The following is a 56565-nucleotide window of genomic DNA, read 5'->3' on the forward strand; positions in this document are numbered from 1 at the left end:
CCCGCCCGGCGCCCGGCTGCTCGACGCGGTCGAGGTGATGGACCGGCTCGCCTCGCCGGGCGGCGACCCGTGGAAGCGCGCGCAGACGCACCGCAGCCTGGCCGGTTTCCTGCTGGAGGAGTGCTATGAGGCGTACGACGCGATCAGCGCCGACGACACCGACGCGCTCCGCGAGGAGCTGGGTGACGTGCTGCTCCAGGTGCTGCTGCACGCCCGGCTCGCCGAGGACCTGCCCGAGGGGAAGAGCTGGACGGTCGACGACGTGGCCGGCGGCCTGGTCGACAAGATGGTCCGGCGCAACCCGCACGTCTTCGCCGGGGTCGAGGCCGGCTCGATCGAGGAGATCGAGGCGAACTGGGAGCGGATCAAGCGGGCGGAGAAGACCCGGGAGTCGGTGCTGGACGGCATCGCGCTGAGCCAGCCGGCCCTCGCCCTGGCCGCCAAGATCCTCGACCGCGCCGCCCGCATCGGTCTGGCCGTGCCCCCGCCGCTCGCCGAGTCCCAGGTAGACCCCGAGGCCCGCCTCGGCGCCGCCCTCCTAACCACGGTGGCCGCCGCAAGGCAGTCGGGAATCGACCCCGAAGCCGCCCTCCGCCGAGCCGCCCTCGCCTACGCCCAAGCCGTCCGCGCCGCCGAACCCCCCTCCCCGCCCACCCCACCCCCCACCCCCACCCCGCCGGGTTGATCAAGGAGTTTGGGTCCGGAACCGGGACCGGGCCGACGCAAACCCCTTGATCACCGGAAAGGCGGTGGGGCAGCCGACGCAGACCCCTTGATCACCGGAAAGGCGGTGGGGCGGGGACGGGCGGGGCAGGTGGGTAGGGTTTCGGCATGGAAGCGTTCGGGCCGCTCGCGGAGCGGATCGTGGAGGCGTTGCTGGAGAGCCGGCCCGGGCTGGCCACGTCCGCCGGGGACCATCGGTACGACGACCGGCTGCCCGACCTTTCCGCCGACCCCCTCGCCGCCGACCAGGCGATGCTCAAGGACGCGGCCGACGCCCTCTCCGAGATCGACCCGGACGCCCTCGACGTCCCGGAACAGGTCGACCACGCCCTGCTCAGCAACCTGGTCGACCGGGAGCTGTTCGAGGCCACCCAGATCCGCACGCCCGAATGGGACCCGCTGCGGCACAATCCCGGCCCGCTGCTGCACGCCCTGCTGGCCCGCCCGTACGCACCGGCCGAGGAACGGCTGACCCACCTGGCCGGGCGGCTGGCCGCCGTACCCGACGCGCTGGCCACCGCCCGCGCGACGCTGCGCGACATGCCCCGGATCCACGCCGAGACGGCGATCGGGCAGTTCACCGGCACGGCGGCGCTGATCCGCGACGAGGTGCCGGTGCTGCTGGCCGAGGCGCCGGGCCTGCACGGCCGGGTGGAGCCGGCCGCCACCGCGGCGATCGCCGCGCTGGAGGAGTTCGTGGCCTGGCTGCGGATGGGCCTGGTCGCCGATACCGGTCCGGGGCGCGATCCGCGGCTGGGCCGGCGCCGGTGGGAGGCGCGGCTCTGGCACACCCTGGACACCGAGCTGAGCGCCGCCGAAATCCAGCGCCGGGCCTGGGCCAATCTCGACCGGGTCGGCGCCGAGATCCGCGCGGCGGCCGTCGAGCTGGTCGGCGGCCCGGCCGACGACGAGACGGTACGCCGGGCGCTGGACCTGCTCGCCGCCGAGCACCCCGACGACGCCACCATCGTCGACCTCGCCTCGGTCACCCTCGACGAGGCGACCGACTTTGTCCGCGCGCACGACCTGGTCACCCTGGTCGACGACCCGTGTGTGATCCAGGAGATGCCGGAGTTCGCCCGGGGCGTGGCGGTGGCCTACTGCGACTCGCCCGGCCCGCTGGAGACGGCGGACGTGCCGACCTTCTACTGCATCGCGCCCACCCCGGCGGACTGGCCGGCGCACCGGGTCGACTCCTTCTACCGGGAGTACAACGATCACATGATCCGGAACCTGACCGTGCACGAGGCGATGCCGGGGCATTTCCTCCAGCTCGCCCACGCCCGTCGCTACGCCGGCCCCACCCGGGTCCGCGCGCTCACCGAGTCCGGGGTGTTCGTCGAGGGCTGGGCGGTCTACACCGAGGAGCTGATGGCCGGGCTCGGCTTCGGCGGCCTGCCGGTCCGGCTCCAACAGCTCAAGATGCAGCTCCGGATGACCATCAACGCGCTGCTCGACCAGCTGGTGCACGCCGAGGACCTGACCGAGGCCGACGCCATGGCGCTGATGACCGGGCGCGGCTTCCAGGAGGAGGGCGAGGCGGCCGGCAAGTGGCGCCGGGCGCTGCTCACCTCCACCCAGCTCTCCACCTACTTCGTCGGCTACAGCGAGATGGCCGACATCGCCCGGGCCCGCCCGGGCGGGGTGCCGGTACGCGACTGGCACGACGCGATGCTGGCGCACGACTGCCCGCCGCCGCGCCACCTGCGTACCCTGCTGGGCCTCGCCTGAGGGCTGCTGGAGCCGTCGCCCAGGGCCGGCGGTCCAGGTACCGGGGGGCGTTCGGGCGTCCCGGCGGGTCCGGTCGTCACGAGGTGCCGGTACGGCGGTCCACCACCCCGGCGCCGGGCGGCACGTCGAAGGCGGCGGCCCGGACCGTGTCGGTGTAGCCGGTCAATGTCAGCTCGGCGGGCTTGTTGTCGATTGTGCCGGCGAAGCTGGCCAGCACGCCCTCGTTGGTGACGCAGGCGGTGAAGCGTTCCCCGGCCCGGGCGACGTCGACGCAGGTGGCGTGCCGCCCGGCCAGGGTGGTGTCGCTCTGCTCGATCTCCGCCTCGGGGTCGAACGCGGCGTCGGTGAGCAGCCGGATGACCGCCGGCGGGGTGACCAGCCCGTGCTTGCGGGCCTCCGCGTAGACGATCACGGACGGCTTGCCGGCGGTGAGCACCGGCGGCGACAGCGTGCAGGAGGTGCGCCCGCCGGTGCTGGCGCACCGGGTCACCGCCTGCTGGGTCACCGTGATCTTGCCGTCCGGCCAGGTGTACGAGGACTGCAGCGGCTTCGTGGTCTGCGCGATCGAGGCGCTCCGTCCGCCGTCCAGCTGGTAGTCCGCGGCCCAGGTCTGTTCCAGCGACCGGTCCATCCGGGCGGCCAGGTCGTTGACCAGATCGGCCCTTCCGAGCGCGACACCGGCATCGTCAACGGCCTGACAGCCGGTGACGGAGAGCGACGCGATGACCGAGGCGGCGAGCACGCGGAGAGTCGTCGTGGCGGCGGGCATGGGCCCCAGCCTTGTCGATCCGGGCAACCTCTCGCAAACCCGTTGCCGGTTGAGGCCCGAGAATCCGGGAATGTCCGTGTCCGCGGGCCGGGCCGGTGCGCCCCGAGCGACGTGCGCTCCGGCACCGACCGATACGCTGCGTTCAACACCTGCCTCAGCCGCACCGTCGCGGCCCATACCGGACCGGAACACACAAACGAGGAGCGACTCAGTGGCAACCATCGAGGGAATCGTCGCCCGGGAGATCCTGGACTCGCGGGGCAACCCGACGGTCGAGGTCGAGGTCGGGCTCGACGACGGCACGATCGCCCGCGCCGCGGTGCCGTCCGGCGCCTCCACCGGCGCCTTCGAGGCGATCGAGCTGCGCGACGGTGACGCCGACCGCTACCAGGGCAAGGGTGTCGAGAAGGCGGTCGCCAACATCGAGGACAAGATCGTCGACCAGCTCATCGGGTACGAGGCCAGCGAGCAGCGGCTGATCGACCAGAAGATGCTCGACATCGACGGCACCGACAACAAGGCCGAGCTGGGCGCCAACGCCATCCTCGGCGTCTCGCTGGCGGTGGCGAAGGCCGCCGCGGGCAGCGCCGAGCTGAGCCTCTTCCGCTACCTGGGCGGCCCGAACGCGCACCTGCTGCCGGTCCCGATGATGAACATCCTCAACGGTGGCGCGCACGCCGACTCGAACGTCGACATCCAGGAGTTCATGATCGCTCCGATCGGGGCGCCCACCTTCCGCGACGCGCTGCGCTCCGGCGCCGAGGTCTACCACGCGCTCAAGTCGGTGCTGAAGAAGAAGGACCTCTCCACCGGCCTGGGCGACGAGGGCGGCTTCGCCCCGAACCTGCCCACCAACGCCGCCGCGCTGGACCTGATCGCCGAGGCGGTGGAGAAGGCCGGCTACCGGCTCGGCACCGACATCGTCTTCGCCCTCGACGTGGCCGCCACCGAGTTCTTCGACAACGGCACCTACACCTTCGAGGGTGCGGCGAAGAGCGCCGAGGAGATGAGCAACTACTACACCAAGCTCGTCGGCGACTACCCGATCGTGTCCATCGAGGACCCGCTGTCGGAGGACGACTGGAGTGGCTGGGCCACCCTCACCGCGGCGCTCGGCGACCGGATCCAGATCGTCGGGGACGACCTGTTCGTGACCAACCCGCAGCGCATCGCCCGGGGCATCACCGAGAAGGCGGCCAACGCGGTGCTCGTGAAGGTCAACCAGATCGGCTCGCTGACCGAGACGCTGGACGCGGTCGACCTCGCCCACCGGGCCGGCTTCAGCTGCATGATGAGCCACCGTTCGGGCGAGACCGAGGACACCACCATCGCCGACCTGGCCGTCGCCACCGGCTGCGGCCAGATCAAGACGGGCGCCCCGGCCCGCTCCGACCGGGTCGCCAAGTACAACCAGCTCCTGCGGATCGAGGAGGAGCTGGCCGACGCGGCGCGCTACGCCGGCGCCGGCGCGTTCCCGCGCTACCGTTCGGCCTGAGCCGAGAGCTCCGGGGAGGGGTGTGACGATGCAGCAGCGCCGCACACCGGGTGGTCAGCGTCCCGCCCGCCGGCCGGGTCAGGCCGGCCGGCCGGGCGGGGCCCGGGTCCGGTCGACGGTCCGCGACGGGGGCGTCCGCGCCGAGCCGCGCGCCGCCGGTCGCTCGCCCGGCGCCACCCGAGGCACCGACGGCGTACGCTCCGCGAGCCGGCCGGGGGCCGCCCGGCGGACCGGGGCCGGTGGCACGGTCAAGCGGCTCACCGCACCCCAACCCCGGCGCTTCACCGGGCGCGCCACCGTGCTCTTCGCGGTGCTGATCGCGCTCGCCCTGGCGTACACCTATCCGGTCCGGGTCTACCTGGACCAGCAGGCGGACATCGAGCGGATGGAGGCGTCCCAGGCCGACCAGCGCCGCCGGATCGAGGAGCTCACCGCCGAGGCCGCCAAGTGGCAGGACCCGGCGTACGTCGAGACCCAGGCCCGGGAACGCTTCTTCATGGGCCGGCCCGGCGAGACCCTGCTGATCGTCCTCTCCGACCCGGAGGGCGCCGCGAAGGACGCCGGGAAGGGTGCCCGGCCGGGGCCGCCGAAGGCGCCCGAACCCTGGTACGACACCCTGTGGTCGAGCGTGCGGGCGGCCAACGCCGAGCGCCCCGACAAATGACCACCACGAACGAGAGAGGCACCGTGAGCGTCGTACCACCGCAGGAGCCGGCGGCGGACTCCGTACCCCCGCCGGAACGGCAACCGGCCACCGAGGCCGACCTGGCCGCGGTGGCCGCGCAGCTCGGTCGCCCGCCCCGCGGCACCCGGGCGGTGGCCCACCGCTGCCCGTGCGGCCTGCCCGACGTGGTGGAGACGACGCCCCGGCTGGCCGACGGCACCCCTTTCCCGACGCTGTTCTACCTGACCTGCCCGCGGGCCACCGCGGCGTGCAGCCGGCTGGAGTCGGCGGGCCTGATGAAGGAGATGGCCGAGCGGCTCGCCGAGGACCCGGAGCTGGCCGCCCGCTACCGGGCCGCGCACGAGGACTACCTGACCCGCCGGGAGGCGATCGGCGAGGTGCCGGAGATCGCCGGCATCTCGGCCGGCGGCATGCCGGGGCGGGTGAAGTGCCTGCACGTGCACCTGGGGCACGCGCTCGGCGCCGGGCCGGGGGTCAACCCGTTCGGCGACGAGACGCTGGCGCTGGTGGAGAAGTGGTGGGCGGCCGGCCCGTGTGTGGACGTGCCGGCGGCGGGGTGAGATGAGCGCCGCCGACGAGATCGCCGTCCGCCGGGCCCGCACCTCCGACGTGCGGGGCATCCGGCGGCTGGTCGACACCTACACCAACGACCGGCGGCTGCTCAGCAAGGCCACCGTCACCCTCTACGAGGACGTGCAGGAGTTCCGGGTGGCGGTCACCGCGGACGGCACAATCGTCGGCTGCGGCGCCCTGCACGTGATGTGGGAGGACCTGGCCGAGATCAGGACGGTGGCGGTGGACCCGGCCTGCCGGGGCCGCAAGATCGGGCACCGGATCGTCGGTGAGCTGATCGACGCGGCCCGCGAGCTGGGCGTGGCGAAGATCTTCGTGCTGACCTTCGAGACCGCCTTCTTCGGCTCGTTCGGCTTCCGCGAGATCGATGGCGCCCCGGTCCCGCAGCCGGTCTTCGAGCAGCTGCTCCGCTCCTACGACGAGGGCGTCGCGGAGTTCCTCGAGTTGGAACGGGTCAAGCCGAACACCCTGGGCAACACCCGGATGCTGCTGCGACTCTGACGGCGGCTCAGCGCCGGCGGGGATGGGCGGCGAAGAACTCCCAGATCAGATCGGTGGCGGTCAGTCCGGCGTCGGGCGCGGCCAGCTGGCCAGCGGTCGCGCCCGGCCAGGAGTGGCTCATCTCGGGCAGGCTCCACACCGTGACGTCGCTGCCGTCGGCGCACCGCGCGTCGACCCGGGTGATCCCGGCCCGGCCCGGCTCGGCCTTCCCCGGTACGGGGCGGCAGCCGAGCCGGCGCTGCCAGGTCCGCAGCCCTTCGTGGAAGGTGTCCGCGTACCGGTCCTGCCCGCCGACGAAGGTGATCACCGAGACCGGCTGCTTCGGCACGTAGCTGTCCGGTTCGGTGAGCGGGCCGCTGTAGCCGCCGCTGACCACACCGATCGCCGCGAACCGACCGTCGCCCTCCACGGCGGCCCGGAAGCTCAGATCGCCGCCGTTGGAGATGCCGGTCAGATAGACCCGGTCCGGGTCGGCCCGCCAGGCGTCGACCAGGTGGTCGGTGAGCGCGCCGAGGAAGCCGACGTCGTCGGCGGACCCGCAGCAGATCAGCGCGTTGAAGCCGCCGTCCCGCCCGTCCGGGTAGGCGACCAGGAAGTTCTCCCGGTCCGCCCGGGCGTCCAGGCCGGCCAGTTCGCGCATCGCGGCCCCGCTGCCCGGGAAGAAGTGCAGCGCGATCACCAGCGGGGTGGGGCGCGCCGGGTCGTAGCCGGGCGGGGCGTGCAGGAGGTAGCTGCGGGACACCCCGCCGTGGGACAGGGTCAGCGTGTGGTCCCCGGCGGCGGGACGCTCGGCCGGGGTCGAGGCCGAGGGCGGGGTGCGGCCGGGCTCCCGCTCCCCGCCGCACCCCGCCCCGGCGTACGCCAGAACCAGCCCCGCCAGCACCGCGATCGTCCGTCGCACGTCCCGCCCTCCCCGTGGCCACCCGGGTTCCCACCGTCGGTTCCGGAACATCGACCGGTCAACCCTTTCGGTCCTCGCCGAAGCCGGGCACGCTTTTCCCATGCTGCGGCTGCACCTCGGACCGGCCGACCTGTGCCGGATCCGGTTCGTCGACCGGCTGCACCCGGTGGGCACCGCGATGATGGCCTGCCAGGCGCTGCACGACCCACGCAGCGCCGCCATGGCGCCGGACCTGGCGGCGGCGGCCGGTACGGCCGCGTCGGCGCCCGGCGTCCGCTCGGCCGCCGCCTCGCTGCGCCACCTGTTGCCGGCCCGGGGCCGGTTGCCCGACTTCCTCACCCCGTTCGACGGGCTGGACTCGGTGGGGGCGGGTCTCGCCGCGATCCGGGCCACCCCGGTCCGCCGGGTGCGGGCCGAGGTCGCCGCCGCGTACGGCGGGGTGGCCGCGACGCCGCTGCGGCGCGGGTTCGCGGCGGCCGACCCGGAGGTGCTGGACCTGTTCGGCCGGGCCATGCACACCTGGTTCGGTGCGGTGCTGGCCCCGCACTGGCCGGCGCTGGCCGCCCTGCACCAGCGGCAGGTGGCCGAGGCCGCGTTCGGGCTGGCCCGGCGCGGGCTGGCGGGCCTGCTCGCCGGCCTGCACCCGGCGATCCGGTGGCGGCCCCCGGTGCTGGAGGTCCGGACCTGGTGGAGCGGCGAGGTGACCGGCACCGGCCACGGGCTGATGCTGCTCCCGTCCCCGGTGGCCGGTCCGCTGCCCCGGGTGCTGGTCGAACCGGACCGGCCGGTGCTGCTCGTCTACCCGGCGGCGATGCCGGCCCGGGCCACCGCGCCGGCGGCCGACCCGCTCGCCGGGGTACTGGGCGCGACCCGGGCGGCGGTGCTGCGCCGGCTGGCCGAGCCGGGCCGGCACACCACCACGGCGCTCGCCCGCGCCGTCGGGATCAGCCTCTCGTCGGCCTCCGAGCACGCCTCCGCGCTGCGGGCCGCCGGCCTGGTCGACACCGAACGCCGCGGCGGGGCGGTCCGGCACCGGCTCACCCCGCTCGGCGCGCACCTGCTCGACGGCGCGCCGTAGCACCGGAGGCCCGGGGTCGGCTGCCGTAGGGTGGCAGCCGTGACGACGCGCGTGGCCGCCATCGACTGCGGGACCAACTCGATCCGACTGCTGGTCGCCGACCTGCCCGACCCGTCCGCCGGGCCGCAGGCGCCGTTGGTGGACCTGAGCCGCCGGATGGAGATCGTCCGGCTGGGCCAGGGCGTCGACCGGACCGGCCGGCTGGCGCCCGAGGCGATCGAGCGGACCCGGATCGCCCTCGCCGGCTACGCGGCGGAGATCGAGAAGTTCGGTGCCGAGCGGGTGCGGATGTGTGCCACCTCGGCCAGCCGGGACGCGTCGAACGCCGCCGACTTCCGGACCATGGTGGAGCAGACCCTCGGGGTGCCGCCGGAGGTGGTCACCGGCGACGAGGAGGCCCGGCTCTCCTTCACCGGCGCGGTACGCGGGCTGCCCGCCGACGCCGAGCCGCCGTACCTGGTGGTCGACATCGGTGGCGGCTCGACCGAGTTCGTGGTCGGCACCCGCGAGGGCGGCGTCCAGGCGGCGATCTCGGTGGACATCGGCTGCGTCCGGATGACCGAGCGGCACCTGCACGGCGACCCGCCCGGGCCGGACCAGGTCGCCGCCGCGCAGGCCGACATCGCGGCCGCGGTGGACCGGGCGCTGGCGGCCGTGCCGGGCCGGGAGGCGGCCACCCTGGTCGGGCTCGCCGGCTCGGTCACCACGGTGGTCGCCATCGCCCAGGGCCTCCGGGAGTACGAACCGGCGCGGATCCACCATGCCCGGGTGTCGTACGACCGGGTCGCCGCGGTCACGGCCGACCTGCTGTCGAAGACCCGCGAGCAGCGGCTGGCGATCCCGGTGATGCATCCGGGCCGGGCGGACGTGATCGGGGCGGGCGCGCTGGTGCTCCGGGTGATCATGGAACGGGCCGGGATGCCCTCGGTGGTCGCCTCCGAGCACGACATCCTCGACGGCATCGCCTGGAGTCTCCTGCCGGCGACGAGCTAGCCGGCGGCCCCGCCCAGGGGCGGTACGTACGGTGCTCGTGCCGGGTCTCCGGTGGCGTCTGGGGCAGGCCGGGCAGGATCGCCGGCGCGGCCGGGCCGCCGGAGACCCGGCTGTCAGCGACTCAGTCGCTGGTAGCGGCGAACCGCCAGCGGAGCGAACGTCGCGATCAGGAGCACCGGCCACACCACCGCCAACAGCAGCGCGTGCTCCGCCGGCCACGAGTCGCCACCCAGGCCGGGATTGCCGAACAGTTGGCGGATCGCGGCGACGGTGGCGGACAGCGGGTTCCACTCCGAGACCGCCCCGATCCACCGCGGCATCAGCTCGGGCGACACGAAGACGTTGGAGATCGCGGTGAGCGGAAACGCCGCCGGGAAGATGATCACGCCGACCGTGTCCGGGTTGCGGACCAGCAGCGCCAGGTAGATCCCGATCCAGGTGATCGCGACACGCAGCATCAGCAGGAGCCCGACGGCGAGCACCGCCCTGCCGACACCCTCCCGCCACTGCCAGCCGACCAGCAGGCCACACACCAGCAGGGTGGACATCTCCAGCAGGGCGCGCAGCAGGTCGGCGGCGCTGCGGCCGGTCATCAGGGCGGAACGCGCCATCGGCATCGACCGGAACCGGTCGACGACACCGCGGTTGAGGTCCAGCGCCAGGCCGGTCGCGGTGGCGCCGAGGCCGTACAGCATCGTCATCACGAAGATCCCGGGCATCAGGAACTCGCGGTAGTTGCCGCCACCCGGCACCTGCATGCCGCTGCCGAACACGTACCCGAAGACCAGCACGAACATGATCGGTAGCGAGAAGTAGAGGATCAGTTCCTCCGGCGCGCGGATCACGTGGGTCATGTTCCGCCGGGTCATCGTCCAGCCGTCGGCAACCGCCCGGCGCAACCGCGCCAGCGGGGTACGCGCGGGCGGCGGCGGGGCCGGTGCGGCCACCGTCCCGGGCGGTCGGGTCGCGGTCGTCATGCCGGGTCCGCCTCTCGTCCGGCCCCGACGGGCTGGCCGGCCTCGTCGGCACGGTCTCCGGTCAGGTGCAGGAACGCCTCGTCCAGCGTAGCGCTGCGCAGGCCGATGTCCTCGACCGCGATCCCCGCCTCGTCCAGCGCCCGGACGACGTCGACCAGGCCGGCGACCCGGTCGGCGACCGGCGCGTTGAGCCGCCGGATCTCCGGGTCGGCCTCGGCGTCCGCGCCACAGATCCGCGTGAGGATCCCGCCGGCCCGGGCCAGGTCGGCCGCGTCGCGGACGACCAGCTCGATCCGGTCACCGCCGGTCATCGACTTCAGCTCGTCCGGGGTGCCCTCGGCCACCAGCCGACCGGTGTCGATCACCGAGATCCGGTCGGCGAGCCGGTCGGCCTCCTCCAGGTACTGCGTGGTGAGCAGCACCGTGGTCCCGTCCGCGGCCAGCGCGCGGACGACGTCCCACACCTGGTTGCGGCTGCGCGGGTCCAGGCCGGTGGTGGGCTCGTCGAGGAAGAGCACGCGCGGCGTGCGGATCAGGCTGGCGGCGAGGTCCAGCCGGCGGCGCATCCCACCGGAGTACGAACCGGCGGACCGGCTGGCCGCCTCGTCGAGCCCGAACCGCTCCAGCAGGTCGCCGGCCCGCCGGCGGGCGGCCCGGGCGCCGAGCCCGCAGAGCCGTCCGAACAGCTCCAGGTTCTGCCGGCCGCTGAGGATCTCGTCGACCGCCGCGTACTGCCCGGTCAGCCCGATCCGGGCCCGCACCTCGTCCGGCTGACGCGCCACGTCGAACCCGGCCACGCTGGCTCGGCCGGCGTCGAGGCGCAGCAGCGTGGCGAGGACCCGTACGGCGGTGGTCTTCCCCGCGCCGTTCGGTCCCAGTAGGCCGTGGACCGTGCCACCCGGCACCGCCAGGTCAAGTTTGTCGAGCGCGCGGGTCGGGCCGTACCGCTTGCCCAGCCCTTCGGCGACGACCTCGAATGTTGTCATGCCGCCACGGTGCGGGCGGGCGCTGACCGCTCACGCACCGTCGGCTGACGGCGGCGCACCGCCCGGTCCGACCCGGGTCGCGGTCTGCTCCGCCGCGGTGATCTGCTCGAGGGCGAGGATGATCTCCGCGCGCGTCGCCTCCCCGACGTACCAGCCGGTGAGTCCGCCCGTCAACGCCGCCTCGCACAGCCGCCGGGCCGCCGCGAGGTCCCCACGCAACCGCGCCACCTGGGCGAGGCCGAGGCGGGCACCGGACACGAATTCCGGTGCGCCGCCGCGTTGGGCGAGGAGCAGGGCCCGGGCGAAGTCGTCCTGTGCCGCGGCGAGGTCACCGGCGCGCAGCCGTGTCTCGCCCCGGGTACGCAGCATGTCGGCCTGGTCGACGGTCGATCCGAGTTCCTCGGCCAACGCCATGGCCCGGTCCAGGAAGGCGCCCGCCGCTCCGGGGTCACCCTGCCACCCGGCGAGTTCGCCGAGCACGCCGAGCGTGATCATCGACCCCCAGCGGTCGCCGAGGCTCTGGGAGCCGTCGAGCGCGGTGGTCAGCGCGGTCCCTGCCCGGTCGTGCTCGCCACTCCACAGCCGCGCCGAGCCGAGTCCCATCGCGCCGAGCGCGTTGAGCCAGACATCCGAGCCGATCAGCTGCCGCAGGTCCCGCATCAGGTGGTCGATGTCCTCCCCGTCCCGGGACGGTGGCCCGGTCGAGATGCCCGACAGGTACAGCAGGAAGGGTTGCCGGGGTGGCCGGTCGAGGCTGAGGAGCAGGGACCGCTGTGATCCGGGGGGCGGCAGGCGGCCGAAACCACCGAGCGAGGCGTTGTAGACGCACAGGACGAACTCCTCGCGCAGACCGGGTGGCGCCTCCGGGCCGAGCACGTCGAGCACGTCGGCGGCCAGCCGGGCCGCTTCGCCGCGCATGCCCCGCAGCCACCAGTAGAACGACAGGGCCGCGACCAACCCGGCCGCGACCGGCGCGTCGCCGGCTCTGGTGACGCGACGGAGCGCCGCGTGCAGGTTGTCCCGCTCGGCGTCGAGCCGGCGCAGCCACGCCAACTGCTCCGCCCGGCGCAGGTGACCGTCGGCGGTCCAGGCCAGTTCGAGGAAGTACGCGGCGTGCGCACGACGGAGCTGGTCGGCCTCGCCGGCCTCGGTGAGCCGTTCGACGCAGAAGGCGCGCACCGTCTCGAGCATCCGGTACCGGCCGGCGCTCAACTCCACGAAGGACTTGTCGACCAGGCCGGTCAGCGCGTCGACGAACTCGGCGGTGGGCAGGCCGCAGATCCGCTCGGCCGCCTCCAGGGTGGCGCCACCGGCGAATACGGTGAATCGCCGGGCCAGCCGCCGTTCGGCGTCGTCGAGCAGGTCCCAGCTCCACTCGACCACCGCCCGTAGGGTCCGGTGCCGCGGCGCCCCGCTCCGGCTTCCCATCGACAGGAGCCGGAAGCGATCGTCGAGCCGGGCGGCCAGCTCGGCGATCGGCAGCCCGCGCAGCCGCGCGGCGGCCAGCTCGATCGCCAGCGGCAGGCCGTCGAGGGTGCGGCAGATCCGCAGCACCAGCTCGACGTTGGCCGACGTGACCGCGAAGTCGGGCGCGGCGTCGGCGGCCCGCTGCGCGAACAGCATGACCGCGGCGTACCCGTCGGCGTCCGTCACCGCCGTGTCCGGCGCCGGCAGGGCGAGCCCGGACACGGGGCAGAGCGCTTCGCCGGCCAGTCCGAGCGGTTCGCGACTGGTGGTCAGGACGCGCAGCGCCGGGCAGGCGCTCAGCAAGCGGGCGACCAACCGGGCAGCATCGGCGACGACGTGTTCGCAGTTGTCGAGCACGAGCAGCAGCCCCCGCTCGACCAGCGCCGCGACCAGGCGGTCGGCCGAGTCCCGGCCCGGCTCGGACGGGGCGCGCAGCCCCGCGTCGCGCAGGCCGAGCGCGCTCAGCACCGCCTGTGGTACGTCCGCTCCGTGGGCCAGCCCGGCCAGCTCGACGAAACAGACGTCGGCGTGGAGGCGGTCCGCGGCCTCGATGGCCAACCGCGTCTTGCCGGCTCCGCCAGGGCCGATGAGAGTGATCAGCCGTCGCTCGTCGAGCAGCTCGCGGAGGCGGGTCAGCTCCTCTTCCCGCCCGACGAACGTGGTGAGCTGGCCGGGCAGTCCGGGCTCGGGTTTCTCGCGTACGGCCGGGCGTTCGTCGCCGCGCAGCACGGCCAGGTGGGCCGCGGCCAGCGCGGCCGACGGGTCGGCACCGAGTTCCTCGGCCAGCGTCCGCCGGGCGTCCTCGAATTCGGCGAGTGCCTCGGCCGACCGGCCGGCCGCGGCCAGGGCGCGCATGAGCTGGATCCGCGACCGCTCCCGCAACGGATGCGCGGTGACCAGCTCGCGCAGCTCCGCGACGAGCACGGCGTGCTCGCCCAGCGCCAGCTCCGCCTCGATGCGATCGTCGAGGGCGGCCAGCCGCAGCTCGTCCAGCCGGGCCGCCTGAACGGGCGCACCGGCCACGTGGCTGACGTCGGCCAGCGCCGGTCCGCGCCACAGGTCCAGCGCCTCGTGCAGCGCCGCCGCCGCGCGGGCCCAGTCGCGGCCGGCGAGTGCCCGGTGCCCCGCCTCGGCGAGCCGCTCGAACCGGTACGCGTCGACGTCAGCGGGATCCACGGCGAGGCGGTAGCCGGCCGGGTGGAACTCGACCGGGTACGCCGCGGGCAGGGCCTGCCGCAGCCGGGACACCTGGGACTGGAGTGCGTTGGCCGCGCCCCGGGGCGGATGCTCGCCGTACAGGCCGTCGATGAGCCGATCCGTGGACACCACCCGGCCCGCGTCGAGCAGGAGCAGCGCCAGCAGGGCCCGTAGCCGCGGACCGCCCACGGGCAACTCGCGTCCGTCGGCCAGCAGCACCTGGGTCGGACCCAGGATGCGGAAGAGCATGGTGCCGATTGTCGCTGACGGCCCCGCGCGCCCGGTGGGCACCGTGCGCCGTCAGCGGTCTACCTCGAACGCTGGCGCGGCCAGTCCGCCGACCGCCCGGACCCGTCCCCGCCCGACAGCAGCCCGGCCCAGTCGGACCGACCGGCCCAGTCCGCACCGTCGACCCGGGCGGGTCCGCCGGCCCGCACCAGTTCCGGCTCGGCGGTGGCGGGCGGCGTGCCGAGCCCGAAACCGTCGCCACCCGGTGCGCGGTCCCGTCGGGTCACCGGTGGGAGGATCTCGTCCGCCTGCAGCGCCGGGGGCCGGTCGTCCGCGGGCTGCGGCCACCGCTGCCAGCGGCGGATGCTCACGACACCGACCAGGAGCAGCGACCCGACCAGCAGCGTCGTCCCGGACCGGAGCGGGGCCGCCAGGTCGATCCGGTGGCCGCTCACGGTCAGTTCGTGGTCGAACAGTGCCAGCACGCGGGCCGGGCTGACGAGCAGGCCCAGGTAGCTGGCCGAGTAGACCAGGCCGGTCAGCGCCGCGCCCAGCGGGGAGAACCGGAGCGTGGCGATGAGTCCGAGCACGAGCCCGCCGGCGGCGAGCACCAGCACGGGCCGGACGAAGTCGGCGCTGTCCAGCGCGCCGCCGTGCTGTGCGGCGGCGAACGCCCGCTCCGACCGGTCCTGGCCGAGCGCGAAGAGAATCCAGGCCAGCGGACCGACGATGACGGCGGCGAGCACTGTTCCGAGGTGTCGCATCCGGGCAAGGTACCGATTTCGTCCGAAGATGAGCAGGTCTGCTAAGCGAAACTTAAGCCGACCGATCTCCCGCCCGGGCCGGTGGAGCGCGTCCCCGAGTCACGGGACACGCCGAACTACTGTTTTCTTGACAGTACTCTGCAATCCGCACTAGTGTGCGGAGCGTGGATACGACGCAGCTCCTCAAGGGTGTGCTCGACCTCGCCGTGCTCGCCGTGCTCAAGGACGAGGACGGCTACGGCTACGACATCCTCCGCCGGTTGCGCGAGGCCGGCCTGGAAGAGGTCGGGGACGCCTCGGTCTACGGCACCCTGCGCCGGCTCTTCGCCGCCGGCCTGCTGACCACGTACGTGGTGCCGAGCGAAGCCGGACCGCACCGCAAGTACTACGCACTCAACGCCGCCGGCCGCGACCAGCTGGCCCGCTCCGGCAAGACCTGGCGCTCCTTCGCCACCACCATGAACGCGCTGCTCGACGATCGGGGGATGGCGGCATGACCGTCACTGGGCAGGAGATCGCAGACTACGTCGACCGGGTCCGGGGGGCCCTGGCCGACCTGCCACCCGCCGTCCGCGACGAGTTGACCGAGGACCTGCCGGAGCACCTGGCCGAGGTGGCCGCCGAGACCGACGGCACCCTGGTCGACCGGCTCGGCGCGCCGGAGGCGTACGCGGCCGAGCTGCGGGCCGCCGCGGGTGCGGAGGCCGGCGCCCGGTCGGCGTTCCTGAGCCGGCGGCTCGACGCCGCCCGGGCCCGGGCCGGCACCCAGCTCCGCGCCCTCGACACCCAGCTCGGCCCGCTGCTCGGGCAGCCCTCGGTGAGCGAGTTCCTGCGCCCGCTGCGGCCGGCGTGGTGGCTGCTGCGCGGCTGGCTGGCGGCGCTGGTGATCTCCGTGATCCTCGGCGGGGCGCCCGGGCTGCTGCCCCGGCTCGATGGCAGCGTGTTCGCCGGCCTGGTCCTGCTCGCAGGCACGGTCCTCGCCTCGGTCTGGCTGGGCCGCCGGTCCGCCGGTCTGCGGGGCTGGCGCCGCCAGGCGGTGCAGATCGGCACGGCCGCCCTGCTGCTGTTCTCCTTCGCCGCCCTGGTCACCGTGGATCAGCGCGCCAGCACCGACCGGTTCGGCAGCTACCAGGAGATCTCGACCGACCGCCGGTACGACATGATCCAGGATGTCTTCGTCTACGACGAGCAGGGCCGGCTGGTGACCAACGCCCGGCTCTTCGACCAGAACGGCGTGCCGATCCGGCTCGGCTGGCCCACCTGCCCCGACGGCACCGGCGTGGTGCCGCCGCCCCGCTACGTCTACCCGTACTGCCCGGAGCAGGCGCCCTTCGCGCCGCCCGTGCCGTCCCCCGCGACGCCCGCGCCGCCCGCGCCCGGCACGGTGACCCCGACCGGGAGCGCGCCGGCCCCGAGCGGGAGCGCCCCCGCGCCGAGCGCGAGCACGTCCGCGTCGCCGACCGCCACCGTCGGGCCCGCGCCGTCGGCGGAGCCGACCACCACCCGCTGAACCCGCACCCCGCAGGGGCGCCCGCCGACCGGCGGGCGCCCCTGCGGCCGTGCACCGTCCAGCCAGGACCAGACCGGCCAGGCCGGCGGCCGTCGCGCCCGCCGGGGCGTTCCGTCCCGCCGGCGAACAGGAGGTGAATGCCACTGTTCCCGCGTCTTCCCCGGGCCGTGCGGCGCGTGGCACGCTACCCGCACGTAACACCACTGTGCGACCAGCCAACGATGACTGACCGCTAGGAGGAAAGACCCATGGGCGAGATGGTGAGCTTCGCCGGCAACGGAGGGACGAGCGAGGGGTATCTCGCGATACCCTCCGTCGGTGCGGCCAGCCCGGCGGTCATCGTCATCCAGGACTGGTGGGGCCTGGTGCCCCACGTGCGGGCGGTGGTGGACCGGTTCGCGGAGGCCGGCTTCGTGGCCCTCGCCCCGGACTTCCGGCACGGCGGCCCGGCCAGCAGACCGGACGAGCCGCGGCAGATGCTGAACAGCACCCAGATGGACGAGGCGGCCAGCGACATCGCCGCCGCCGCCGAGTTCCTCGCCGGCCGCCCCGAGGTCGCCGGCAAGATCGGTTGCGCCGGGTTCTGCGCCGGGGCGAGCCTGGCCCTCTGGTCCGGCACGTTCTCCGAGCGGATCGTCGCGACCGCCGCCTTCTACCCCCGGCTGCCCTGGGAGGACATGCGCGCCGACTGGCCGGACTACGCCGGCAAGGCCGCGCTCATCCACTGCTCCGAGGCGGACGGCCTCTCCGCCGCCGACGGGGTGCAGAGCGCGAAGCGGGCGATCGAGGCGGCCGGCGGCTCCTGCCAGACCTACGACTACCCGGGCACCGCGCACGCGTTCTTCAACGAGGACCGGCCGGAGCACTTCGACCAGCGGGCCGCCGCCACCGCCTGGGCCCGCACCCTGGAACTGTTCCGGGCCCGGCTTGGCTGAGTCGCGTACCCCCGCCGAGGTGGTCGCCCGCGCCGCGCGGGCGACCGACCTGGCCGACCTCGACGGCGCGGTGAGCGACTGCTTCGCCTGCCCGCGCCTGGTCGCCTGGCGGGAGGAGGTCGCCCGGACCAGGCGGGCCGCCTTCCGGGACCAGGAGTACTGGGGGCGGCCGGTGCCCGGGTTCGGTCCGGCCGACGCGCGCATCGGCATCCTCGGTCTGGCCCCGGCCGCGCACGGCGGCAACCGCACCGGCCGGATCTTCACCGGTGACCGCTCCGGCGACGTGCTCTTCGCCGCGCTGCACCGCGCCGGACTGGCCAACCAGCCGACCAGCGTCGCCGCCGACGACGGCCTCGCCCTGCGCGACACCCGCATCTTCGCCGCCGTGCGCTGCGCGCCCCCGGACAACAAGCCCACCCCGGTCGAGCGGGACACCTGCGCGCCCTGGGTGCACCGGGAGGTCGCGCTGATCCGGCCCACGCTGCGCGTCGTGGTCGCGCTCGGCGCGTTCGCCTGGGCCGCGTGGTGGCCGGTGCTGCGCGACGTGTACGGCCGGCGGCCGCCCACGCCGCGCCCCGCGTTCGGCCATGGGGCACACTGGTCCGGCACGTCCGCGCCGGAACTGCTCGGCTGCTACCACGTCAGCCAGCAGAACACGTTCACGGGGCGGCTGACACCAGCGATGTTGGACGACGTGTTCGCCCGGGCGAAGCACCTGGCCGGGGTGGACTGAGGGATGCGTGGGGCGGTGGGATGGACCTCGGCGTGCTGCGCAGATGGTGGCCGATCGCGGCGGTGACCCTGCTGCTGGCCGCCGCCGCGCTCGCCGCCGGCCACTCCGCCATCGGGGCCAGCCGCATCCCACCGGCCGCCGACAACATCCCGTACGTGCCGGAGTATCCGTCCGCCGAGGCCGCGCCCTCCTTCCCGGCCGAGCCCCGGGACTTCGGTCCGCCCACCTCCGGCGGCATCCCGGGCTGGGTCGCCAGCACGGCGATCGTGCTGCTCTCGGCGGCCGTGCTGGCCGCCGTCGGCTACGTGCTCTGGACGCTGATCGGCGGGGCGCTGCGCCGGACCACCCGGGCGGTGCCGACCCAGCGGGCCCGGCGCACCGCCGCCGGCACCGCCCGCGAGGTGGTGGCCGCGCTCGACGCCGGCCTGGTCGAACTCGACGACCGGGACACCGACCCGCGGACCGCGGTGATCGCCTGCTGGGTGCGGTTGGAGGAGGCCGCCGAGGAGGCCGGGGTGCCCCGGCTCGCCGGGGACACCCCCACCGACCTGGTCACCCGGCTGCTGCGCGGTGACCCGGCCGCCGGGGTGCCGGCGATCGCCAGCGCCGACGTGCTGGACGGGTTCGCGCACGTCTACCGCGAGGCCCGCTACGCCACCCACACAGTCGACGCGCGGATGCGCGACCAGGCCCGGTCCGCGCTGCGCCGGCTGCGCGGCGAGCTGACCAGCCTGGCCGTCGCGGGGGAGGCCCCGGCATCGTGAGCACCAGCATCGACGACCTGCTGTCGTCCGCCGAGGAACCCGCCGGGACGCGGGCCGAACCGGCCGGCCGTGGCCGGGTCCGGGTGCTGCTGCGGACGCTCACGGTCACCGCGGCGATCACCGTCGTCGTGGTGGTCGGGCTGCGCGCCGTCGGCCTCCAGGTCTCGCTCTGGATCATCGTGGCCGGCGTGCTCGCCGTGCTCGCGGTCCGCCGGGTCACCGCCGCCCTGACGCCCCCGCCACCGCCCCGGGCCGCCGCGCGCACCCCCGCCGGGGAGGAACCGGGCACCTGGAACTGGGCCTCCCGGGACGCGCTGCGCACCGCGATCAACGGCTGGGAACGCCCGCTGGACTGGTGCGGCGGCAACCGGGAGCGGTTCACCGAGCGGATCCTGCCCCGCCTCGGTGAGCTGGCCGACGAGCGGCTGCGCCAGAAACACGGCATCACCCGCGAGTCCGACCCGGCCCGGGCCCGCACCCTGCTGGGAGAGCCGCTGTGGACGTTCCTCAGCGCCCCCTCCCGCCGCCCCCCGTCGCCGCGCGATCTCGCGGCGATCGTCGCCGAACTGGAGAAGTTGTGATGAACGACGTGGACCGCAGCATGCCCCCCGCCGAGGTGGGCCGGCTGGCCCGGGCGGTGCTGGACGCGGTCGGCACGGTCGTGGTCGGCAAGCGGGAGGCCCTGGAGCTGGTCCTCGCCGGCATCCTGGCCGGCGGCCACGTGCTCCTGGAGGACCTACCCGGCCTGGGCAAGACGCTCACCGCACGGTCGTTCGCGCAGGCCCTCGGCCTGGACTTCCGCCGCCTCCAGTTCACCCCGGACCTGCTCCCCGCCGACGTGACCGGCTCCTTCCTCTACGACCAGCGCAGCGGCGACTTCGCGTTCCGGGCCGGCCCGGTCTTCACCAACCTGCTGCTGGCCGACGAGATCAACCGGACCCCGCCGAAGACCCAGTCGGCGCTGCTGGAGGCCATGCAGGAGAAACAGGTCTCCGTCGAGGGCGTCACCTACCGGCTGGACGAGCCGTTCCACGTGCTCGCCACCGCCAACCCGATCGAGTACGAGGGCACCTACCCGCTGCCGGAGGCGCAGCTGGACCGGTTCCTGCTCCGGGTCTCCTTCGGCTATCCCGACCACGACGAGGAGTGGGAGGTCCTGCAACGGCGGATCGCCCGCCGCCGCGAGGAGGCCGAGATCACCCCCGTGGTGGACGCCGGCACGCTGCGGGCCATGCAGGCCGCGCTGGAGGACGTGGTGGTCGAGGACTCCATCGGCCGGTACATCGTGACGCTCACCGCGGCCACCCGCGAGCACCCGTCGGTGCTGGTCGGCGCGTCGCCGCGCGGCTCGCTGGCGCTGCTGCTGCTGTCCCGGGTCCGGGCGGTGCTGGGCAACCGGGACTACGTGGTGCCGGAGGACGTCAAGGCGGTGGCGGCCCCCGCCCTGGCGCACCGGATCACCCTGCGCCCGGAGATGTGGCTGCGCCGGGTCGACCCGTCCTTCGTGGTCGGCGAGGTGCTCGAGTCCACCCCCGCCCCGGCCAGCGGCGCCCTGCCCAGCTACGCGGCCGGGCCCGCCGGGCGCTGATGACCGACCGCCACGAGCCCGCCGCCGGCTGGGCGCCCACCGCGGCGCTCGGCCGGGCCGTGCTGCTCACCGGGCTGCTGCTCGTCGCCGCCGTGCTGCTCGGCCGGATCGACCTGGTCGTGCTGGCCACGCCGTTCGCGCTGGGCACCGCGTACGGGCTGCGCCGCCGGCCCACCGCGCTGCCCGAGTTGGAGATCGGCGCCGGGGACGCGCACCTGGTCGAAGGGTCCCCGATGACCGCGACGGTGGCCGTCGCCAACCCCGACACCGTCTCCTACGACCTGGCCGTGGTCCGCACCCGGATGTCCCGCTGGCTGCGGGTGGAACGGATCGGCTTCGGCGGGGCCGGCATCGATGTGGGCCGCGGCGGCGGCGCCGACCGCCCGTTCGTCACCTCGGTGCCGTCCGGCGCCGCGGTCGACCTGACCCTGACCGGCACGGCGTTGCGCTGGGGCCGGCACCCGATCGGGCCGGCCGGCACCCGGGTGGCGGCCGCCGACGGGCTGCTGGTCTCCCGCGCGGTGCTCACCGAACCGGTGCGGACCCGGGTCTACCCGAGGACCGAGCCGTTCGAGGCGGTCGAGGCGATGCCGCGGGCGGCCGGCCTGGTCGGCGCGCACCACTCCCGCCGGCCCGGCGAGGGCGGCGAGTTGGCCGGCGTACGGGTCTTCGCGCCGGGGGACCGGCTGCGCCGGATCGACTGGCGGGTCTCGCTGCGGGCCCGGCAGCTGCACGTGGCGGCCACCCTGTCCGACCGGGACGCCGAGGTGGTGGTGCTGCTCGACGTGCTGGCCGAGGCGGGCCGTTCCGGCGGGGTACGCGGTCCGGCGTCCGTGCTGGACACCACGGTGCGGGCGGCGGCGGCGATCGCCGAGCACTACCTGCACCGGGGCGACCGGGTGGCGTTGCTCGAGTACGGCCCGGGTGCCCGCCGGCTCCGCCCGGCCACCGGGCGCCGGCAGTACCTGACCGTGCTGGAGTGGCTGCTCGACGTCAAGGCGGAGTCCTCCCCGCACGAGCCGTACGACCTGGTGTTCGGCCCGCAGTTGCTCTCCTCGGACGCGCTGGTGGTGGTGCTCACTCCGTTGCTGGACGAGCGCTCGGCGCAGATGCTGGCCCGGATGGCCCGGGGCGGCCGGTTCGTGGTGGCGGTGGACACCCTGCCGGCCGATCTGCCGCCGCCGAAGGAGCGCGGCTGGGCCGAGGTGGCGTACCGGCTGTGGCGGCTGGACCGGGACACGATGATCGGCCAGCTCCGCGAGCACGGGGTGCCGGTGGTCCGCTGGGCCGGCGCGGGCAGCCTCGACCAGGTGTTGCGGGACGTGGCCCGGCTGGCCACCGCACCCCGGGTGGGTGGCCGGTGAACGACATGCTGGCGGCGCTGCACGAGCGGGCCCGGGCGCTGCGGTTCCTGGTCGGCCGGATCAGCCTCGTCCCGCTGCTCATCCGGGCCGGGATCTTCCTCACCGTGCTGCTGGGCGCGCTGGTGGCGTACCCGGCGGAGGCGATCACCCCGCGGTCGCTGCTGGCCCTGACGGTGGTGGCGGTGCTGCCGGCGGTCGGGCCGCGCCGGACGTGGCCGACCTTCGCGGCGCTGGTCGTGGTCGGCGGTTGGCTGCTCGCCACGGTCGGCTACGACCGCCCGCCCGCGCTGTGGCGGCTGGTCGCCGTGGCCACCCTGCTCTACCTGGCGCACACCCTCTGCGCGCTCGCCGCCCTGCTGCCCTACGACGGGGTGGTCGACCCGGACCTGGTGCTGCGCTGGCTGGGCCGGGCCGGCGGGGTGGTGCTGGCCAGCGCGGTGGTCGGCATCGTGCTGGCCTGGCTCGGCGGGGTCGGCGGCGACCGGGGCTTCCAGGCCGCGACGGTGGCCGGGCTGCTGGTGGCGGTGGCGCTCAGCGCCCTGCTCGGCTGGTTGCTGCGTCGCGGATAGCCGGACCGGGTGGCCGAGTTACGCAGGTCACAGGGGTTGTGCTCGGTCACAGAAGGGGGTCTCGAACGGGATTACCCGAGCCGCCCGGGGAAAGATAGATGACGTGAATCCGAAGCGGATCCTTGTCGTGGGTGCCGGGCATGTCGGCCTGTATGCCGCTCTGCGCCTGTCCAAGAAGCTGAGCTCCCGTGAGGCCGAGGTCGTCGTCGTCGACCCGCAGCCGCACATGACCTACCAGCCGTTCCTCCCGGAGGCTTCGGCGGGCAACATCTCGCCGCGGCACGCGGTGGTGCCGTTGCGGCGGGAGTTGCGCAAGTGCAAGGTCGTGGCGGGCACGGTCACCCGGATCGACCACCACCGCAGGACCGCCGTGGTGCAGCCGATCAGCGGCCCGGCCCGGGAGATCCCGTACGACCACGTGGTGGTCGCCCCCGGCTCGGTCTCCCGCACCCTGCCGATCCCCGGGCTGCACGAGCACGGCATCGGGTTCAAGACCATCGGCGAGGCCATCTTCCTGCGCAATCACGTGCTGGACCGGCTGGACGTGGCGGCCGCCACGACCGATCCCGAGGTCCGCAGCCGGGCGCTGACGTTCGTCTTCGTCGGCGGCGGGTACGCGGGCATCGAGGCGCTCGCCGAGATGGAGGACATGGCCCGGGACGCGCTGCGCTACTACCCGGAGCTGAAGCCGGAGGACATGCGCTGGGTGCTGGTCGAGGCCACCCAGCGGGTGCTGCCCGAGGTCGACCGGGACATGGGCGCCTACACGGTGCAGCAGCTGCTCAAGCGGAACATGGACATCCGGCTGGACACCCGGCTGGAGTCCTGCGTCGACGGGGTGGCGAAGCTGTCGGACGGGTCGAGCTTCCCCTCGGACACCATCGTCTGGACGGCGGGCGTGAAGCCGTCGCCGATGCTGGACGCCACGGACTTTCCGCGCGACGAGCGCCGCCGGGTGACCTGCCTGCCCACCCTGCAGGTGGTGGACGGTGACCGGGTGGTCGAGGGCGCGTGGAGCGCCGGCGACTGCGCCGCGGTGCCGGACCTGACCAAGGAGCCGGGCAACTTCTGCTCGCCGAGCGCGCAGCACGCGGTCCGGCAGGCCGCCCGGATGGCCGACAACATCGTGAACGTGATCCGCGGGCGCGAGCCGGTCAACTACAAGCACAAGCACGCGGGCAGCGTGGCCAGCCTCGGCCTGCACAAGGGCGTGGCCCAGGTGTACGGCGTGAAGATGACCGGCTGGCCGGCGTGGTTCATGCACCGCACGTACCACATGTCGCGGATCCCGTCGTTCAACCGCAAGGTCCGGGTGGTGGTCGACTGGACGCTGGCGTTCGTCCTCAAGCGTGAGGTGGTCGCGCTGGGCCAGCTGCACGACCCGCGCGAGGAGTTCGCCGAGGCGTCCGCCCCGGTGGGCGCGGCGCGCTGAGTTTCGCCGGCGGAAGGTGGCTGGCACGCGAGTTGCGGCAAAGCGGCCCTTCCGACGGCCTGGCGGGCACCGACATGCGGCAACCCGGGTCGATCACACGGCGGGAGACGCCGCACCCCGGCCGGCGACCGGCCGGGGTGCGCGGTCAGAACCGCCAGGTCCAGGCGTCGGCGATCCGGGTGCCGGGGCCGAAGAGCTGCTCCAGGGTGCCGCGCAGGGTCGCCGCGTGCGGCGCGTCGTCGGTGACCGCCACGCAGGAGGCGTGCCAGAACCGGATGTCCCGGCCGGCCTGCCGGCGCTGCTCGTCGCCGATCGCCGGTGGCACGCCGCGCCGGGCCACCTGGGCCAGCAGCGCCGAGGTGGGCCGCTGGTAGGTGCCCATGGCGGCCGAGCCGCTCCGGCCGTAGGGGCCGATGAAGAAGCCCTCCGGCATGCCGAAGGCCGCGTCGGCGGCGGTGGCCCAGCGCATCGGCCACGGGTCGTTCGGGGTGGCCGTGGGCACCGGGACCAGCACCCCGCCGGGGCGTACGCACTGCCGCCAGTGGCCGGCCGAGACGAATTCGGGCAGCGCCGGGCGGTCGGCGGTGGGCAGCGGGGCGGGAAAGACGGTGAGCAGGGCGGCGCCGACGCCCAGCGGGACGAGCCGCCGGGCCCGCCCGGGTTCCCCGAGCGCCCGGTGCAGGGCCAGGGCGAGCACCGTGCCGGCCAGCGGTGGCACCGCGAGGGCGAACCGCATCGGCAGCGCGCCGTCCACCACCGGCAGCCCGGCCAGCAGGGCGTACGGTCCGGGCAGCCCGGTCCGTTCGCCGGAGACGACCACCTCGGGGCCGAGCGACAGCAGCGCCATCGCCAGGGCGCCGGCGACGCAGGCGGTCACCAGCGGGCGGCGGCCCAGCCAGGCCGCGCAGCCGGCGGTGACCAGCAGCAGCGGCCAGCCGAGGAAGGTGGTGAACTCGGCCGGGCCGGTGCTCAGCCGGGCGGCGGCGTCGCTGCCCAGCACCGAGAGCGGGGAGAGGGTCGACCAGCCGCTCAGGTCGGCGGAGAAGTAGTACGGGCTGAACATTCCCTCCGCCACGCCCTGCGGCCCGGCGAACTGGTGCCAGAGCGGGTACGCCAGTACCAGCAGCGCCAGCCCGGCCGCGGTCAGCAGCCCGCCGGCGAAGGTGGGCAGGGCCCGGCGCAGCAGCGCCCGGTCGGCCAGGCCGTACGCGACCGTCATGATCAGCAGGGTGACCGCGGTGAGGAAGAGCACCTCCTCGCCGATGAACACCTGGGCGGTGACCGCCGCGGCCAGCCCGACCGCCGAGGTGGCCAGCCGGCGGCGGTCCGGCCCGTCGGGGCCGGCGGCGGGGTCGGCGGCCCGGAGCATCCGGGCCACCAGCCAGACGATGACCGGGATCAGCCACTGGGCGGTCATGTGCAGGTGGGCGTTGCTCTGCGAGACCATGCCGGGGCCGAAGCCGCAGAGTCCCGCGCCGAGCCCGGCGGCGAGCCGGTGGACCCGCAACGTCCGACTGAACAGCAGGTACCAGGCGAGCGCCGTGCCGGCCAGGTTGCCGGCGGTCAGCAGGGCGAAGCTGACCGGTGCCCCGAAGGCCAGGGTGACCGGGGCGAACAGCACCCCCAGCGCGATCACTGTGGTGTTGGCCAGCAGGTTGACCCCGTCGGGCGCGTTGAGCCGGTCGGTGAGCAGGTGGAAGTCGCCGAGCAGGGCGCGCGAGTCGACGGCCAGGAACCACTCGTAGAGGGTCTGGTCCGCCGGGTTCAGCGCGAGTACCCGCTGTCCGGGGGCGGGCCACAGCCCGTGGGTGAGCCAGCCGGCCAGCAGGGCGAAGAGCAGGCCGGCGAGGAGGCCCGACCGGTGGCGGGCGACGGTGGTCAGCAGGCGGGCCCGGCGGCTCGGGCGGACCACCGGTGGACCGAGGACGGCCTGGTCGGGGTCCGGTCCGGGGACCGTGGCGGCGGCGCTGGTCACGGCCTCGACCATAGCGGCGCGAACCCTCGGGGTACGCCGGCTCGCGCGGCAACGGCTACGGTGAGACCTGCGCCGAGGTGTGTCGGCGCACCGGCGTCACCCGCCCGGGTGGTGGAACGGCAGACACGGCCGCCTTAAAAGCGGCTGCCGCAAGGCGTGCGGGTTCGACCCCCGCCCCGGGCACAGACTCTCAGCTTTCCCACAGCTTGCCGCCCGCCGCGGTGAGCGGGTGCCGTTTACCCTGGAGGGGCACGTTCACGTGCATCGACCCCCTGAGGGAGGCCTGAGAAAGTGAAGACCTCGAACCCGGTGCTCTCCCGGCTCGGCCAGGCGGCCGGCCGCGAGCGGGCGGCCGGGTACGCCCAGCCCGGGCCGTACGCCCAGCCCGGATATCCGCAGCAGCCGTACCCGACCGGCTACGGCTACCCGGCGGCACCGCCCACCGTGACCCCGATGACCCTGGACGACGTGGTCGTCAAGACGGTCACCCTGCTCGGGATCCTGGGCGTCGTGGCGGCCGCGACCTGGGCCGTCCTGCCGGACCAGCTGCTCGGCCTGGCCTGGATCGGCGGTGCCGTCGTCGGCCTGGTGCTCGGCCTGATCATCTCGTTCTCCCGGATGGCCAACCCGGCGCTGGTCATCGCCTACTCGGTCGTCGAGGGTGTTTTCCTCGGCGCGGTGAGCAAGACGTTCAACACCCTCTACGACGGCATCGTGCTCCAGGCCGTGGTGGCGACCTTCGGTGTCTTCTTCATGATGGCGATGCTCTACAAGTCGCGCGTCATCCGGGCCACCCCGAAGTTCACCAAGATCCTGATCGCGATGATGGGTGGCCTCTTCGCGGTCATGCTGATCAACCTGGTGCTCGCCCTCTTCGGCGTCAACACCCACCTGCGCGACGGCAGCCCGCTGGCCATCGGCTTCAGCCTGGTCTGCATCGTGGTGGCCTCGCTGAGCTTCGTGCTCGACTTCGCCAACATCGAGAACGGCGTCCGGATGGGGCTCCCGCAGCGCTACTCCTGGACCGCCGCGTTCGGCATCGTGGTCGGCCTGATCTGGCTCTACCTGGAGGTGCTGCGCCTGCTCAGCTACCTCCAGGGCGACGACTGACCGTCCCGCCCCGCCGCACGACGCCCGCCCGCCGCCACCGCGGCCGGCGGGCGTCGTCGTTTCCCCGCCGCCGCCGGGCCCGCCGGGGCAGAGTGGGAGCCGGGGTACGGCGGCAAGGAGGTCACGGTGCGCAGTGCCAACCCGGTCCTCGACCGCCTGGACGACGTCGGACGGACCGAACGCCAGGTCCTCGGGGTGGGGGCCGCCGAGACGATGAGCGTCGCCGACGTGGTGAGCCGCACCGTCGGCCTGCTGCTGGTCACCGGCGTCACCGCGGCGGTCGCCTGGGTGCTCGTTCCGCCGGCGGCCTGGATCTCGGCGGCGCTGGCCGGCAGCGCCCTGGCCAGCCTCGCGCTGGTGCTGTTCATCTCGCTGAAGCAGGTCACCAACCCGCCGCTGATCGTCGGGTACGCGGTGCTCCAGGGGCTGCTGCTGGGCGTGGCGAGCCGGGCCTTCGAACTGGTCTACCCGGGGATCGTGGCGCAGGCGGTGATCGGCACCTTCGGGGTCTTCCTCGGCATGGCGCTGCTCTACCGGGCCCGGGTCATCCGGGCCACCCCGCGGCTGGCCCGGCTCGTCCTCGGCGCGCTGATCGGGATCGTCGCCGTCGGCCTGGTCAACCTGGTGACCTACCTGCTCACCGGTCGGCAAGGGCTGGAGGTGTACAGCCTCACCGCCCGGGTCGGCTGGCTGCCGTACCTCTTCTCCGGGGTGGCGATCATCGCCGGGGCGCTCAGCTTCATCCTCGACTTCGACCTGGTCGAGCGCTCCGCGCGGGCCGGCCTGCCCCGCCGGTACGCGTGGTACTGCGCGTTCGGGCTGCTGGTCGGGCTGATCTTCCTGTACTGGCAGATCCTCCGTCTGCTCAGCTACCTGCGGCGCTGACCGTACGACCGCTCCCGCCCGGCCGGCGAGCATCCTCCTGCCACGCCGCCGGCTGGCACCCTGGTCCGGGCCGGTCGCCGGGGCGCGGCCGCACGCCGTCGTAGACTCGGCCGCGATGAGCGCAGCGGAACTGGACCGGGTGGTGGGACTGCTGGTCCGTCAGGTCGGGCACTGGCAGCAGCCGCGCTGGTCGGCACCGGCCGCCGGGGGCAACGTGGCCCGGGGCGACCTGGTGCACAAGCTGGTGCAGGAGCTCGCCAACCGGGCCGCCGACGCGGCAGGCGAGCCGCGCCGGGACGTACCCCGGCTCGGCAGCGACCTGGTCCTGCCCGACCAGCTCCGGGTGGTCGCCGCCGACCTGGTCGCGGCCGGCGCCCCCGAGCCGGTGCTGGCCGAGGCCGCGGCGGCGGTGGCGGCGACCCGCGCTGCGCTCTAGCGGGAAGATCTTGGACGATGCCGGCCCGCCGGGGGGCTCGTTCCGTACCACGATCTCACGCAGGCTGCGGGCGATACGCATCAGCGCAGAAGCTTCTCCGTCAGGTCCATCAACCGCTCGGCGTCGCGCGGGTCGAGGGTGGGGAAGTCGGGCGGGAGTTGCCTGCCCCGGTCGATGGCGGTCAGCGGTGTAGCTGGCGGTTCGTCCAGAAACCGGTGGATGGGGGCGACCGCGCCGACGACCGGCCGGGCTGCCACCGACGCCGCCGCCAGAAGTCCGCGGACGATCCAGGGGAGGGCGCTGCGGTCGCCGCTCCTGGTGAAGCCGGGATGGTAGAGCACGTATCTCGCCCGACTGCCGGATCGCTGGGCGAAGCCCACACCGAGCAGGTCGTTGGCTCGGCCGGCCTGCAGCTGTGCGGTGATGGTCGAGTAGGCCGCCGCCAGTTGCAGGTCAGCCCAGTGCACTTCACCTCTGGTGATCCCGACGCCGGCGACATTCACGATCACCGGCGCGGCGGCCCGGTCCAGTGCCGGACGTAGGCCGAAGCTGAGCAGGTAGCGGCTGAGGTAGTAGAGCGCGAAGGTGCGCTCCAGCCCGTCGGCGGTCAGGACCCGGCGCGGCGCCAGAGCATTCGCGAACAGTGCCAACCCGTCCACGACCGGATACTCGGTCAGGATGTGCTCGATGGCCTGCCGTGTCTCGGTCACGCTGGACAGGTCAACCGGAAGGAATGCCATCGAGCCGCTGGCCAGCGCCTCGCCGCGGGCCCGGTTGTGGCCGAGCACCAGGACGCGGTCGCCACGTTCGGCCCGCTCCAGCGCGAACGCGCGTCCCATTCCGTTCGTGCCGCCACTGACCACCACGATGCCCATGCCGCTCCCGTTGCCGTCGATCGCTGACGGGCTCATCCTGGGCGGACGGTCGGCGTGCGCGAAAGAAGGCACTTTCATGTCCACAACGAACACCGGTGTGACTGCCTCGATGCGTGGTCACCAGCTCCCGGTTCCGGTCCCGGCCGGCGAGTACGCCCGCTGTCCGGTCACCGACCTGCTCCGCGGGCTGAGCGACAAGTGGACGTTGCTGCTGCTCACGCTGCTCGGCCAGCGCCCCTACCGGTTCAATGAGCTGCATCGGGCTGTGGAGGGCATCAGCCAGCGCATGCTCACCCGGACGTTGCGCACCCTGGAGACCGACGGCCTGGTCGCACGTGAGGTGTTCCCGACGCTACCGCCGACCGTCGAATACCGGCTGACACCGCTGGGCGTCAGCCTTCTCGAGCCGCTCTCCGCCCTGGCCGACTGGGCAGTCGGCCACCACGCTGAGATCACCGCGGCGCGGCAGAGGTCCACCTGATACCTATCGCCCCCCCGGGATCAGCGCTTGAGCCAGCGGCGGGCCTTGCGCCGGCGCGCCCGGTCCCGGGCCCGGGGCAGCGCAAGCAGCTCCCGCTCGGCGGCCCCGGCCTGCCGGGCGTGCAGCAGCCCGTAGGTGAACGTGTTCTCGCCGTCCGCGTACGCCCGCAACGCCTGTTCGCGCAGCACCTGCCGGGTCACCACGGAGTCCTGGTGCGCGCCGAGCACATCCTGGAGGTCCTTGAATCGGTTCACCAGCTTCGCGGCGGGCGTCCCGACAACCGGTTCGCGCACCTCGACGGCGTACCGGGCGCGTTTGCCGGCCTTGCGGGCCTCGTGCAGCGCGTCGTCGTCCCCGCCGGCCAGCGCGGCGTCCAGGCGTTCGTCGAAGCGGGTGACCGCCCGGCGCACCCGGCGGGCCACCCAGCCGGGCCGAGGCTCGCGGGCAGGTGGCCCCTCGACCAGGGCGTCCAGCCGGCGCAGCAGGTCGGTGTACCGGTCGGAGCCGAGCGCGGCGTGCGCGCCGTCGAGGGCGGCGGCCAGCTCGGCGGCGAACCGCTCGGCGAGCCGGGCGGGGACCGGGCCGAGCACCAGCTCTGCCGGTTCCGCGTGCACCGCGTCGGCCAGCCGGGCGGACATCACCTGGACGTCCCGGACCCGCCCGAGCCGGCCGCCCAGCCAGCTCAGCTCGGCCCGCACCCGCTCGCTCTCCGCCCGGTCCCACAGCCCCCGGAAGGTCCGCAGGGTGGAGCGGAGCCGGCGGACGGCCACCCGCATGTCGTGCACCGCGTCCTCGTCGCCGGCGAGCGCTCCCGGATGGTTGCCGATCAGCGCGTCACGCTGGTCGGCCAGGTAGTCGAGGACGGGCGCCACCGCGGGGTCCGGCGCCGCCGGCCGGGCCTGCGCCAGCCGGGCGCGCAGCGCGCGGTGCGACTTGGATACCGGCACCGGGTCCGCGCCGGCCGTCCGGAGCCGGTCCGCCACGGCGTCGAGCAGCGCCTCGTCGCCCTCGACCAGCTCGACCTCGATCTCGTGCCACGCCTGCCGGACCCCGCTGACCAGGTCCTCCGACTCGACGCTGTCCTCGGCGACCTCGGCCAGCGTCCGCCCGTCCGGGTCGAGCAGGCGGCGTTCCCGACGCCGGGTGCGGACCCGGGCGGCCGGCGCGACGGCCGCGCCCCGGGCGGCAGCCCGGTAGAGCGCGGTCAGTTCGGCCGGCGGCTCCTGGTCGTCCGGTCCGGCCGGGAACTGGTACTCGGTCCGGGCGCCGCCCGCCGCGCCCACCTTGAGGTGCCAGCCCGCGTCGTGCCCCCCGGTACGCCGCCGCAGCGCGAAGCCGCTGCGGGCCAGCCGCAGGTCGGCGGTGTCCCAGTAGACCGCGTCCAGGTCGAGGGCGGTGGCGTCGGACACCGTCTCGACGCCACCGCACCCGGCCAGGTCGGGCAGCCGGAAGCCCTCGTCACCGGAGTACTTGCGCTCGCGTTCCACCACGGTCGCCATGGCGCCTCCCGTACCCGGCCGGCTTCCGGCCGAACCGGTAGCTCAGTTCAGTCGTTCGAGCACCATGGCCATGCCCTGGCCGCCGCCGACGCACATGGTCTCCAGGCCGATGGTCTTGTCGTGCCACTCCAGGGCGTTGAGCAGGGTGCCGGTGATCCGGGCGCCGGTCATGCCGAACGGGTGGCCGACGGCGATCGCGCCGCCCATCACGTTCAGCTTCTCCTCGGGGATGCCCAGCTGCCGGTACGACGGAATCACCTGGGCGGCGAACGCCTCGTTGATCTCGACCAGGTCGACGTCGTCGATGGTCATGCCGGCCCGCTTGAGTGCCTGCTTCGACGCCTCGACGGGGCCGAGGCCCATGATCTCGGGGGAGAGCGCGGTGACGCCGGTGGAGACGATCCGGGCCAGTGGGGTGAGCCCCAGCTCGGCGGCCCGCTCGGCGCTCATGACCACCACGGCGGCGGCGCCGTCGTTGAGCGGGCAGCAGTTGCCGGCGGTGATCCGGCCGTCCGGGCGGAACACCGGCTTCAGGCCGGTCACCCCCTCCAGGGTCACCCCCGGACGCGGGCCGTCGTCGGTGCTGACCACGGTGCCGTCGGGCGTGGTGACCGGGGTGATCTCGCGGGCCCAGAAGCCGTCGGCGATCGCCTTCTCGGCGAGGTTCTGGCTGCGTACCCCGAACGCGTCCATGTCCGCGCGGGTGACGTCGTACACCTGGGCCAGGTTCTCCGCGGTCTGCCCCATGGCCAGGTAGATGTCCGGGAGTTGGGCGGCCTCGCGCGGGTCGGTCCACACCACGGCGCCGGCCTGGGCGCGGGCCTCGGAGCGGCGGCGTGCCTCGGCGAAGCGCGGGTTCTCCCAGCCGCCGCCGACCAGCGCCTGCGCCTCCGGCGGCAGGGTGTCCGAGTTGCCGCGCGCGTACCGGGAGACGGTCTCGACGCCGGCGGAGATGAACACGTCGCCCTCGCCGGCCCGGATCGCGTGCATCGCCATCCGGGTGGTCTGCAGGGACGAGGCGCAGTAGCGGGTCAGCGTGGCGCCCGGCAGCCCGTCCAGGCCGAGCAGCGTGGCGACCACCCGGGCCATGTTGAAGCCCTGCTCACCGCCGGGCAGGCCGCAGCCCAGATAGAGGTCGTCGATCGTGGTGGGGTCGAGCGCGGGCACCTTGTCGAGGGCGGCCTGGACGATGGTGGCGGCGAGGTCGTCCGGGCGGACGTCCCGCAGGGAACCCTTGAACGCCCGGCCGATGGGGGACCGGGCGGTGGCGACGATGACGGCGTCACGGGGCGACTCAATCGGCATGAACCAACGTTAACCCGCGGGTAACTTGACGCGGAAGTTGCCGGCCGGGCGGGAAATGTCACCCGGCCGCGCGCAGACCGGGCCGCGCCGCCGGGCCGGGTCGGTGGCCTGCTTCCTAGTGGTGCCGGGTGGCGACCGTGGCCGCCGCCTCCACGGCGGGGAGCAGGGCGTGCGCCCACACCCGGTAGCCGTCGGCGGAGGGGTGGTAGCCGTCGTGGCAGAGCGTGCCGGCGTCGGCCCGGAACACCGGGCCGGTCTCGGTGGCCAGGTCGACCACGCCACCCCCGGCGTTGAGCACGGCCGCCGTCTGCGCCCGGGCGATCCGCCGGCCGGACCAGGCGAGCACCTGGCGCAGCGGCGCGTCGACCGCGCGTACCGCGCCCAGGTCCGGGCAGGTGCCGACGACGACCTCGACGTGCGCCTCCCGCAGCCGGCGCACCGCCGACCCCAGGTACGCCGCCGCGTCGCCGGGCCGGGCCAGCGCGGTGGCGTCGTTCGCCCCGACCAGGATCACCGCCACGTCGGGGCGCTCGCCGAGCAGCGCCCGGGCCACCTGGGTGGCCAGATCCGTCGAGCGGGAACCGGACACGCCCACGCTGGACAGGTGCACCAGCCGGCCGGCCGGCCCCTCGGCGAGCAGGTGCGCGAGTTGCCCGCCGATCGTCTCCTCGAAGCGCTCCACCCCGACGCCGAGCGCCGAGGAGTCGCCGAGCAGCACCAGCCGCAGCGGCGGGGCGCCGGTCCGGCCCACCGTGGCGCGCAGGGCGAGGCCCAGCTCCGGCTGGGCGTACTGCCGGCTGCGGGCGGCGATGGCCTGGCCGGCGAGGACGGCCGCGCCGCCCACCGTCCCGGCGAACAGGGACAGGGCGGCGGCCCGACCCAGCCGAGCCACGAGCTCGTTGCGCTCGGTCATGACGACACCTCCCTGGTGGCGGCGGTGCGGCCGGCCCGGGTGGCGCCGGTTGCTCGCCGCCGCGTCTCTCTGGCGGGGCAGACGTGAGCGTGACCCACGTTGTGCCTGCTGATGATGCCCCTGGTGGCCCCGCTCATGCCAGCCCTTCCAGGGTCGGAGACTCGGCGGCACCGGACTGCGCCGCCGCGCCGACGCCGAAGAAGGCCCGCCGCCGAAGCTGCGCCCAGCGCCCGTCGGGACCCCGGTCGCGACCCCGGACCTGGGTGGCGCTGACCTCCGTGCCGGCGTGCCGGGCCGCCTCCTGGGCCGCCTCCGGGAGCGCCCGTACGCCGTCCCGGCCCGCGAGCGGAGAGCGGCGCTCCTGCCCGGCGCCGAGCGCGGAGAGCACCGTGGGCAGCAGCGCCGCCGCGGCGACCGCGTAACCCTCGGCCGAGGGGTGGAACCGGTCCCAGGCGAACATCCGGGCCGGCTCGGCCGCGAAGCGGGGACCCAGCAGGTCCCCGAGGGAGACCGTCCAGCCGCCCGCCTCGACCACCGCCACCGTCTGCGCGGCGGCGAGCTGGCGGCTCCACCGGCGGGCCAGCCAGCGCAGCGGCGGCTGGATCGGGCGGATCGCGCCGAGGTCCGGGCAGGTGCCGACGACCACCTCGCAGCCCGCGGCGCGCAGGGCGCGGACCGCGTCGACCAGATAGCGCACCGCCACCGAGGGCGGGGTGCGGTTGGTGACGTCGTTGCCGCCGACCAGCACGACGGCGATGTCCGGCTCGACCTCCAGGGCCGACTCGACCTGCGGCCTGAGCCCCGCCGACAGCGCGCCCACCACGGCGAAACGGCAGAGCCGGACCGGCCGGTGCAACCGCCGGGACAGCCCGGTGGCCAGCAGCGCGCCCGGGGTCTCCCGGCGACGGTGCACGCCGTAACCGGCGGCCGAGGAGTCGCCGAGAACGACCATGGTGACCGGTTGGCCGGGAAGCTTCGCGCCGTAGACCCCGTCGCAGCGCGGCGGGGGCGCCTCGGCCATCGGGATGGTGCGCCGGGCCTGCCGGGCCTGGCCGAGCAGCACCCCACCCGTCGCCACGGTGGCCGCCACGGTGGCGCCCGTGCCGATCGCCGCCAGCCGGACGACCCGGCGGGCGCGCGGCCAGCCGACCCGCGTGACGGAACCGACGTCCCCCATGCACCGACAGTATCGCGCCACCCCGACACCCGCCGTCCGGTGATCAGGAGGCTGGGCGACCACCGTTCCGGGTACCTGTCCGACAGCGGACGCCGGACTTGCGCCGGGGCCGCACCCTTGGTCGAGCGGAGAGGGGCGACGACATGGGCAAGACGTTGAAGCGGAGCGCGGCGTTCGCCGCACTGGCCCGGGCGCTGGCGTCCGGAGCCCGGGGCGGGCCGTCGGTGGGCGCCCGGCTGGCGGCGCTGCCGCGGATGATCCGGGCCACCGCGAAGGGGGAGTACGACGGCGGCCTGCGGTTGGCCCTGATGACCGCGGCCACCGCCTACATCGTGTCCCCGATCGACCTGCTGCCGGAGATCCCGCTGGCGATCTTCGGGCTGGCCGACGACGCGGTGATGGTCACCTGGCTGGCCGGCAGCGTGCTCGCCGAGACCGAGCGGTTCCTGGAGTGGGAGGCGCGCCGCAGGTCGGTCATCCCCGGGCATCTGGTGCCCTGACGGCACGTACCCTGGGCGACGAACTGACGACCTACCGGCCGCCCCACGACGGCGACGCGACGAAGGGCACAACGACGTGCAGTACTACGACAACGTGGTCGAGCTGATCGGCAACACCCCGCTGGTCCGCCTGCGCAACGTCACCGAGGGCATCCAGGCGACCGTGCTGGCGAAGGTGGAGTACCTGAACCCGGGCGGCTCGGTGAAGGACCGGATCGCGCTGCGCATGGTCGAGGACGCGGAGCAGGCCGGGATCCTGAAGCCGGGCGGCACGATCGTCGAGCCGACCAGCGGCAACACCGGCGTCGGCCTGGCCCTGGTGGCCCAGCTCAAGGGTTACAAGTGCGTGTTCGTCTGCCCGGACAAGGTCAGCCAGGACAAGCAGGACGTGCTGCGCGCGTACGGCGCCGAGGTGGTGGTCTGCCCGACCGCGGTCGCCCCGGAGGACCCCCGCTCCTACTACAACGTCTCCGACCGGCTGGCCCGGGAGATCCCCGGCGCCTGGAAGCCCAACCAGTACAGCAACCCCGCCAACCCGCGCTCGCACTACGAGACCACCGGCCCGGAGCTCTGGAAGCAGACCGAGGGCGCGCTCACCCACTTCGTCGCGGGCGTCGGCACCGGCGGCACCATCTCCGGCATCGGCCGCTACCTGAAGGAGGCCTCGGCGGGGCGGGTGCGGATCGTCGGCGCCGACCCGGAGGGCTCGGTCTACTCGGGTGGCACCGGCCGGCCGTACCTCGTCGAGGGCGTCGGGGAGGACTTCTGGCCGGAGACCTACGACCGCACCGTGGCCGACGAGATCGTCGAGGTGTCGGACAAGGAGTCGTTCGAGATGACCCGGCGGCTGGCCCGCGAGGAGGGGCTGCTGGTCGGCGGCTCCTGCGGGATGGCCGTGGTGGCCGCCCTGGAGGTGGCCCGCAAGGCCGACCCGGACGACGTGATCGTGGTGCTGCTGCCGGACAGCGGCAAGGGCTACCTGTCGAAGATCTTCAACGACTCATGGATGGCCCGGTACGGCTTCCTGGACAACTCCGGCGCCGAGCCGACGGTCGCCGACGCGCTCGGCGGCAAGCCCGGTGGCCTGCCCGAACTGGTGCACGTCCACCCCACCGAGACGGTCCGCGACGCCATCGACTACATGCGCGAGTACGGCGTCTCCCAGCTCCCGGTGCTCAAGGCCGAGCCGCCGGTGGTGACCGGCGAGGTGGCCGGCTCGATCGCCGAGAAGGACCTGCTCGACGCGCTCTTCACCGGCCAGGCGCACCTGCACGACACGATCGAGCGGCACATGGCCGAGCCGCTGCCGATGATCGGCGGCGGCCAGCCGGTCAGCGAGGCGGTCACCCTGCTGGAGAAGGCCGACGCCGCCCTGGTGCTGGTCGACGGCAAGCCGAAGGGCGTGCTGACCCGGCAGGACCTGCTCGCCCACCTCGGCGCCCGCTGAGCGCTCAGGAGGGGACCCTTCCCCCACGCCCACTGCGACGGGGAGGGGCCCCTCCTGACGCGCCCGGCCTCAATCCGGCGCCTGCTCAGAGGTGGCGGGCGTAGCGAAGCTGGGCGACGACGGCGAGGCCGATCCGGTCGCGGCGTTCCTCCCCGGTGGCGGTCCAGCCACCGCGCTCGTAGAACCGCCGGGCGGCCGTGTTGTCGCGCAGCACCCAGAGGGCGGCCCGGGACCAGCCCCGGGCCCGCATCGCGTCCAGCGCGTCGATCATCAGGGTGCGCCCGGTGCCCCGGCCCCGCTCCTCGGGTGCCAGGTGGATCGCGTTCAGTAGGCCGGTGGCCGGGTCGTCCGCGTCGTCGGGGCCGAGGTAGCTGAAGCCGACCAGCGCGCCGTCCCGCTCGGCCACGGTCATCCGGTGGTCGGTCCGCTCCCAGGTCCACCGCTCCGCCCAGTACCGGCCCATCTCCTCGGGCGTGGGCGCGGCCAGCGCGTCCGCGGGCAGGAACGACGAGTACGCCGCCACCCGGGACGCCTGGTGCAGGGCACCGACCGGCATCAGGTCGGCGTCGGTGGCGGGGCGTAACGAGACGGTCACCCGGACGAGGCTACCCGTCGGGGCGGCACCGGCACCGTCATCAGATCCGCCGCGATCACCAGCTCGCCGGTGAAGTGCGCCCGGGCCTCCTCGGCGAACCGGCGCGGATCGGTGTACCGCTGCGAGAAGTGGGTCAGCACCAGGGTGCGTACCCCCGATTCGGCCGCCACCCGCGCGGCCTGGGCCGCGGTCAGGTGGCCGACCTCGGCGGCGAGGGCGGCCTCCGACTCCAGGAAGGTCGACTCGATGACCAGCAGGTCGGCGTGTTCGGCCAGCGCCCACACGCCGTCGCAGAGCCCGGTGTCCATCACGAAGGCGAACCGCTGGCCCGGTCGGGGCACGCTCACCTCGTCCCGGGTGATGCGGCGCCCGTCCAGGTCCAGGTGGCCGTCGCGGAGCAGCGCGCCGACGGCCGGCCCGGCGATCCCGTACGCGGACAGCTTCTCCGGCAGCACCCGGCAGCCGTCCGGCTCGATCAGCCGGTACCCGTAGGTCTCGATCGGGTGGCGCAGCCGGCGGGCCTCCAGCGTGCCGATGGTCAGGGTGATCCGCTGCCCGTCGGCGTCGATCGGCTCGACGGCCAGCTCGGCGGTCTCGTAGAAGCTCGCCGCGTGCCGCAGCCGGGCGAAGTAGTCGGCGCCCCCGGCCGGGAAGTGCACGGCCACCGGGTGCGGCACCCGGTCCAGGGAGAGCCGCTGGATCACGCCGGGCAGCCCCAGGCAGTGGTCGCCGTGGAAGTGGGTGACGCAGATCCGGGTCAGGTCGGTGGCGGAGATGCCGGTGTGCAGCATCTGCCGCTGGCTGCCCTCGCCGGGGTCGAAGAGCAGCACCTCGTCGTCCCAGCGCAGCAGGTAGCCGTTGTGGTTGCGCTGCCGGGTGGGAGCCTGGCTGGCGGTGCCGAGCACCACCAACTCGCGCATCGACACGGAATCTCCCCCGGATAGGGTCGACCCCCGGGGCTTCCGCGCTCGCGCGCGGGCCGGCTGGACTGGGCCGGCACCCCGGGGGTCGGGTGGCTGTCGTGGTTTCGCCGCACCGCTGCCACACGGTCTCGACGATCTTGCAGGTGCCCGCCTCGCGGCGGGCGAGATTTCACTGTCGAGGACAGCGGCTAGCGGACAGCCACCTCACGAGTCCGATTGCTATACAAGTCTGGACCACCTCCTTTCCCGTGTACCGCCACGCTATCCACTTCCCGGGCCGCCCGGCAACGGATTTCGATCACAGGCGCAGCCGGAACCACCCGCACGCTGGTCGGCAGGGTCGCCGCGCGGCGCGGACCGGCCGCTGCCCGACCGCCCCGCTGGCCCGTTCAGTCGAGGCCGATCGGGCCCTCGCGGGGGCCGTCGTCGGAGGCCGGCTGGACGGCCAGGGACGGGAAATCGGCCAGGTCGCCGGCGGGCTCGGCGTCCCACTCGGGGAAGACCAGCGGGCTCTGGAGATAGAGGCAGAGCAACTGGGTGAGGTGCCGCAGCCCGTCGAGGTGGGTGCGCTCGTGCCCGTGGGTGGCGTCCACCCCGAAGCCGACCAGCGCCACCCGGGCGTGCGCGCCCGCCTCCACGGCGGCGGCCACGTCCGAGCGGTAGTAGTCGAAGACGTCCCGGACCAGGTCGACGCCGTGCGCGCGGGCGATCGATGCCAGGTTGCGGGTCAGGTGGTAGTCGAACGGGCCGACGCCGTCGCCCATGGCCAGGGTCGCCGCGTCCTCCCGGGACTGCTGGCCCGGGGCGACCACCGCCGCGTCGACCGAGACGATCTCGGCCACGTCCGGGTCGAGGCCGTGGCTGGCCCCGTGCCCGAGTTCCTCGGTGACGGTGACGAGCAGGTGGGCGGTGACCGCCGGCGTGACGCCCGCGTCGATCATGGCCTTGAACGCGGTCAGCACGGCGGCGACCCCGGCCTTGTCGTCCAGGTGCCGGGACTTCACGTACCCGCTCGGGGTGATCGTCGGGTTGGCCAGGAGCGCGACGAAATCGCCCGCGTCGATGCCAAGCGCGCGGAGGCCGGCGATGTCGTGCACCGGCTCGTCGACCCGTACCTCGACCAGCTCCCAGCCGACGCCCTGCAGGTCGACGTCCTCGTTGTAGCGATGGCCGCTGGCCTTGAGCGGCAAAATCTGGCCGGTGACCACCCGGTCCAGGTCATCGGTGAAGATCCGCACGTGGGCGCCCTCGGCGAACCGGGCGCTGTGCGTGCCGATCGGCTTCAACTCCAGCCGGCCGTTCTCCTTGAGCCGCTTGACCATGCCCCCGATGGTGTCGGTGTGCACCACGACCGCGCGGTCGGCGCCGGTCTCCCGCGGGCCCGGCAGGCAGGCGCTGAGCGCCCCGCGCCGGGTCAGCGTCGAGCCGATCCCGAGCGCCGAGAGGCGTTCCCCCACGTACTGCTGGACGTGGTCGGTGCGCCCCGACGGGCTGGGGATCTCCAGCAGCTCCACCAGCACCTGGCGCAGGTAGTCGAGGTCGATCTCCAACGGTCGCGGGCTCACCCGGCGCCCCCCGTGCCGGCCGGGGACCAGAGCCGTCGCGGCGCCCGGGTGCCGGGGAAGAGCAGGTCGACGAAGCGCTCGGCGGTCGGCTGCGGCTCGTGGTTGGCCAGGCCGGGCCGCTCGTTCGCCTCGATGAACACGTGCTCGGGCCGGTCCGGGGCGGGGACCAGCAGGTCCAGCCCGGTGACCGGGATGTCCAGCGCCCGGCTGGCGGCCACGCACGCCTCGGCGATCACCGGGTGCAGTTCGGCGGTGACGTCGTGGATGGTCCCGCCGGTGTGCAGGTTGGCCGTCCGGCGGACCGCCAGCACCTCGCCCTCCGGCAGCACGTCGTCCATCCGGTGGCCCGCGTCGGCGACCACCTCGCGGGTCAGCTCGTCGACCGGGATCGTCGACTCGCCTCCCGTCGCGGCGGCGCGCCGCCGGCTCTGCCGCTCGATCAGCTCGGTGATGTCGTGCACGCCGTCCCCGGTGATCTGTGCCGGGCGGCGGACCGCGGCGGCCACCACCTCGTGGTCGATCACCACCACCCGCAGGTCCTCGCCCGTGCGTAGCTCCTCGATCAGCACGTCCGGGCAGAACCGGCGGGCCAGCTCGATGGCGGCGGTCAGCGCCTGCGGCGTACGGACCCCGACGGTGATGCCGTTGCCCTGCTCGCCCCGGGCCGGCTTGACCACCACCGGGCCCACCTCGGTCAGGAACGCCAGGTCGTCGGCGTCACCGGTGGCGGTCCGGCCACGTGGTACGCGCAGCCCCGCCTCGGCGAGGATCCGCCGGGTGACCCGCTTGTCGTCGCACCGGCTCATCGCCACCGCCGAGGTCAGCTCCGACAGCGACTCGCGGGTGTGCACGGTCCGCCCGCCGTTGCTGAGCCGCAGCTCGCCCCAGCGCGGATCGGTGACCTCCACCCGGATGCCACGCCGCATCGCCTCGTCGGCGATGATCTTCGCGTACGGGTTGAGCTGGTCGTACCCCTCCGGGGCGGCGGGCAGGAAGAGCCGCTGGTTGATCGGGTTCTTCCGCTTCACGCAGAGCGTTCCGGTCCGGTGGAAGCCCAGCCGCTCGTAGAGCCGGATCGCGCCGGTGTTCTCCGCCAGCACGGACAGGTCCACGTACGCCCGACCCCGGGCGTCGAGCCGGTCGGCCAGCGCGGTCAGCAGGGCCTGGCCGGTACCGGGCGGCGCGGTGTTGAAATCCACGGTCAGGCACCACAGGCTGGCGCCGTTCTCCGGGTCGGCGAAGACCGCCACGTGGTCGACGCCGGTGATGGTGCCGACCACCTCACCGGTGGCGTCCTCGGCCAGCAGGTGCAGGAACCGGTCGGTACGGGCGTTGTCGACGAGCACGTCGACCGGGGCGGTGACCATGCCGTTGCGCGCGTAGATCCGGTTCACCGCGTCCGCGTCGTCGGCGTCGCGCAGCGGCCGGACGGTCAACCCGGGAACCTCGCCGCCCTCGGTGGCGGCGGGCCGCTTCCCGCCGAGCGGCAGCCGGTAGGTCAGCGACGGGTCGATGAACAGCTCGTCCGGCAGCCGGGACACCAGCACGTGCGGGTCGCGCAGGTAGATGCAGATGTCGCGGGCACCGACCGCCTCGGAGCGCAGCACGTCGGCCACGTGCACCTGGTCGTCGAACGTCTGCCCGAAGACCAGCCGGCCCCAGCCGCAGTCCAGCACCACGCCCGAGGCGTCGGTGGACCCGGCCGCCGGCTGTCGCGGCTCCGCCGTACCCGGGGCGACCGGGTCACCGCCGGGGCCGGTGCGTTCCCGGCGCCGGCCCAGCACCCGTTCCCGGTCGGTACGCGCCGTTCCGGTGGCGAGGGTGTCGGTCACGGTCAGTCGATTCCGTGGCTCTGGAGCCACATTTCCAGGAGTCCCAGTTGCCACAGCTTGTTTCCGTTCAACGGGGTCAGTTCGGCGTTCGGGTCGGCGAGCAGCGCGTCGACGTAGTCGGCGCGGAACAGGTCGCGGCGGCGGGCCTCGGGCGCGGTCAGCGCGTCGCGTACCCGGTCGAGGAGCTTGTCCTCCAGGTGGGTGAGGCCCGGCACCGGGAAGTAGCCCTTCGGCCGGTCGATCACCTCGGGCGGCAGGACCCGCCGGCCGATCTCCTTGAGCACGCCCTTGCCGCCCTGGGCGAGCTTCAGTTCCGGCGGGCAACTCGCGGCCAGTTCGACGAACTCGTGGTCGAGGAACGGCACCCGGGCCTCCAGCCCGTGCGCCATCGTCATGTTGTCGACCCGCTTCACCGGGTCGTCGGTGAGCATGACCTGGGTGTCGATCCGCAGGCCGGCGTCGACCGCGGTCTGCGCGCCGGGCCGGGCCAGGTGCGCGGCGACGTACGCGCGGGCCGGGTCGCCGTCGGCCAGCCACGCCGGGTTGAGCACCCGGGCCAGTCCGGCCGCGTCGCGGTCGAAGAACGCCTTCGCGTACGTCTCGAGCGCCCGCTCCCGGTCCACGCCGGCGAGCGGTGGGTACCAGTGGTAGCCGCCCAGGATCTCGTCCGCGCCCTGACCCGACTGGACCACCCGGACGTGCCGCGCGACCTCCTGGCTGAGCAGCCAGAACGCGACGCAGTCGTGGCTGACCATGGGCTCGCTCATGGCCGCGACGGCGGCCTCCAGCGGCGGCAGCAGGTCACCGGTGGGCACCCGGATCTGGTGGTGGTCGGTGTTGAACGTCTTCGCCACCAGGTCGGAGTAGACGAACTCGTCGCCCTCCCGGCCGCCGACCGCCTCGAAGCCGATCGAGAAGGTGGCCAGCCCGGACTGGCCCTCCCCGGCGAGCAGCGCGACCACCAGGCTGGAGTCGAGGCCGCCGGAGAGCAGCACGCCCACCGGCACGTCGGCCACCATCCGGCGGCGTACGGCGGTGGTCAGCGAGTCCAGCAGCGCGTCCTGCCAGTCCCGCGCGGACCAGTCCGCCCGCTCGGCGGCGCGGCTGAACGCCGGATCCCAGTAGACCCGCTCGTGGGTGGCGCCGTCCGGCTCGTACACCCGGACCGTGGCCGGCGGCAGCTTGGCCACGCCGCGCAGGATGGTGCGGGGCGGCGGCACGATGCTGTGGAAGCTCAGGTAGTGGGCGAGCGCCACCGGGTCGATGCTGGTGTCGATCCCGCCGCCGGCCAGCAGCGCCGGCAGGGTCGAGGCGAAGCGGACCGCGCTGGGCGTCTCGGCCAGGTAGAGCGGCTTGATGCCGAGGCGGTCCCGGGCCAGCACCAGGCGGCCGGTGTCCCGCTCGCTGATCGCCACCGCGAACATGCCGACCAGGTGGTCGACGAAGTCCAGCCCCCACTCGGCGTACGCCTTGAGCACCACCTCGCTGTCGCCGGAGGAGAAGAAGCGGTGGCCCCTGGCCCGCAGTTCCTCCCGCAGTTCCCGGTAGTTGTAGATGCAGCCGTTGAAGACACCGGCGAGGCCGGCGGCCGGGTCGACCAGTGGCTGGCCGCTGGCCGCCGACAGGTCGATGATCTTCAGGCGGCGGTGCCCGAGTGCCACCCGGCCCTGCGACCAGACCCCGCCGTCGTCGGGCCCTCGGTCGTCCATCGTCGCCGCCATGCGCTCCACCACGCCGACATCGGCGCGCGAGCCGTCACGGCGGAACTCTCCCGCAAGTCCGCACATGCGGCCCCATGCTGCCAGAGGTTGTTGCGGTTTGCCTGTTGAGACGATGACAGTTGTGTGACGGCTCGCTATCATGCCCCGCTGCGGCGGTGGTGCCGTTCCGAGCCGGGCGGTTTGGGTGCCGGAGCGACCGGTGTCGGAAATGCGCCGGGCCCGCGGTGTGACGAACACCGCAGGCCCGGACGTCCCTCGCTCAGCCGGCGGTACGGGCCACGCCGACCGGGCAGCTCAGCCCGTTCGGGCCGTGGTTGCAGTAGCCGTTCGGATTCTTGGTCGGGGCCAGATACTGCTGGTGGTAGTCCTCGGCCAGGTAGTAGTCACCCAGCGGAGCGATCTCCGTGGTGATCTCACCCTTGCCGGCGCGCGCCACGATCGGCGCGAACGCGTCCCGCGACGCCTGCGCGACGGCGAGCTGCTCGTCGGTGGTGGTGTAGATCGCCGAGCGGTACTGCGAGCCGACGTCGTTGCCCTGGCGCAGGCCCTGGGTCGGGTCGTGATTCTCCCAGAACACCTTGAGCAGGTCCTCGTAGGCGATCTTGGTCGGGTCGTAGACCACCTGAACCACCTCGGCGTGCCCGGTCAGCCCCGAACAGACCTCCTCGTACGTCGGGTTCGGCGTGTAGCCGCCGGCGTAGCCGGCCGACGTGGTGATCACGCCCGGCAGGGTCCAGAAGAGCCGCTCGGCGCCCCAGAAGCAGCCCATCCCGAAGACGGCGACCTGCGCGCCCGCCGGGAAGGGGCCCGTCAGGGAGGAGGGCAGCACCTCGTGCCGGTCGGCGACCGGCATCGCGATCAGGCGACCGGGCAGGGCCTGGTCGGGAGAGATCATTTCGGCCTTCATGCGGCGAAGGAACACGGTTGGGACTCCTCTCTCGGCTTTCCCACCGGGTACAACAGCGCCGACGTCCGGTTCCTTACCCGCTGCCCCCGGGCGTCAGCCGAGGGCGGCGGCCACCCGGGCCGCGTACTCCTCGGCCTCGTCGTCACCGGAGTAGCGGGTGCGGGGCCAGAAGAAGCCGCGCAGGCCGTCGCCCTTCGTGCGGGGCACCACGTGGGTGTGCAGGTGCGGCACCGACTGGGACACCGTGTTGTTCATCGCCACGAAGGTGCCGCCGGACCCCAGACCGGTCTGCACCGCCACGCTGATCCGCTGCACCAGCCGGAAGTAACCGGGCAGCGCGTCGGCCGGCAGGTCGGCCAGGGTCACCAGGTGGGTGCGCGGCACCACCAGCACGTGCCCCTTGAACACCGGCCGGGTGTCCAGGAAAGCCACCCCGTCCGCCTCGTCGACGACCCGGAACGCCGGCACCTCGCCCGCCACGATCCCGCAGAACACGCACCCAGCCACTCATCCAGGCTAGGCGCTGTCTTACGAACGTGCCGGTCCCCACGCCGATCTTGGCGGCCTGACGCTCATCCCGGCACGGCAAGGACTACCGGGGCACCCGGGCCAGAGGGGAGGTCTTCACCGGCCGGTCAGGACCCGTCGAGGTAGGCGTCCCAGTCGTCGTCGGGGACCCCGGTCGGTCCGGTCTCCCCGTTTGCCAACCGGCGGCGGATGTCCGCCTCCCAGCGCAGTGCCCAGGCCCGCAATTCGTCGACCTGCGCGCCGTCGAGCCCGTAGGAGAGGAAGACGCGTTCTTCCCGCTCCTCGACGCCGCCCAACCGGTCGGCGAGCTCCTCCAGCGAGAAACCAGCGGTGTGGCGCGCCGCCAACTGCTCCAGCTCGTTCCAACTCAGCCGCTCGTGCGCCGCCCGGACGTCGATGTAGTCCCGGTGGGCCGCACGGTCGTGCAACGCGCGCATCTTGAGCCCGACCGCGTCATCGAAGGCGAGTACCGGTCCGATCGCCAACCGCGCAGGTGGACCGATCGCTTCTTTGAGCAGGTCGACCTCGCACGATGCGGTGTCGTCCGCGACCAGGATGCGGGCCATCCGCGGTGTTACCTCGACGATCCGGGCAGTGAACCCGGCCGCCCTGTAGGCATCGCTGAGGCCCGGGCAACCACGGTCGGCAGCGGCAACGCGGTAGCCGTGGCGAAGTCGATGTCCTGGGACGGCCGGTTCACCAGCTCGTGGGCACACATGGCGTAACCGCCGGCGAGCACCAGGCCCAGGTCGTCGCCAGCAGCGAAGCCGACCCGGAGGAGTCGGCGGTGCAGCGTGTCCATCAGTGCGCGGCGAGCTCAGGGAGTCTCCGCTCCCAGAGCCGGGTGAGCCGACGCGTGGTCAGCCGGCAGATGCGTGGCCAGTCCCGGCGGAGCAGCGTCGCGTTGACGTATCGGACGATGTCGTCCCGCTGGCCGCAGTCCAGCAGGAGGCAGTAGAGGGTGAGCCGCTGTCGGGGGTCGGTGACGTCGAACTCGGTCGGGCCGGACCAGGCGAGGCGGACCGGCAAACTGACCTGGCCCTGGTCGGGCCCCGACAGGAGCCCCAGCGACGGCGGGATCCGGTCGACCACGCCGAGCAGGCGGGACGGCAGAGCTTCGGTCGAGGTCACCGAGCCAGTATGGCCGACCGGTCGGACACCTTCGCGGTAGTGACCCGCGTCCGGGTTCCACGCGCTGGGACAGGCGGGCGGACTAACGTCTCGGTCATGAACCACGGCTTCGAGACGCTCGCCATCCACGCCGGCCAGGACCCGGAGGCCCGCACGGGCGCGGTGATCCCGCCGATCTACCAGACCAGCACGTACGCCCAGGACGCCGTCGGTGCGCCCCGGCAGGGCTACGAGTACAGCCGCTCCGGCAACCCGACCCGGGACGCGCTGCAGGAGTGCCTGGCCGCGCTGGAGGGCGGGCCGGTGGGCCTCGCCTTCGCCAGCGGCCTGGCCGCCGAGGACGCCCTGCTGCGTACCGTCTGCAAGCCGGGCGATCACGTGGTGATCCCCGACGACGCGTACGGCGGCACGTACCGGCTCTTCGCGAAGGTGGCCGAGCGTTGGGGGCTGGCGTACACCCCGGCGAAGGTCTCCGACCCGGACGCGGTCCGGGCGGCCATCCGCCCCGGCGCCACGAAGATCGTCTGGGTGGAGACGCCGACCAACCCGCTGCTCGGCATCGCCGACATCGCCGCCCTGGCCGCCGTCGCGCACGACGCCGGCGCGCTGCTGGTGGTCGACAACACCTTTGCCTCGCCGTACCTGCAGCAGCCGATCGCCTTCGGCGCGGACGTGGTGGTCCACTCCACCACGAAGTACATCGGCGGACACTCCGACGTGGTCGGTGGCGCGCTGGTCGCCGCCGACCGGACGCTCGGCGAGGAGCTGCGCTACCACCAGAACGCGATGGGCGCGGTGAACGGGCCCTTCGACGCCTGGCTCACCCTGCGGGGCATCAAGACCCTCGGGGTACGGATGGACCGGCACTGCGACAACGCCGAGCGGATCGCGGCCTACCTGGACGGTCACGCCAAGGTCGCGCAGGTGATCTATCCGGGCCTGCCGGCGCACCCCGGCCACGAGGTGGCCGCCAAGCAGATGCGCCGGTTCGGCGGCATGATCTCGTTCCGCGCCGCGGGCGGCGAGGAGCACGCCGTGGAGATCTGCAACCGGGCGAAGCTGTTCGTGCTCGCCGAGTCCCTCGGCGGGGTCGAGTCCCTGATCGAGCACCCGGGCCGGATGACACACGCGAGCGCTGCCGGCTCGCCGCTTGAAGTTCCCGGCGATCTCGTGCGACTGTCTGTCGGCATCGAGACGGTCGACGACCTGCTCGCCGATCTGGAGCAGGCGCTGGGCTGACCGCTGGCTTGGGGAGGGTGGCCGTGCCGGACATCATGCCGACGACCTGGGTGGGGGCGACCGCGAAACAGATCGCCCGGGGCGTACGCCGGGGTGACGTCTCCGCCACCCAGGTCGTCGCCGACCACCTGGACCACCTCGCCCGGGCCGACGCCGAGCTGGCCGCCTTCCGCACGGTACGCGGCGGCGAGGCGATCACCGAGGCGGAGAAGGTCGACGAGCAGGAGGACCTGGCCAACCTCCCGCTGGCCGGGGTGCCGGTCGCGGTCAAGGAGAACACCCCGGTCGCCGGCCTGCCCACCTGGAACGGGTCGGCGGCCGTGCGTACCCCGGTGGCGGAGGCCGACCACGAGGTTGTCCGCCGGCTGCGCGGCGCGGGCGCGGTGATCCTCGGGGTGACCCGGATGCCGGAGCTCGGCCTCTGGGCGCTCACCGACGACGAGACCGCGGTGACCCGCAACCCGTGGGACCGCTCGCGTACCCCGGGCGGCTCCTCGGGTGGCGCGGCCGCCGCGGTCGCCGCCGGCCTGGTGCCGATGGCGCACGGCAACGACGGCCTGGGCTCGATCCGCATCCCGGCGGCCTGCTGCGGCCTGGTCGGGCTCAAGCCCGGCCGCGGGGTGGTGCCCTGCCAGCTCGGCGCCGAGGACTGGTTCGGGCTGACCGAGCACGGCATGCTCACCAGCACCGTCGCCGACGCGGTGGTCGGCTTCTCGGTGCTGGCCGGCCGCCGCCCGGAGAAGCTGGTCCCGCCGCCCCGGCTGCGGGTCGGGGTCTCGCTGCGCTCCCCGGTGCGCGGGGTCGCGCCGGACGCGTCGAACCGGGACGCGGTGGCCGCCGCCGGCCGGCTGCTGGCCGCCGCCGGACACGACACCGTCCCGGCCGACCCGGTCTACCCGACCCGGCTGGGCCTACAGGGCGTCGCCACCTGGTTCGCGGCGGCCGCCGCCGACGTGCGGGCCGCCGGGGTGCCCCGGCAGGGTCTGCAACCCCGCAGCCGCCGGCACGTCGCGCTCGGCGAGTGGGCGCAGCGCCGGGGGTACGTCCGGGAGGCCGACCGGGCTGCCTGGCGGGAGCGCTCGATCGGCTTCTTCGCCGACCACTCGGTCGACCTGCTGCTCACCCCGGCGCTGGCCGGCCCGCCGCCGGAGGCCGCCGGCTGGTCCGGCCGGTCCTGGCTGGCGAACATGAAGGCCAACATCCGGTACGCGCCGTACGCCGCGCCGTGGAACATCGCCGGGCTGCCGGCCATCGTGGTGCCGGTCGGCCGCCGCCCGGACGGCCTTCCGGTCGCCGTGCAGCTCGTCGGCCCGCCCGGCTCGGAGCTGCTGCTGCTCGGCGTCGCCGGCCAGTTCGAGCTGCAGGCCCCCTGGTCCCGGCACGCCCCCGGTTACCCCCGGGTCGGCACGGGGTCGCCGGCCACCGCTTGATCGTCTAACGTGTGCGCACCCCTTCGCGCACACCTCCGGACGGTCGCCCGATGAACTGCCAGACCTGCGGGGACGCCCCGTCTCCCGCCTTCGAGGAGTGCCAGCGCTGCGGCACCCGGACCGGCCAGCCGGCGGTGGCCCCCGGCGTGCCCACGTACGCCGTCCGAGGGCTGGGCGTGGCCGCCTCCGTCGCGGTCGGGGCGACCGCCGTGCTGTTCCTGCTGTCGGCGCTCTTCCCGCTGCTGGGGGTCCGCCTGGCCCGCTCGGCCGCCGCGCAGCTCGACCGGGACGTGCTGCTGGGCGCGGTGCTGGCCGAGGTCGCGTTCACCCTGCCGTTCGTACTCGCCCTGCTGACCGCCGCGACGCTGGTGGTGATCTGGACCTGGCGGGTGCGGAAGAACCTGGACGCGTTCCCGGGCGCCGCGCCGACCCAGGGCACCGGCTGGGCGATCGCCGGTTGGCTGGTGCCGATCGCCAGCTTCGTCGTGCCCGTCCGGGTGGTCGCCGAGGTGGCCCGGTACAGCCTGTGGCGGCGCCGTACCCCCGGGCTCATCTGGCTCTGGTGGGCGGCCTGGCTGGTGTTCTCGATCGGGGACCGGATCGTCGCCCAGGCGGAGGACCGGCGGTACGAACGGCTGACCCAGTGGCCGCGCAACGACGGGGAGTTCGCCACCTACGTCCGCTTCTACCAGGACGCGCTTCCGCCACGGCTGCTGCCGGCGGTGGCCTGCCTGGTCGCGGCGATCTCGTTCATCGTGCTGATCCGCCGGATCTCCGCCGCCCAGCAGGACCGGATCGCGCGGGCCGTACCCGCCTGGCCCGGCTGGCCCGGTCACCCCGGCTGGCCCGCGGCCGCCGCTCCCGCGCCGTTCCCGGTGGCCCACACCGCGCCCGTGCCGCACGCCGCGCCCGTGCCGCACGCCGCGCCCGGCGCGGCGGTGGAGCTCGCGCCGCCGGCCGGCCCGTCGGCGGCGTCGCCGCAGGTTCCGCCGGGACCGGGTGGCACGATCGGGGCATGACGGAACTGGTCGGTCTCGCCGACGTACAGGCCGCGCGGGAGCTGCTCGCCGGGGTCACCCGGACCACCCCGCTGGAGCCTTCCCGGCCGTTGAGCGCCGCGCTGGGCGGCCCGGTGTGGCTGAAGTGCGAGAACCTGCAACGGGCCGGGTCGTACAAGGTGCGCGGCGCGTACGTGCGGATCTCCCGGCTCTCCCCGGCGGAGCGGGAGCGCGGCGTGGTCGCGGCGAGCGCGGGCAACCACGCGCAGGGGGTGGCGCTCGCCGCCGGACTGGTCGGCACGCACGCCACGGTCTTCATGCCGGTGAACGCCCCGCTGCCGAAGGTGGCCGCCACCAAGGGGTACGGCGCCTCGGTCGAGCTGGTCGGCAACACGGTGGACGAGGCGCTGGTCGCGGCGCAGACCTACGCGGAGCGGACCGGGGCGGTGCTCATCCACCCGTTCGACCACGCGGACGTCATCGCCGGCCAGGGCACGGTGGCGCTGGAGCTCCTCGAACAGTGCCCGGACGTGAAGACGATCGTGACCGGGGTGGGCGGCGGTGGCCTGATCTCCGGGATGGCGGTGGCGGCCAAGGCGCTGCGCCCCGACGTACGCGTGATCGGGGTGCAGGCGGCGAGCGCCGCCGCCTTCCCGCCCTCGCTCAAGGCCGGCGAGCCGGTCCGCCTGCCGTCGTTCTCGACCATCGCCGACGGCATCGCGGTGGGCCGCCCCGGCGAGCTGACCTTCACCCACGTCCGCAAGCTGGTCGACGAGATCGTCACGGTCTCCGAGGAGGACATCTCCCGGGCGCTGCTGATGCTGCTGGAGCGGGGCAAGCAGGTGGTCGAGCCGGCCGGGGCGGTCGGCGTGGCGGCGCTGCTGGCCGGGGTGGTCGAGGGGGTGCGGGCGCCGGTGGTGGCGGTGCTCTCCGGCGGCAACATCGACCCGCTGCTGTTGCTCCGGGTGATCGAGCACGGCCTGGCCGCGGCCGGCCGCTACCTGCGCGTGACGGTGCGCTGTTCGGACCGGCCGGGCCAGCTCGCGTCGCTGCTCAGCGAGATCGCCGAGCACCGGGCCAACGTGGTGGACGTCGAGCACCAGCGGGCCAACCCGCACCTGGGCCTGGGTGAGGTGGAGGTGGCCCTGTCGGTGGAGACCCGCGGGGTGGAGCACTCGGACACGTTGATCAGCGCCCTGCGGGCCAGCGGCTACCAGGTGGTCTTCGCGGCCGAGTCGTGAGCCGCGCCGGCCGACGGAAACGCGAACGCCCCGACCGGTAGGTCGGGGCGTTCGCGGTGTGGCTCGGGTCCGAGGAGCCTGTCAGCCTCGGTCGGGTCGGACCCGAGCCACCCGGCGCGGGTCCGGATGTCTGCTAGCCGGAGAACGGCTCGAACTTCACCACCGTCACCTTGATGTCGGCGCCGCTGGGCGCCGTGTAGGTGCAGGTCTGGCCCGCCTTGCCGCCGAGGATCGCCTTGCCGAGCGCCGACTCGGGGCTGTAGACGGTCAGGTCGGTGGTGGAGGCGATCTCCCGGGAGCCGAGCAGGAAGGTCTCCGTGTCGTCGGCGTCGTCGTCGAAGTAGATCGTCACCACCATGCCGGGCGACACCGCGTCGGCGGTCGGAGCCTCGCCGACCTTGGCGGTGCGCAGCAGCTCCTGGAGGTAGCGGATGCGCCCCTCGGCCTTGCCCTGCTCTTCCCGGGCGGCGTGGTAGCCACCGTTCTCCCGCAGGTCGCCCTCTTCGCGCCGGGCGTTGATCTCGGCGGCGATGACCGGCCGGTTGGCGATGTGCTCGTCGAGCTCGGCCTTCAGGCGGTCGTATGCGTCCTGGGACAGCCAGGTGGCGGGCGCCTCGTTGCCGTTGGTGGACACAGGCGGTCTCCTCGGTTGGTACGGACTGGCTGACAGGTGAACTTCCAAGTTACCAGTGCCGCACCGCACGGGGGTGTCGCCGATCACCCCGAGAGGCAGGGCCGGAACCCCCGGTTCCGGGCGGGTCAGGCCGCCGGCCGGCAGCGCAGCACCTCGCCGATGAAGGGCCGGGCGGTGGTCGGCACCTCCCGCTGGGCGGTGACGTGCCGCTGGCCGGCGGCGGCGGTCACGGTCGTTTCGACGTGTCCCACCTCGGCGCCGTCGTGGGCGCGAGCGCGCAGCAGGCAGGTCGCCGACCCGCCGGGCGGCACGGTGACCCGGAAGTCGACCACCACGCGGGAGTCGGTGATCCCGGTGTAGGTGATCACCTGGGCGCGGTAGTCGGGGTCGCCGTACTGCCGGTAGAGCTTCGTGGCGGCCAGCCCGAGGACGGCCAGCAGCACGACCGCCACCAGGGCCGGCAACAGCGGACGGCGGCGGCCGGGCTCCCGGCGACGGCCGTAACGGCCGGGCGGGAAGACCGGCTCACCCGGTGCGATTGTGGCGTGCGTCTCGCTCACCGGCGGGTATCTCCTGGCGTTGTTGTCGGCGGCATCGGCAAGAATGGCAGAGTCCATCTTCCCAGCCCGGCGCTGAGTCAAGGATGGCAGGTCGGGCGCGGCGCCCGCCGGCCAGCACGGGGGCTTTCGCGGGCGCGGGGGGAGATTCCGGCAGGTCAGCCGGTCCGGCCCGGGTGGGTCCGGCCGGTCGGCACAGACGAGGAGCCGAAGGTGGCCCAGCAGTTGCGTCTCATGGCGGTGCACGCCCATCCCGACGACGAGTCGAGCAAGGGCGCCGCGACCACGGCGAAATACGTCGCCGAGGGGGTGGATGTCCTGGTCGTCACCTGCACCGGCGGTGAGCGGGGCAGCGTGCTCAACCCGAAGATGGACCGGCCGGACGTCTGGGCCAACATCGGCGAGATCCGCCGCGCCGAGATGGACGCGGCCCGCGCGATCCTCGGCATCGAGCAGGCCTGGCTCGGCTTCATCGACTCCGGGCTGCCCGAGGGCGACCCGCTGCCGCCGCTGCCCGAGGGCTGCTTCGCGCTGCAGGACATCGAGGTCGCGGCCGCCCCGCTGGTGCGGCTGATGCGCCAGTTCCGTCCGCACGTCGTCACCACGTACGACGAGGAGGGCGGCTACCCGCACCCGGACCACATCATGACCCACAAGGTGACGGTGGCCGCGTTCGAGGCCGCCGGCGATCCGGAGCGCTACCCCGACCTGGGTGAGCCGTGGCAGCCGTTGAAGCTCTACTACGACATCGGGTTCTCCCGGGCGAAGATCATGGCGCTGCACGAGGGGATGCTCGCCGCCGGCCTGGAGTCGCCGTACGGCGACTGGATGAAGCGCTGGGAGGACCGGGAGGACAAGGGCGGCCGGATCACCACCCGGGTGGAGTGCGCGGAATACTTCCCGGTCCGCGACGACGCGCTGCGCGCCCACGCCACCCAGATCGACCCGGACGGCTTCTGGTTCCAGGTGCCGATGGACCTGCAGCAGCGCGCCTGGCCGACGGAGGACTACCAGCTCGCCCGCTCGCTGGTGGACAGCCCGCTGCCCGAGTCGGACCTCTTCGCCGGGGTCCGGGAGACGGCCCATGCCCGCTGATCCGGCGGGGGGCTACCCTGGGGGGCAGCCACATATCGGAGGAACACCATGCTGACCACCGCCGCCCAGGTGCTCGCGGAGAACAACTTCGGTGACACCCGTACGGGTGGGCTGGCCGGTCCGATGGGTCTTTTCCTCATCCTGCTGCTCGGCGCCGCGACCATCCTGCTGATCCGCAACATGAACGCCCGGCTGCGGCGGCTGCCGGACCGGTTCCCCCAGCAGGGCGGTCCGGCCGACCACACCCCGGCCGACGCGGCAGTCACCGATCCGACAGGCGGCTCCACCGCGCAGGAATCGCACCCGACGGCTCCCAACGGCTCCGAGCAGCGCCGAAACGGGTAGTCGGCGCATGAATCACGTCGAAGCCGGTCGTCGCCCCCTGTTGCGACCACCGGCTTTGGCTTAGCCTTCCGCCGGGGGGACCAAAAGTCCCTGAGCCGTGCGCGGAAGGGGGGCGCCGATGTTCGTGGCAGCCGTGGCCGCCCGCCGTGCCCTCGGACCACCGCCGGACGGGGTGGGCCCGTGACCTCCGGCAGGGGCGGTGACCGCCCCGACCGGCTCGGCCTGCGCGGCACGCCGGTCGGGGTTCTCCTGCTGACCGTCGCGGTCGCGGTGACCGCCCTGGTGGCCACCGTGCTGGGGCTCGCCGGTCCCGCGTCCCTGCCAGCGGACGACCCGCTGCCGCCGGCCGCCCGCTTCGGCATCGCGGTCGCCGCCGTCGCCGTGGCCCACTTCGCCCGCCTGCGGTTCCGCACCGCGACCGGGATGGTCAGCATCACCTGGGGCGAGGCGGCGCTGGTCATCTGCCTCTACGTCGCACCGGCCGGCTGGCTGCCGGCGGCGACCCTGCTCGGCGCCGGGGCCGCCTGGACGGCCATGTCGCTGCTCGCCGACCGCCGCCCGGTGCTGGAACTGGTCCGGATCATCGGCTCGCTGACCGCCGCCGCGGCCCTCGCCGCCGTGGTGGCCACCGCGCTCGGCCGGCCGCTGCTGGCCGCGCCGACGCCCGAGCTGGCCCTCGCGCTGGTCGCCGGCTCGGTGACGTACCTGCTGACCACGGTCTGGCTGGGCGGGGCCACGCTGGCGCTGCGGCACGGCATCCCGATCGGCCCGCCGCTGATCGCGGCGCTCCGCGGCAAGCTGCTGATGTTCGTCGGGAACGTGGCCGTCGGCCTGGTGGTGGTCACGCTGCTGGAGCTGGACGCCCGCTGGCTGCTGCTCCTGCCGCCGCCGCTCTGGCTGCTCCAGCAGACCTACCGGCACCGGCTCCGGGCCGACCAGGAGCGGCGCACCTGGCGGGCGTTCGCGGAGGCCACCGCCGCGCTCAACCAGCTCGACGAGCGGGGCGTGGCGACGGCCGCGGTGTCCGGCGCGCTGTCCCTGTTCGGCGCCGAACTGGTCGAGGTGGACGTGGCTCGGGGCGACGGCCGGTGGCGGCGCTACCGGGCCGACGCGGGCGGCCAGGTGCGCGACCGCGAGATCACACCCCCGGCCCCGGCCGAGCCCGGGGAGCACGAGCTGGTGCGGTCGCTCACCGTGGGCAGCACCGAGGTGGGCCGGCTGCGGGTGCACTTCGCCCGGTCCGCCCCGCCGAGCGCCCGGGAGCGCGACGGGGTGGCCGCGTTCGGCGACGCCCTGGCCGCCGCCCTGCACGACGCCGCCACCCACCGGGAGCTGCGGCTGGTCACCGCCCGTTCGTCGTACGAGGCGGTGCACGACCAGCTCACCGGGCTGCTCAACCGGGCCGCCCTGCTCACCAAGGGCGACGAGGCGCTGCGGCAGCTCGCGCACGATCATCCGGTGGCGCTGCTGCTGCTCGACGTGAACCAGTTCAAGGAGGTCAACGACACCCTGGGGCACGCCGCGGGGGACCAGCTGCTGCGGCTGACCGCGAGCCGGCTGGCCGCCCTGGCCCGTCCCGGCGACCTGCTCGGCCGGCTCGGTGGCGACGAGTTCGCCCTGCTGCTGACCGCGGTCCCGGTGCTCGACGACCGGACCGTCCCGATCGCGTACGCGCTGCGCCAGGCCCGGGAGATCGCCGAGCGGCTGGCCGCGCCGACCGAGGTGGCCGGGGTGCGGATGTCCGTCGAGGTGGCCGTCGGGGTGGTGGTCGCCGACGCGGGTACCGCCGACATGACCGAGCTGCTGCGCCGAGCCGACATCGCCATGTACCAGGCGAAGGAGGGCGGCGGCAGCGTCGCCGCGTACGACAGCTCCCGGGACGCGGCGAGCACCGACCACCTGGCGCTCCTCGCCGAGCTGCGGGAGGCGCTGGAGGCCGACGACCAGCTGGTGCTGGCGTTGCAGCCGGCGGTGGACCTGACCACCGGCGCGCCGACCGGGGTGGAGGCGCTGATCCGCTGGCAGCACCCGCGCCGCGGTTGGCTCGGCCCGGCCGACTTCATCCGCCCGGTGGAGAACAGCGAGCAGCTCGGCACCTTCACCCGGTACGTGCTGGACAAGGCGCTCGCGGTGGCCGCCGACTGGGCCCGTGAGGGGCTGGACGTGCCGATCTCGGTCAACCTCTCGGCGCGCAGCCTGCTCGACCCGCGGCTGCCCGGCGAGATCGGCGACGCACTGCGCCGGCATCAGGTCCCGCCGCACCGGCTGGTCCTGGAGATCACCGAGACGGTGGTGATGAGCGAGCTGGAGGTCATCGACGAGGTGCTGACCAACCTCCGGACGATGGGCGTGCAGCTGGCCGTCGACGACTTCGGCACCGGGTTCTCGTCGCTGACCTTCCTGACCCGGATCGCGGTGGACGAGCTGAAGGTGGACCGCTCCTTCGTGCTCCGGATGGCCGACTCGCCGGAGGCGGCGGCGATCGTCCGTACCACGGTCGGGCTGGCCCAGGAGCTGGGCCTGCGGGTGGTGGCCGAGGGGGTGGAGACCGCCGAGCAGCGGACCGCGCTGGCGGAGCTGGGCTGCACCTCGGCGCAGGGTTACCACTTCTTCAAGCCGATGCCGGCGGACAAGATCGGGGCGGTGCTGGGGACGCTGCGCGACAACGCCCAGGGCAACGTCTTCCCGCTGCGCGCCGACGGCGCCTCCTGACCCGGCCGGGGGCACGCCGACCCGGCGGTCCGCGGGTGACCCGACGGCGGCGCGCCGCGGGTCTGGTTATGGTCGTCGGGTGAACCGACTCGCCGACGCCACGTCCCCGTACCTGCTCCAGCACGCCGACAACCCGGTCGACTGGTGGCCGTGGGGCGAGGAGGCGTTCGCCGAGGCGAAACGGCGCGACGTGCCGGTGCTCATCTCGGTGGGCTACGCGGCCTGCCACTGGTGCCACGTGATGGCGCACGAGTCCTTCGAGAACGAGGCCGTGGCCCGGCTGATGAACGACGACTTCGTCTGCGTAAAGGTCGACCGGGAGGAACGGCCCGACGTGGACGCGGTCTACATGACCGCCACGCAGGCGATGACCGGGCAGGGCGGCTGGCCGATGACGGTCTTCGCCGCCCCGGACGGCACGCCGTTCTTCTGCGGCACGTACTTTCCCCGGCCCAACTTCATCCGGCTGCTCGGCTCGGTCGCCGCCGCCTGGCGCGACCAGCGGGAGGCGGTGCTGAGCCAGGGCGCCGCCGTGGTCGAGGCGAT

Annotated in this window: 55 protein-coding genes and 1 tRNA gene (2 of these 56 only partly in view); 33 read left to right on the forward strand and 23 right to left on the reverse strand. The window is 74.1% G+C overall.

The genetic code is table 11. The features are described from left to right. A protein-coding gene (locus tag LQ51_RS00260) for a nucleoside triphosphate pyrophosphohydrolase (RefSeq protein ID WP_046562543.1) crosses the window boundary here: on the forward strand, positions 1-685 show its 3' portion. The gene continues 326 nt to the left of window position 1, outside the view; 685 of the gene's 1011 nt are visible here — the last part of the coding sequence; its start codon lies off the left edge, out of view; it ends in the stop codon at positions 683-685. A gap of 146 nt (positions 686-831) precedes the next feature. Then, positions 832-2454, forward strand: coding sequence for a DUF885 domain-containing protein (locus tag LQ51_RS00265; protein ID WP_046562544.1), 1623 nt, complete (start codon positions 832-834; stop codon positions 2452-2454). 76 nt (positions 2455-2530) lie between these two features. Here the strand turns inward: LQ51_RS00265 and LQ51_RS00270 are convergent, their stop codons facing one another. Then, positions 2531-3223, reverse strand: a complete 693-nt coding sequence (locus LQ51_RS00270; protein WP_046562545.1) for a hypothetical protein — start codon at positions 3221-3223, stop codon at positions 2531-2533. A gap of 211 nt (positions 3224-3434) precedes the next feature. On the opposite strand from LQ51_RS00270, the gene eno reads away from it, so the two are divergent. Genes eno through LQ51_RS00290 form a run of 4 tightly spaced genes read left to right on the forward strand, consistent with a single transcriptional unit; the run spans position 3435 to position 6477 of the window. Next, on the forward strand, positions 3435-4718 hold the full coding sequence (gene eno, locus LQ51_RS00275; RefSeq protein WP_046562546.1) for a phosphopyruvate hydratase: 1284 nt from the start codon (positions 3435-3437) through the stop codon (positions 4716-4718). Between the two features lie 28 nt (positions 4719-4746). Next, on the forward strand, positions 4747-5382 hold the full coding sequence (locus LQ51_RS00280; protein WP_046562614.1) for an FtsB family cell division protein: 636 nt from the start codon (positions 4747-4749) through the stop codon (positions 5380-5382). Positions 5383-5405: 23 nt separating this feature from the next. Beyond that, positions 5406-5963 (forward strand): DUF501 domain-containing protein, encoded by a 558-nt coding sequence (locus LQ51_RS00285; protein WP_046562615.1) that lies wholly within the window; start codon positions 5406-5408, stop codon positions 5961-5963. 1 nt (position 5964) lies between these two features. Continuing rightward, positions 5965-6477, forward strand: a complete 513-nt coding sequence (locus tag LQ51_RS00290; protein WP_046562547.1) for an amino-acid N-acetyltransferase — start codon at positions 5965-5967, stop codon at positions 6475-6477. Positions 6478-6484: 7 nt separating this feature from the next. Here LQ51_RS00290 and LQ51_RS00295 read toward each other — a convergent pair whose 3' ends face one another. Further along, positions 6485-7378, reverse strand: coding sequence for a CE1 family esterase (locus LQ51_RS00295; RefSeq protein WP_231605106.1), 894 nt, complete (start codon positions 7376-7378; stop codon positions 6485-6487). Positions 7379-7478: 100 nt separating this feature from the next. Here LQ51_RS00295 and LQ51_RS00300 point away from each other — a divergent pair, with 100 nt between their 5' ends. Together LQ51_RS00300 and LQ51_RS00305 are read left to right on the forward strand one after the other, a co-directional pair. Beyond that, complete coding sequence (locus LQ51_RS00300; protein ID WP_052744706.1) at positions 7479-8456, forward strand: ArsR/SmtB family transcription factor; 978 nt, start codon at positions 7479-7481, stop codon at positions 8454-8456. Positions 8457-8507: 51 nt separating this feature from the next. Continuing rightward, entirely contained in the window at positions 8508-9449 is a 942-nt protein-coding gene (locus LQ51_RS00305; protein ID WP_046562548.1) for a Ppx/GppA phosphatase family protein, read from the forward strand. 113 nt (positions 9450-9562) lie between these two features. Here the strand turns inward: LQ51_RS00305 and LQ51_RS00310 are convergent, their stop codons facing one another. From LQ51_RS00310 to LQ51_RS00325, 4 genes are read right to left on the reverse strand one after another with little or no spacing between them, the layout of a single operon-like run. Continuing rightward, a complete protein-coding gene (locus LQ51_RS00310; protein ID WP_369799808.1) occupies positions 9563-10426 on the reverse strand; it encodes an ABC transporter permease in 864 nt (287 codons plus the stop codon). Continuing rightward, complete coding sequence (locus LQ51_RS00315; RefSeq protein ID WP_046562549.1) at positions 10423-11412, reverse strand: ATP-binding cassette domain-containing protein; 990 nt, start codon at positions 11410-11412, stop codon at positions 10423-10425. Before LQ51_RS00315 ends, LQ51_RS00310 begins: the two co-directional genes overlap by 4 nt. A 30-nt stretch (positions 11413-11442) precedes the next feature. Then, positions 11443-14325: an AfsR/SARP family transcriptional regulator gene (locus tag LQ51_RS00320; protein WP_046562550.1), complete on the reverse strand. Its 2883-nt coding sequence runs from the start codon at positions 14323-14325 to the stop codon at positions 11443-11445. A gap of 59 nt (positions 14326-14384) precedes the next feature. Continuing rightward, the gene (locus tag LQ51_RS00325) at positions 14385-15068 is read right to left on the reverse strand and encodes a hypothetical protein (protein ID WP_156312933.1); all 684 of its coding nucleotides are present in this window, start codon (positions 15066-15068) and stop codon (positions 14385-14387) included. A gap of 164 nt (positions 15069-15232) precedes the next feature. Here LQ51_RS00325 and LQ51_RS00330 point away from each other — a divergent pair, with 164 nt between their 5' ends. The 10 genes from LQ51_RS00330 to LQ51_RS00375 all read left to right on the forward strand — a co-directional run bounded on the left by LQ51_RS00330 (position 15233) and on the right by LQ51_RS00375 (position 23963). After that, a complete protein-coding gene (locus LQ51_RS00330) occupies positions 15233-15565 on the forward strand; it encodes a PadR family transcriptional regulator (RefSeq protein WP_046562620.1) in 333 nt (110 codons plus the stop codon). After that, positions 15562-16578, forward strand: a complete 1017-nt coding sequence (locus tag LQ51_RS00335) for an HAAS signaling domain-containing protein (protein WP_046562551.1) — start codon at positions 15562-15564, stop codon at positions 16576-16578. The genes LQ51_RS00330 and LQ51_RS00335 overlap by 4 nt, the downstream gene beginning before the upstream one ends. Positions 16579-16826: 248 nt before the next feature. Continuing rightward, positions 16827-17513 carry a dienelactone hydrolase family protein gene (locus LQ51_RS00340; protein ID WP_046562552.1) on the forward strand — a complete coding sequence of 229 codons (687 nt, stop codon included), beginning with the start codon at positions 16827-16829 and terminating at the stop codon, positions 17511-17513. Beyond that, on the forward strand, positions 17506-18246 hold the full coding sequence (locus tag LQ51_RS00345; protein WP_357326469.1) for a uracil-DNA glycosylase: 741 nt from the start codon (positions 17506-17508) through the stop codon (positions 18244-18246). Before LQ51_RS00340 ends, LQ51_RS00345 begins: the two co-directional genes overlap by 8 nt. A gap of 20 nt (positions 18247-18266) precedes the next feature. Further along, entirely contained in the window at positions 18267-19010 is a 744-nt protein-coding gene (locus tag LQ51_RS00350; protein ID WP_046562554.1) for a DUF4129 domain-containing protein, read from the forward strand. Continuing rightward, on the forward strand, positions 19004-19591 hold the full coding sequence (locus tag LQ51_RS00355; RefSeq protein ID WP_197087482.1) for a hypothetical protein: 588 nt from the start codon (positions 19004-19006) through the stop codon (positions 19589-19591). Before LQ51_RS00350 ends, LQ51_RS00355 begins: the two co-directional genes overlap by 7 nt. Further along, positions 19591-20598 carry an AAA family ATPase gene (locus LQ51_RS00360; RefSeq protein WP_046562556.1) on the forward strand — a complete coding sequence of 336 codons (1008 nt, stop codon included), beginning with the start codon at positions 19591-19593 and terminating at the stop codon, positions 20596-20598. Before LQ51_RS00355 ends, LQ51_RS00360 begins: the two co-directional genes overlap by 1 nt. Further along, positions 20598-21962, forward strand: a complete 1365-nt coding sequence (locus tag LQ51_RS00365; protein ID WP_046562557.1) for a DUF58 domain-containing protein — start codon at positions 20598-20600, stop codon at positions 21960-21962. The genes LQ51_RS00360 and LQ51_RS00365 overlap by 1 nt, the downstream gene beginning before the upstream one ends. A gap of 8 nt (positions 21963-21970) precedes the next feature. After that, a complete protein-coding gene (locus tag LQ51_RS00370) occupies positions 21971-22531 on the forward strand; it encodes a hypothetical protein (RefSeq protein WP_369799809.1) in 561 nt (186 codons plus the stop codon). Positions 22532-22634: 103 nt separating this feature from the next. Further along, the gene (locus LQ51_RS00375; protein WP_046562558.1) at positions 22635-23963 is read left to right on the forward strand and encodes an NAD(P)/FAD-dependent oxidoreductase; all 1329 of its coding nucleotides are present in this window, start codon (positions 22635-22637) and stop codon (positions 23961-23963) included. 145 nt (positions 23964-24108) lie between these two features. Here the strand turns inward: LQ51_RS00375 and LQ51_RS00380 are convergent, their stop codons facing one another. Then, entirely contained in the window at positions 24109-25950 is a 1842-nt protein-coding gene (locus LQ51_RS00380) for a hypothetical protein (RefSeq protein ID WP_046562559.1), read from the reverse strand. Between the two features lie 90 nt (positions 25951-26040). Here LQ51_RS00380 and LQ51_RS00385 point away from each other — a divergent pair. From LQ51_RS00385 to LQ51_RS00400, 4 genes are all read left to right on the forward strand, one after another. After that, positions 26041-26121, forward strand: a tRNA-Leu gene (locus tag LQ51_RS00385). A 108-nt stretch (positions 26122-26229) separates the two neighbouring features. After that, the gene (locus LQ51_RS00390) at positions 26230-27048 is read left to right on the forward strand and encodes a Bax inhibitor-1/YccA family protein (protein ID WP_046562560.1); all 819 of its coding nucleotides are present in this window, start codon (positions 26230-26232) and stop codon (positions 27046-27048) included. 126 nt (positions 27049-27174) lie between these two features. After that, on the forward strand, positions 27175-27933 hold the full coding sequence (locus LQ51_RS00395; RefSeq protein ID WP_046562561.1) for a Bax inhibitor-1/YccA family protein: 759 nt from the start codon (positions 27175-27177) through the stop codon (positions 27931-27933). A 115-nt stretch (positions 27934-28048) separates the two neighbouring features. Next, complete coding sequence (locus LQ51_RS00400; RefSeq protein ID WP_046562562.1) at positions 28049-28369, forward strand: hypothetical protein; 321 nt, start codon at positions 28049-28051, stop codon at positions 28367-28369. Positions 28370-28449: 80 nt separating this feature from the next. On the opposite strand, the gene LQ51_RS00405 is transcribed toward LQ51_RS00400, so the two are convergent. Further along, positions 28450-29244, reverse strand: coding sequence for an SDR family NAD(P)-dependent oxidoreductase (locus tag LQ51_RS00405; protein WP_046562563.1), 795 nt, complete (start codon positions 29242-29244; stop codon positions 28450-28452). Here LQ51_RS00405 and LQ51_RS00410 point away from each other — a divergent pair. Next, complete coding sequence (locus LQ51_RS00410; protein WP_231605108.1) at positions 29243-29725, forward strand: winged helix-turn-helix transcriptional regulator; 483 nt, start codon at positions 29243-29245, stop codon at positions 29723-29725. The two genes, LQ51_RS00405 and LQ51_RS00410, sit on opposite strands and share 2 nt — an antisense overlap. 20 nt (positions 29726-29745) lie before the next feature. Here the strand turns inward: LQ51_RS00410 and LQ51_RS00415 are convergent, their stop codons facing one another. From LQ51_RS00415 to LQ51_RS00430, 4 genes are all read right to left on the reverse strand, one after another. Continuing rightward, a complete protein-coding gene (locus tag LQ51_RS00415; RefSeq protein WP_046562564.1) occupies positions 29746-31224 on the reverse strand; it encodes a CYTH and CHAD domain-containing protein in 1479 nt (492 codons plus the stop codon). Between the two features lie 42 nt (positions 31225-31266). Next, positions 31267-32529, reverse strand: coding sequence for an acetyl-CoA C-acetyltransferase (locus LQ51_RS00420; protein WP_046562565.1), 1263 nt, complete (start codon positions 32527-32529; stop codon positions 31267-31269). 115 nt (positions 32530-32644) lie between these two features. After that, entirely contained in the window at positions 32645-33442 is a 798-nt protein-coding gene (locus LQ51_RS00425) for an SGNH/GDSL hydrolase family protein (protein ID WP_046562566.1), read from the reverse strand. A gap of 133 nt (positions 33443-33575) precedes the next feature. Next, positions 33576-34619: an SGNH/GDSL hydrolase family protein gene (locus tag LQ51_RS00430; RefSeq protein WP_046562567.1), complete on the reverse strand. Its 1044-nt coding sequence runs from the start codon at positions 34617-34619 to the stop codon at positions 33576-33578. A gap of 143 nt (positions 34620-34762) precedes the next feature. Between LQ51_RS00430 and LQ51_RS00435 the strand changes: the two genes are divergently transcribed. Continuing rightward, the gene (locus tag LQ51_RS00435) at positions 34763-35119 is read left to right on the forward strand and encodes a YkvA family protein (RefSeq protein ID WP_046562568.1); all 357 of its coding nucleotides are present in this window, start codon (positions 34763-34765) and stop codon (positions 35117-35119) included. A gap of 76 nt (positions 35120-35195) precedes the next feature. After that, positions 35196-36566 carry a cystathionine beta-synthase gene (locus LQ51_RS00440; RefSeq protein ID WP_046562569.1) on the forward strand — a complete coding sequence of 457 codons (1371 nt, stop codon included), beginning with the start codon at positions 35196-35198 and terminating at the stop codon, positions 36564-36566. A gap of 85 nt (positions 36567-36651) precedes the next feature. Here LQ51_RS00440 and LQ51_RS00445 read toward each other — a convergent pair whose 3' ends face one another. From LQ51_RS00445 to LQ51_RS00485, 9 genes are all read right to left on the reverse strand, one after another. After that, a complete protein-coding gene (locus LQ51_RS00445; protein ID WP_046562570.1) occupies positions 36652-37161 on the reverse strand; it encodes a GNAT family N-acetyltransferase in 510 nt (169 codons plus the stop codon). After that, positions 37158-38087 carry a ribonuclease Z gene (locus LQ51_RS00450; RefSeq protein ID WP_046562571.1) on the reverse strand — a complete coding sequence of 310 codons (930 nt, stop codon included), beginning with the start codon at positions 38085-38087 and terminating at the stop codon, positions 37158-37160. The genes LQ51_RS00445 and LQ51_RS00450 overlap by 4 nt, the downstream gene beginning before the upstream one ends. Positions 38088-38473: 386 nt before the next feature. Further along, positions 38474-39649 carry an osmoprotectant NAGGN system M42 family peptidase gene (locus LQ51_RS00455; protein WP_046562572.1) on the reverse strand — a complete coding sequence of 392 codons (1176 nt, stop codon included), beginning with the start codon at positions 39647-39649 and terminating at the stop codon, positions 38474-38476. Further along, on the reverse strand, positions 39646-41481 hold the full coding sequence (gene ngg / locus LQ51_RS00460; RefSeq protein ID WP_046562573.1) for an N-acetylglutaminylglutamine synthetase: 1836 nt from the start codon (positions 41479-41481) through the stop codon (positions 39646-39648). Before ngg ends, LQ51_RS00455 begins: the two co-directional genes overlap by 4 nt. Positions 41482-41483: 2 nt before the next feature. Further along, a complete protein-coding gene (locus LQ51_RS00465) occupies positions 41484-43268 on the reverse strand; it encodes an N-acetylglutaminylglutamine amidotransferase (protein WP_046562574.1) in 1785 nt (594 codons plus the stop codon). Between the two features lie 193 nt (positions 43269-43461). After that, entirely contained in the window at positions 43462-44124 is a 663-nt protein-coding gene (gene msrA / locus LQ51_RS00470) for a peptide-methionine (S)-S-oxide reductase MsrA (protein ID WP_046562575.1), read from the reverse strand. 78 nt (positions 44125-44202) lie between these two features. Further along, a complete protein-coding gene (locus LQ51_RS00475) occupies positions 44203-44616 on the reverse strand; it encodes an HIT family protein (RefSeq protein ID WP_046562576.1) in 414 nt (137 codons plus the stop codon). A 128-nt stretch (positions 44617-44744) separates the two neighbouring features. Then, entirely contained in the window at positions 44745-45203 is a 459-nt protein-coding gene (locus LQ51_RS00480) for a nucleotidyl transferase AbiEii/AbiGii toxin family protein (protein WP_052744707.1), read from the reverse strand. Between the two features lie 235 nt (positions 45204-45438). Continuing rightward, complete coding sequence (locus tag LQ51_RS00485) at positions 45439-45768, reverse strand: hypothetical protein (protein ID WP_046562577.1); 330 nt, start codon at positions 45766-45768, stop codon at positions 45439-45441. A gap of 96 nt (positions 45769-45864) precedes the next feature. On the opposite strand from LQ51_RS00485, the gene LQ51_RS00490 reads away from it, so the two are divergent. From LQ51_RS00490 to ilvA, 4 genes are read left to right on the forward strand one after another with little or no spacing between them, the layout of a single operon-like run. Further along, positions 45865-47007, forward strand: a complete 1143-nt coding sequence (locus tag LQ51_RS00490; protein WP_046562578.1) for a cystathionine gamma-synthase — start codon at positions 45865-45867, stop codon at positions 47005-47007. A gap of 17 nt (positions 47008-47024) precedes the next feature. Next, a complete protein-coding gene (locus tag LQ51_RS00495) occupies positions 47025-48437 on the forward strand; it encodes an amidase (RefSeq protein ID WP_046562579.1) in 1413 nt (470 codons plus the stop codon). A gap of 50 nt (positions 48438-48487) precedes the next feature. Next, positions 48488-49456: a DUF4328 domain-containing protein gene (locus LQ51_RS00500; RefSeq protein WP_046562580.1), complete on the forward strand. Its 969-nt coding sequence runs from the start codon at positions 48488-48490 to the stop codon at positions 49454-49456. Next, positions 49453-50676 carry a threonine ammonia-lyase gene (gene ilvA / locus LQ51_RS00505; RefSeq protein WP_046562581.1) on the forward strand — a complete coding sequence of 408 codons (1224 nt, stop codon included), beginning with the start codon at positions 49453-49455 and terminating at the stop codon, positions 50674-50676. Before LQ51_RS00500 ends, ilvA begins: the two co-directional genes overlap by 4 nt. 133 nt (positions 50677-50809) lie before the next feature. Here ilvA and greA read toward each other — a convergent pair whose 3' ends face one another. Both greA and LQ51_RS00515 read right to left on the reverse strand, forming a co-directional pair. Next, on the reverse strand, positions 50810-51310 hold the full coding sequence (greA, locus tag LQ51_RS00510) for a transcription elongation factor GreA (RefSeq protein ID WP_046562582.1): 501 nt from the start codon (positions 51308-51310) through the stop codon (positions 50810-50812). Positions 51311-51435: 125 nt separating this feature from the next. Then, positions 51436-51870, reverse strand: coding sequence for a DUF4307 domain-containing protein (locus LQ51_RS00515; RefSeq protein WP_046562583.1), 435 nt, complete (start codon positions 51868-51870; stop codon positions 51436-51438). A 210-nt stretch (positions 51871-52080) separates the two neighbouring features. Here LQ51_RS00515 and mca point away from each other — a divergent pair, with 210 nt between their 5' ends. The 4 genes from mca to LQ51_RS00535 all read left to right on the forward strand — a co-directional run. Further along, the gene (gene mca / locus LQ51_RS00520) at positions 52081-52962 is read left to right on the forward strand and encodes a mycothiol conjugate amidase Mca (protein ID WP_082159201.1); all 882 of its coding nucleotides are present in this window, start codon (positions 52081-52083) and stop codon (positions 52960-52962) included. 51 nt (positions 52963-53013) lie between these two features. Continuing rightward, the gene (locus tag LQ51_RS00525; protein ID WP_197087483.1) at positions 53014-53307 is read left to right on the forward strand and encodes a hypothetical protein; all 294 of its coding nucleotides are present in this window, start codon (positions 53014-53016) and stop codon (positions 53305-53307) included. Between the two features lie 222 nt (positions 53308-53529). After that, complete coding sequence (locus tag LQ51_RS00530) at positions 53530-56019, forward strand: putative bifunctional diguanylate cyclase/phosphodiesterase (protein ID WP_046562624.1); 2490 nt, start codon at positions 53530-53532, stop codon at positions 56017-56019. Between the two features lie 79 nt (positions 56020-56098). Continuing rightward, positions 56099-56565 carry the beginning of a thioredoxin domain-containing protein gene (locus LQ51_RS00535; protein ID WP_046562586.1) on the forward strand. Its footprint extends 1627 nt past the window's final position, so the window shows 467 of its 2094 coding nt (coding positions 1-467); the start codon lies at positions 56099-56101; the stop codon falls past the right edge of the window.

The organism is Micromonospora sp. HK10 (assembly GCF_000982955.1).
Classification (GTDB): domain Bacteria; phylum Actinomycetota; class Actinomycetes; order Mycobacteriales; family Micromonosporaceae; genus Micromonospora.

What these genes read in the sequence shown, in the direction of transcription:
- LQ51_RS00380 (WP_046562559.1), bottom strand. Translation starts at nt 25,950, where the DNA reads ATGGTCGAGGCCGTGACCAGCGCCGCCGCCACGGTCCCCGGACCGGAC.
- LQ51_RS00415 (WP_046562564.1), bottom strand. Translation starts at nt 31,224, where the DNA reads ATGGCGACCGTGGTGGAACGCGAGCGCAAGTACTCCGGTGACGAGGGC.
- LQ51_RS00465 (WP_046562574.1), bottom strand. Translation starts at nt 43,268, where the DNA reads ATGTGCGGACTTGCGGGAGAGTTCCGCCGTGACGGCTCGCGCGCCGAT.
- LQ51_RS00490 (WP_046562578.1), top strand. Translation starts at nt 45,865, where the DNA reads ATGAACCACGGCTTCGAGACGCTCGCCATCCACGCCGGCCAGGACCCG.
- LQ51_RS00500 (WP_046562580.1), top strand. Translation starts at nt 48,488, where the DNA reads ATGAACTGCCAGACCTGCGGGGACGCCCCGTCTCCCGCCTTCGAGGAG.
- LQ51_RS00270 (WP_046562545.1), bottom strand. Translation starts at nt 3,223, where the DNA reads ATGCCCGCCGCCACGACGACTCTCCGCGTGCTCGCCGCCTCGGTCATC.
- LQ51_RS00315 (WP_046562549.1), bottom strand. Translation starts at nt 11,412, where the DNA reads ATGACAACATTCGAGGTCGTCGCCGAAGGGCTGGGCAAGCGGTACGGC.
- LQ51_RS00430 (WP_046562567.1), bottom strand. Translation starts at nt 34,619, where the DNA reads ATGGGGGACGTCGGTTCCGTCACGCGGGTCGGCTGGCCGCGCGCCCGC.
- LQ51_RS00290 (WP_046562547.1), top strand. Translation starts at nt 5,965, where the DNA reads ATGAGCGCCGCCGACGAGATCGCCGTCCGCCGGGCCCGCACCTCCGAC.
- LQ51_RS00400 (WP_046562562.1), top strand. Translation starts at nt 28,049, where the DNA reads ATGAGCGCAGCGGAACTGGACCGGGTGGTGGGACTGCTGGTCCGTCAG.
- LQ51_RS00405 (WP_046562563.1), bottom strand. Translation starts at nt 29,244, where the DNA reads ATGGGCATCGTGGTGGTCAGTGGCGGCACGAACGGAATGGGACGCGCG.
- LQ51_RS00320 (WP_046562550.1), bottom strand. Translation starts at nt 14,325, where the DNA reads ATGCTCTTCCGCATCCTGGGTCCGACCCAGGTGCTGCTGGCCGACGGA.
- LQ51_RS00300 (WP_052744706.1), top strand. Translation starts at nt 7,479, where the DNA reads ATGCTGCGGCTGCACCTCGGACCGGCCGACCTGTGCCGGATCCGGTTC.
- LQ51_RS00435 (WP_046562568.1), top strand. Translation starts at nt 34,763, where the DNA reads ATGGGCAAGACGTTGAAGCGGAGCGCGGCGTTCGCCGCACTGGCCCGG.
- ilvA (WP_046562581.1), top strand. Translation starts at nt 49,453, where the DNA reads ATGACGGAACTGGTCGGTCTCGCCGACGTACAGGCCGCGCGGGAGCTG.
- LQ51_RS00365 (WP_046562557.1), top strand. Translation starts at nt 20,598, where the DNA reads ATGACCGACCGCCACGAGCCCGCCGCCGGCTGGGCGCCCACCGCGGCG.
- LQ51_RS00335 (WP_046562551.1), top strand. Translation starts at nt 15,562, where the DNA reads ATGACCGTCACTGGGCAGGAGATCGCAGACTACGTCGACCGGGTCCGG.
- LQ51_RS00325 (WP_156312933.1), bottom strand. Translation starts at nt 15,068, where the DNA reads ATGCGACACCTCGGAACAGTGCTCGCCGCCGTCATCGTCGGTCCGCTG.
- LQ51_RS00410 (WP_231605108.1), top strand. Translation starts at nt 29,243, where the DNA reads ATGCCGCTCCCGTTGCCGTCGATCGCTGACGGGCTCATCCTGGGCGGA.
- LQ51_RS00310 (WP_369799808.1), bottom strand. Translation starts at nt 10,426, where the DNA reads ATGACGACCGCGACCCGACCGCCCGGGACGGTGGCCGCACCGGCCCCG.
- LQ51_RS00480 (WP_052744707.1), bottom strand. Translation starts at nt 45,203, where the DNA reads ATGGCCCGCATCCTGGTCGCGGACGACACCGCATCGTGCGAGGTCGAC.
- LQ51_RS00360 (WP_046562556.1), top strand. Translation starts at nt 19,591, where the DNA reads ATGAACGACGTGGACCGCAGCATGCCCCCCGCCGAGGTGGGCCGGCTG.
- LQ51_RS00420 (WP_046562565.1), bottom strand. Translation starts at nt 32,529, where the DNA reads ATGCCGATTGAGTCGCCCCGTGACGCCGTCATCGTCGCCACCGCCCGG.
- LQ51_RS00425 (WP_046562566.1), bottom strand. Translation starts at nt 33,442, where the DNA reads ATGACCGAGCGCAACGAGCTCGTGGCTCGGCTGGGTCGGGCCGCCGCC.
- LQ51_RS00280 (WP_046562614.1), top strand. Translation starts at nt 4,747, where the DNA reads ATGCAGCAGCGCCGCACACCGGGTGGTCAGCGTCCCGCCCGCCGGCCG.
- LQ51_RS00340 (WP_046562552.1), top strand. Translation starts at nt 16,827, where the DNA reads ATGGGCGAGATGGTGAGCTTCGCCGGCAACGGAGGGACGAGCGAGGGG.
- LQ51_RS00265 (WP_046562544.1), top strand. Translation starts at nt 832, where the DNA reads ATGGAAGCGTTCGGGCCGCTCGCGGAGCGGATCGTGGAGGCGTTGCTG.
- LQ51_RS00350 (WP_046562554.1), top strand. Translation starts at nt 18,267, where the DNA reads ATGGACCTCGGCGTGCTGCGCAGATGGTGGCCGATCGCGGCGGTGACC.